Source organism: uncultured Microbacterium sp. (genome assembly GCF_963524805.1).
Classification (GTDB): Bacteria; Actinomycetota; Actinomycetes; order Actinomycetales; family Microbacteriaceae; genus Microbacterium.
In genome coordinates, this window is the sequence record NZ_CAURGG010000001.1 from 734,714 (window position 1) to 792,025 (window position 57,312).

Here is a 57,312-nt window from a genome sequence, read left to right on the forward strand (position 1 = left end):
TCAGCATGAGGATCACCCCGACCGTCGTCCACGCGATGGAGCCGAGGTAATCCACGCGCAGGAGCAGTTCACCCAGGCGCATGCGTTCGCCGCGAGAGCGTCGCCCCCTCACGAGCTCTGTGATCTTGGGGAGGATGATCAGCCCACCGTTGGCCCACCGCCTGCGCTGCACGACGAGTGACCCGAAGTCGGGCGGCGTCGCGCTGAAGCTGAGCCGTTCGGGATAGTTGTACAGGCTCCATCCCTTGGCGGCGAGGTCCATGCTGGACTCGGTGTCTTCGATGACCGTCCGGTCTTGGATGTAGGTGCGCACTTCGCGCGTTCCCGCGGGCCCGTCCTCGGTGCGCAACTCGACGATGTCATCCAGGGCGGTGGTTCGGATGATGGCGTTCGCGCCGACCCAGAACGTCGCGTCGAACGCGGACTTGCCCTGATGCTGCAGGTGCTGCAGGTCCGTCGTGGCGCCCGCAATGCGCTCGATCAGCGAGGACGCGCCCCGGTACGACGAGTACGGCGTCTGGATGACGGCCATCCGCTCGTTTCCCGGCTGCTCCAGGACGTGGACGAGCCGCTCGCAGTACCCGGCGACCAGCAGGGAGTCGGCATCCAGAGTGAGCAGGTAGTCGGATGCCGGGATGTCGAAGTCCGCATTCAGCGCATGTCTCGTCCGCTGCAGGGTGCGAACGGTGCCCTCGCCGGATGGTTGCTCGTCGATAACCCACGACGCGCCCATCAGGCCGATGTAGGAATTGAGATTCATCGCTTTGTTCGCCTCGTGCGAGAGCGAAGCGTATCGTTTGCGGTCGAACACGGTGAGGTGCGCGTCGAAGATGCGCACCAGTCGCCCGAGGAGTGCTCGGCGCTCGTGCAGGTCGGGCAGGAGGACGACGTGCTCCGCCGCGATGCGGTGCTTCAAGTCGTCGGCGACAGCGGTCAGTTCGCGCGCCAGGCCACGCAGCACCTGGTCGACGAAGAACTGGTCCGCGTGGTCGACAACCTCTTCGGCATCCGCCATGACCGAGAGCCACTGGCTTGCGCGGGCGTAGAGGAAGACGACCTCCTCGGCTTTGATGCGGGAGATCGCGGGAGTGGGGTGGACGCGTTCGGCGCTCGCGGCGGCGAGGGCAGCGGCGAACTCCCGCGCGGGTTCGCGGAGTGCGGATGCGATGTCGTCGGGGAGGTGGCGGGTTTTCTCCAGCTTGGCGAGGACGGTGGGGGAGGTCGGAAACGGGTCGTCGTCGACAAGAAGGACGACGCGGAGGGAGGGGAACTCCTGCAGCGCCGCCGACCAGAGAGTGGCGCGGATGACGCGGGACTCCTCCGCGTAGGAAGGGACGAGCACGGTCATGGACTGCCGGCCATCGGCGAAGTGCACGTCGAGCTGCGACCGCGAAGCCCTCTCGTGACGACTGAGCCGCCGCAGAGCGCCGCCGCGGGCCATCAGGTACATCAGGGCCGAGAAGGTCATGCTCGCCGTGACCAGCGAGAAAACGACGACGAGCAGAACGTCGACCGCACCGAGCGTGCCTTGAGCGGCCTGAGCGGCGACGCGGAGCGCAGTTCCCACACAGAAGAAACTCCACGCGATGATCGTCGCAGCGATCGCGACCCAACCGAAGACTCGGGATGCTGCGCTGGGCCGAGCATGGATCGCCTCGGGATGATCATCGCGCACAGGTGCAGAAGAGCTTGTGGTGGAGTCGGCGAAGGCGTCAGACGACGAGACGGAGCTCGTCGCGCCTGCAGCCCCGAGGATCACCCACCAAGGATCGGGCCGGGCCACATTCGCGTGCACCGGCACGCCGTCGTCGACGCGAGGGCGCGCAGGGAGGTACGTCACTCAGGATCTCTTTCGGCTCGAGCAAGGTTCATCCCCAAGTTGAACCTTATCGCTGCGAGCCCACCGCGCAAATTCGCCGACCGCGGTACGAGATGGGGGCAAGAACACTCTGCGCCGCGTGTGGTGGTGTGGGCGGCCCGAGCCTCCTGTCAACGGGGCGGCGACGAATAACGCTCGACGAGCCGCTGCAGGCAGTCGGACCAGCCCTCGACGTGCTCTTCTCGCTCTTGGGCTGTTTGGAATCCGGTATGGCGCACCGAGACCCGGGTTGCGCCGTCTGCAGCCGGTTTCAGCGTGATCTCGACGTCGCTCGTATGTTCGTCGCCGTCCCATCGCCACGCGAGGCGAAGCTGGCGCGGCGCGTCGATAGCGAGAACGCGCCCGATCACCGCAATCCCCACCACGTCCGACCGAACTTCCCACGCTCCCATCGGCACCGGCTCGGTCACAGCGGTCGTCGCGAACCTCGTCGGCCAGATCCATTCCGCGACGGCGGTCGAATCAGTGAAGTCCCGCCACACGCGATCGCGGGATGCCGCCACCAGCGTCTCCTCTGTCAATTCCTGCATGCGGCCACGGTACCGAGGGCCACTGACTCTTGGACTTGCAGCATTGAAAGCGGCGCCGCGACTGGTTACAGTCCTGTAAGTAACGCGGTACCCCCACCGCGTCAGCCCCCTCGATGGAGAGGACCGTCGCATGTCCGCACTCGAATCACCCCATCCCCGGCACCGGACGAGAAGACGCCTGGCCGCCGCAACGACCGGAGCAGCCCTCATCGCGGGCGCACTCATCGCCGCGCCGGCCGACGCGGCTCCCCCACGCACGGTCGATCCGTTCAACCCGGACTTCGGCCCCAACGTCCAGATCTTCAGCCCCGAGACCCCGGTCGGCGACATCCAGGCTGCGATGGACGAACTGGCCGGCCAGCAGCGCGACAACGAGATGGGCAGCAGCCGTCACGGCGTGTACTTCCTTCCGGGCGAGTACGGCACCGCCGAAGCGCCCCTGCAGTTCGAAGTCGGCTACTACACCGAGGTCGCCGGCCTCGGGGCGGCCCCCGGCGATGTGACGGTCAACGGCGCCATCGAGGTCTACAACCGCTGCTTCGGTGAGGGCGCGACGCTGAGCTGCATCGCGCTGAACAACTTCTGGCGCACCCTCTCGAACCTCTCGATCGACGTCAACAAGGCCGGCCAGGACGATTGCCGCCGGAGCGCGAACTTCTGGGCGGTCTCGCAGGCCGTGTCCATGCGACGCGTGCAGACCTCGGGCGCGAACCTCTCTCTGATGGACTACTGCTCAGCAAAACCCCGGTACGCCAGCGGCGGCTTCATCGCCGACTCAAACCTGTCGTTCACGATCAACGGCTCGCAGCAGCAGTGGCTCACGCGCAACAGCGTCGTCTCGGGCTGGAGCAACGGCGTCTGGAACCAAGTGTTCTCGGGCGTGGTGGGCGGTCCGACTGAGGCCGGCTTCCCCGACCCGCCGTACACGACGGTCGAGAAGACGCCCGTCAGCCGCGAGAAGCCCTACCTCTACGTCGACGCGGACGGTCGCTACAACGTGCGGGTGCCGTCGGCTCAGACCAACACCGTCGGAACCTCGTGGGGTGCCGGCGAGACCGTAGGGCGCAGCATCCCGATCACGGACTTCTTCATCGCGACCCCGTCGGACTCGGTCAAGGACATCAACAATGCCCTCGCGCGCGGTCAGCACCTGATCTTCACGCCGGGCGTCTACGACATCGACCGAACGATCGAGATCAAGCGGGCCGACACTGTGGTCCTCGGGATGGGACACGCGACGCTCACGTCGGTCGGCGGTGCCGTACCCCTCGAGGTGAAGGATGCCGCCGGCATCGTCATCGCCGGGATCACGGTCGACGCGGGCACGACCCTGTCGCCGCAGCTCATGAAGATCGGCAACGCGAACGGCGGCAAGAAGCTCGACGCGAGCAACCCAATCACGCTGAGCGACGTGTACTTCCGCGTCGGCGGGCCGCACATCGGCAAGACCACCACCGCGCTCGAGGTCAACTCGGACAACGTGCTGATCGACCACACCTGGGTGTGGCGCGCCGACCACGGCATCGAGGGCTTCACGAACGGCGTGAACGGCGACACCGACCGATGGAACACGAACATAGGCACCACCGGTGTGATCGTCAACGGTGCGAACGTGACCGCCACCGGCCTGTTCGTCGAGCACTTCCAGACGTTCAACACGGTCTGGAACGGCGAGAACGGCCGCGTGATCCTGTACCAGAACGAGCTCCCCTACGACCCGCCGACCCAGGCGGACTGGACGCAGCCGAACGGCACGCTGGGATACCCCGGCTACAAGGTCGGCGAGAACGTGAAGACTCATCGCCTCGACGGCGCCGGGGTCTACGTGTTCAATCAGAACAACCCGTCGATCGTCACGGCGAACGGGTTCGAGGTTCCTGAGACACCAGGGGTCCGGCTGCATCACATCATGACCGTGAACCTCGCGGCCGGCACGATCGAGCACGTCGTGAACGGCGTGGGCGAGCCGGCGGATACGAACGACATCGGCGTGCCCTCGTACATCGTGGACTACCCGACGCCGTAGGGCAGGCAGCGCGAAATGCCCCGGTCAGCGCGAGCGCTGCCGGGGCATTTTCGTCGGCGACTTCGATCGTCACCAGAGCGGGTGGATCGCCTCCCGCAGGCGCCGGTCGTAGACGTCGTTGACGACCGCGTCGAAAGCATCGACGTCGAAGCCCCCCCACAGTGCGGCTGCGGCATCCGCGTTCGACTCCGCCTGCCCCACATTGCGTGCGCCCGGGATCGCGCTGGTCACTCCGGGTCGCGAGGCGATCCAGGCGAGCGTAGCCGCCGGAAGCGAGACGCCCTCGGGGACCGCTGCGGCCAGTTCGGCTGCCGCGGCGAGTCCCACCTCGTAGTCGACTCCCGAGAAGGTCTCGCCACGGTCGAACGCCTCGCCCTGACGGTTGTAGGAGCGGTGATCGTTCTCGGCGAACGACGTCGTGCTGGTGTACTTGCCCGACAGCAGGCCCGAGGCGAGCGGCACGCGCGCGAAGATCGCGACGCCGGCAGCCTCAGCGGCGGGCAGCACCTCATCGAGCGGCTTGAGCCGGAACGGGTTGAAGATGATCTGCACGTTGGTCACATGCGGCCGGGCGATGGCGGCGAGCGCCTGAGCGCAGGTCTCGACCGACACTCCGTAGGCGGCGATCGCCCCGTCCGCGACGAGGGCGTCGAGCGCGTCGTAGGTCGCGGCATCGTCGATCACGGCCGAGGGCGGACAGTGCAGCTGCACCAGGTCGAGCGTCTCGACACCCAGGTTCGCGCGCGAACGCTCCGTCCAGGCTCGGAAATTCTCGGGCGTGTAGTTCTCCGGCTCCTGCGGCAGGCGGCGACCCATCTTGGTGGCAACGGTGATGCCATGACCCGGCCGCCCGGCCAGGAAGCGCCCGATCAGCGATTCGCTGCGGCCGTCGCCGTAGACGTCGGCCGTGTCGAACAGTGTCACGCCGTGCTCGACGGATGCCGCCAGCACGGCGAGCGCGTCCTCCTCGCTGACAGCGCCCCAGTCGGCGCCCAGCTGCCAGGTACCGAGGCCGATGGCGGATACGGAACGGCCGGTGCGGCCGAGGGGGCGTTGCTGCATGGGGGATCCTCCTTCATCCGCGGCGGCGCGGAGAGATCCAGCATGTCACGACCTGGGCATCGTGGCCTCGGGGGTGTGGGCGATGTCCTGGGCTGATCGCCCCACCACCGGGCGCAACGGGATGGATGAGGCGACCGCCAGGAGGGTCAGGAGCGAGAACGCAAGCAGCGCCACCCAGACTCCCCGCGGTTCGGACACCGCGAGCCGCCGGCCGGCGATGAAGAACGTCGCGACGGTGATCCCCACGATCAGGAGTGCGCTGACCGTGCCGCAGAGGATCCGCGCCCAGATCGGTCCGCGGCCCGAGAGGGCGAAGCCTCCGCCGATCGCCAGCATCGCCACCGCGACTGCTCCCCCGCCGAGACCGGTCGTGAGCAGCTGGGCCAGAGCGCCCGGCAGCAGCATGGGGGCGATCGCGAAGGCCGCCGGGGCCAGGCCCAGCCACCGCCAGCCGCGACGACCTCCGCTCAGCCGGATCGCGTACGCCCAGCCGAGCAGCGCCCCGACGAGCACCCCGGGCAGCAGGATCGCCGCGAAGGTGTCGATCCACGACACCTGCGACGAGTAGCCGGCGAATTCGCTCATGACGGCGCGGAAGGCCGCCGCCCACGCGAGCCCGCACAGGGCTCCGACGGCGACGGCTGATCCTGCGCGCACCGGCCTCATGCGCGCCCGACTCTCTCCGCGGCGGGTGCCGCGGGGGCGGCATCCTCCGACGGCGTCGAGCGCGCCCAGCGGATCATCTCCGCACCCATCCAGGTGAACAGCAGGAACCACAGGCCGATCGCGATGCGTCCGAGCTCGAAGCCGGCGAAGATCGCGGGCGTCAGCGGAACGATCACCCAGATGCCGATCACCAGGATCAGCCAACGCCCGGGCCCGCTCAGTACTCGGGCGCGCGCAGCGGCGATGCCGAAGACGATGAGCACGGCGCCGGCGGCGAGGGTGATGACGCCGTAGGTGGACTCGATGACGTCGGTCAGCGGCGATGGGTACCCCGATTCCGCCGCGGTGATCGCGACCAGCTCCTGGACCGACAGCGCCAGCAGGGCGACCACCGACGCGATCCCCCCGATCGCTGCCAGGGTGCCGCGGCCGGCGAGACCGCCCCGCCAGAACGCCCACAGCGCCCACGCCACGAGAAGGTGGTGGAGGAAGAACAGGGTCTGGATGACCACGAAGCCCGTCGCTGTCAGCGGAAAGCTGAAGCGGTCCGGTGCCACCATGTGCGGCACGAGAAGCAGGAACGCGGCCGCACCCGCTCCCACCAGGCCCGCGATGACCGCAGCCCAGCCGCCCGTCACCACCAGCTGTCGATCGCTCATGTGAGCCACCTCCCTGTCGAGGACTCTGACGATAGGCTCGCCACCACCGGGGCGGCATCCGTGGAAACACGCAGTTCTTGTCGAGGTCAGCATGGGTAGCGCGCACAGCGACGGCGGGGAGCAGGCGCGATCGGCCGCCCTCGCCGCTCTGGCGAGGGCGCGCAGTGAGCTCGCAGGCGGATCGGTCGAGCGGGCGTGGCGCGAGTGCCTGGCTGCCGCGGCCGGCGGCCGCGACATCGGCGACGCGGCGATCGTGGCTGAGGCCGCGATGCTGATCCCCGGTCCGCAAGTGGGTTCGCATCACCTGACCACGGCGCGCCAGTCACTCTGCATCGACGCCCTCGGGATGCTGGGCACCGAGGATCCGGCACTGCGACGACGCCTCGAGATCTTCCTCGCGGGCCTGTCCAGCGGCTGGACGCCGTCGCCATCGATGGGCGGATCACCGATGACCGAAGAGGAAGCCGAAGATCGCCTGCTCGAGCTGCGGGCCGCGCACACTGGCGCCCTCGCACCATCCGACACGGAGCGACGGTTCGAGATCGCCACGGCGATGCGCGACACCGCCCGCGCAGCCCGACGCGACGACGACACCGCGTGGGCCGTGCTCTGGCGCCTCGACGCGCTCGCCCAGCTCGGTCGTCGCGCCGAGATGACCAGCGACATCATCGAGCTCGGCGAGGTCGTCCGTCGGCTGGACAGCCCGCACTGGCGATGGCGCACGGCCATGATCCGCGCGACAACGGCGCTCATGGACGATCACCTCGACGACGTGCCGTCGCTCGGGCAGGACGCCCTGCGGCTCGGCGCGGCGGCCGGAGTCGAGGAGGCGCGGTTCATCGACTTGATCCTGCGCGCGAACTTCGCGCTGCGTACCGGCGAGGATCTGGACGCAATCGAAGTGGACGTGCGTCGGGCGCTCGCCGACGCGCCGTTCCTGGCCCAGGGCTGGCGGGCGCGGATCCTGGTCGAGCAGGGCAGGCTTCCAGAGGCGCGTGAGATCTGGCGCGCCCTCTCGCCTCACCTGGACGCCGTACCGCCGACGGCTCTCGAATGGCTGGTCGCCACCACCGGGCACGCCGAGCTGAGCATCGTGAACGACGACCGGCCCGCAGCGGCACATCTCTACGACATGCTGCTGCCCCATCAGCACCTTCACGTCATGCCGAGCATCATCACGCCGTACAACGGACCCGTCGCGCTGTACCTCGGCGAGCTGGCCGAATTCCTGGGCCGCACGACGAGCGCCCGCACGCATCTCGGCGATGCGCTTCTGCGCAGTGAGGACATGCACGCGCCGGCGAGCTCACAGCGCGCCCGTGCAGCGATCGCCCGGCTCGGCGAAGCGCGGCATCCGCTGTTCCCGCTGTCGGCGCGTGAGGCCGAAGTGGCCGAACTGGTCGCGACCGGCAAGACCAATCGTGAAGTGGCTCATCGGCTGTTCCTGTCCGAACGGACCGTGGAGAACCATGTGAGCAGCATCCTGCGCCGCCTCGAGCTTCCGAATCGGGCCGCAGTCGCCTCGTGGGTCGCACGGCGCCGCACGGAGGACCGCGCCTGAACCTCATGGGCGGACGATGACGGGTGTGCCCAGCGGAAGCTGGGCGAGTCGTTCGATCGCCGCCGGATCGACGCGCAGGCAACCGTTGGAGATCGGCCCGGATCGCTCGTCATGATAGTGAAAAGCCGTCACGGCAACATTCGCCCCGGCGAAGCCGTCCAGCGTCGGCGACTGCACTGCCAGGTAGACCAGGGGGTAGCCGCGCGTGTATCCGAATGACGGCTCGACCCGGGTGGTCATGATGTAGGTGCGCCCCACGGGCGTCGGGGTCTCGGCGGCACCCGAGCCGAAGTCCGTGGCGATGCGCTCGGCCACTCCCCCGCGCACGATGTCGATCGTGCGGCCGGAGATGCTGACTTCGACTGTCGCGTCGAGTCCCGTGATCTCGACGTCCTGAGCGCGCAGCCACCCCGTGACCTGCGCCGGGCTCCCCTGCGATGGATAGGCCTGCCGGCCGACGAGCAGCACCCGCACCCAGCTCTGCTCGCGCACGATGATCGGGGCCGTGGAGCCGTCGAACTGCAGGTCGCGCGGCAGGAACGCAACAGGTTCGCCCGAAGGATCGGCGAACACCGGGGCGCCTGCCGCCAGCGGCCGAGCGGCCTCACCCGTCAGCGCGCCGTAGGGGTCGTCGTCGACCGGGAGGCCGGCGATGACCGAGAAGACGTCCACCTGCGGCAGGGTGGACGGGTCGTAGTTCGCGGTATTGGCCGCAATCGGCTCCGGCGTCGGGGTCGGCGTGGCCGAAGGCGCGGCTGACGGCGTGGCACTCGCGGTCGGTGTGGCGGTAGGACGGGAGGCGGATGCCGGCGGCTCGACAGGTTGCAGCATCCAGACGATGATCGCGATCGCTGCGAGCGACGCGATCCCGGCCACGATCCACAGGATCATCCGCCGCGCGGTGGGCGGCTTCGAGGTGGAGCTCTGACCGTTCTCCATGTCCCCATGGTCGGGGCACGAACCGGATGCCGCAAGTCGAGCGCTGCTGCGCCCGGCTGGCTCGACGGCTGGGAGTGCTCGATACCCTTACGCGATCAGTCCCGCCGCTCGGGCCGGGCCTGCGTACGCCTCCGCGAGCGTCGCCACGGTGTCATGCGCATTCAACCCGCTCGGGTTGGGCACGACCCAGAGCTCCGCTCCGCCGAGCGTCTCGTCCTGCCGGCCGCTTCCAGCCCGGGGTCGGTCGAAACCCTGCCGATACGCGGTCAATCCGACGACCGCGGCGACGCGCGGCGCGAGTTCCGCCATGCGGTCTTCCTGCCGCTGAGCACCCTCCCGCAGCTCTGCGCGAGACAACTCGTCAGCGCGGGCGGTGGCGCGAGGCACGAGGCTGGAGATGCCGATCCTGGCATCCAGGAACATCTGCCGGTCGGCATCCGAGATCCCCGAATCGGTGATCACGGGGCTCCGGGGAATGACACCCGCCCGCACCAGCGCAGGATAGAAGCGGTTGCCGGGATGCGCGAAGTGCACGCCGGTGGCTGCCGTCCACAGCCCGGGGTTGATCCCGATGAAGACGAGCACCGGATGCGGCGGCATGAGATCAGGCACCGTGACGTCGCGGTACTTCTCCAACTCGGCGCGGGTGAATCCCATGAGTCGAGTCTGCCGCCCCCGGCGGCGCGGGACCGCCTGAAACCTGCTCACTGCAACGGCCATCTCGATCCAATACGAAGAAGGACCGGCCTCGCGGCCGGTCCTTCTTCGTATGTGGTCGGGATGACAGGATTTGAACCTGCGACCCCTTGACCCCCAGTCAAGTGCGCTACCAAGCTGCGCCACATCCCGATGCCCGCACGCGGACAACTCCCCTATCCTACCGGGTCGCCGCGAGCCCCGCGAACGACGCTGCAGAGCAGCATCCCGTCGTCCCTTCCCCGTGTCCAGACCCGGCGGTAGCGTCACAGAATGGCAGAGATCGTGATCGCCCCCGCGACCGCCGACCGGTTCGACGACGCCGAGCACGCCCTCACCGGCGGCGGTGACGGCCGCTCGTGCCAGTGCCAGTGGTGGATGGTGCCGAACGTGCAGTTCCAGAAGATGCCGGTCGAAGAGCGACGCGAGCGGCTGCATGACGAGCTTCGCAGCGACACCGTCTCGCCCGCGCTCATCGCCTACGTCGACGGCGAAGCGGCAGGCTGGGTGCGCGTCGGTCCCCGCGGGAAACAGGTGCGGATCGGACGCACCAGGGACATCGCCGCCCACACCCCGACGAGCCTGGACGATCCATCGGTCTGGGCGGTGTCGTGCTTCGTCGTGCGTCGCGAGCATCGCGGCATAGGGCTCACCACGCGGTTGCTGCAGGCAGCCGTCGCGCACGCACGTGAGAGCGGCGCCCGCATCGTCGAGGCCTATCCCATCGACACCGCGGTCGCGAAGACTTCCGCGAACGAGCTGTACCACGGTGTGCTCTCGGTGTTCGAAGCCGCCGGCTTCGCGGAGATCGCCCGCCCTGAGCCCGGGCGGGTGATCGTGGCGCTCGAGCTCGCGTCGTGATCAGATCGTTCTGGCCGGCTCCGCGCTGAGTCCTCGCCGCGCGGCATCCCTCTCCAGCACCGCCACGATCGCGACCAGCAGCAGCGCCGAGACGACATACTCGCCGATCGGCAGCAGCCCACTCGCGGCGATCGCGACGGCTCCGACGACGACGGATGCCGACACCGCATGCGACAGGGTCGGCCGCAGCAGAATCGCCCACGCGCTCAGGACGAACAGCGCGATCGGCAGGGTCAGGGCGAGCCCGGCGACGTCATGCGAGACCTCGGTGTGCCCGGTGATGGCGTCGATCTCGACCTCGACCCCGGCCGAGACGGCACCGGCCGACGCGAAGATCACGTAGTGCAGGTAGCCGAAGGTGAAGCCCGACCGGAGGCTGCCCAGCCGCCCGTGCTGTTCGCGTGCGAAGTACAGCCACCACATGCCGGCGGTCACCACCAGTCCGCACGCGGCGAGGCCGATCAGCTCCGGAATGTGCTCGCCCTCGCCGAGGGCATCGATCATGGCGTTCGCCGACGCGAGCAGGCTCTCGCCCAACAGCAGCAGGGTGAACAGTCCGAACCGCTCCGCGATGTGATGCGGGTGCCAGCTCGTGCGCCGGCGGGCCTCCGCCCACACCGGCACGGCGAGTTCGGCCGCGACGAGTGCGAAGAAGGTCCACAGCTGCCATTGGTCATCGAGCAGATAGACGCGCGCGAGCCAGAGCGCCTGCACGATGGTGATGCCGATGGCGAAGCGCACCGCGGTGGGTCTCGCCTCGGGGTCGGATGCCGCCGCCCTCAGCCACTGCGCCACCATCGCAAGCCGCATGATGACGTATCCCCACGTGACGATGAGGTAGTCGAAATCGACCATCGCGGCGTGCACACCGGCGGCGAGCACGAGCACGCCCGCCATCTGCACGATGGTCATCACCCGGTACAGCCAGTCATCCGTGTCGAACGCCGAGGCGAACCAGGTGAAGTTCATCCACGCCCACCAGATGGCGAAGAAGACCATCAGGTAGGAGAGGACGCCCTGGCCGACGTGGTCGTCGCTGATCAGGTGATGCAGGTTCTGCGATGCCTGCGACACCGCGACGACGAAGACCAGATCGAACAGCAACTCCAGAGGCGTCGCCACGCGATGGGGCTCGGTCGTGTCGCGGGCGGTCATGCGGCGAAGGCCGATCCGGGCGAGCACGTCGGTCATGCGACGATTATGGTGCCCGCCCGCTCGAAGAGGAGAATCATGCGCCGGATCCTGCTCGGCTTCGCGCCCTACGCGGTGGTCTCCGTCATCCACGTCATCGCCCTCGCGGCCGGTGCCGAGGCGGTCGCGGCGCCGACGAAGCTGTGGCTCATGCCGCTGCTCGTGGTGGCCGTCCTGTGGGGCGGACGCGGGTCGCGCTGGGGCGGCACTTACATGCTGCTGTTCGTCGCGATCGCCTTCTCGTGGCTCGGCGACAGCGCCGGCACGTTCTTCCCGGCCGCTCCGACCGTGCCCATGATGCTGCTCTTCTTCGGGCTCGCCCACCTCTGCTACATCTGGATCTTCTGGCGCCGCATCCCGGTTCGCCGCGTGCCGATGTGGGCCGTCGTCTACGGCGTGTGGTGGGTCGCGCTGCTGGCGATCCTGTGGCCGAGCCTCGGTTCGCTGCTTCTCGCCGTCGCGGTGTACGGACTGGTGCTCGGCGGCACGGCGGTCGCGGCATCCCGCTGCCATCCCCTCGTCGCCGCGGGTGGGGCTTTCTTCCTCGCGTCCGACACCATCCTGGCGTTCCGCCTCTTCACGCCCGACGCCATGCCGGACTGGACGAGCCCGCTCGTCATGCTCACCTACTGCCTGGGCCAGGGTCTCATCGCCGCGGGAGTCATCGTGTCCGACCGGCTGCAAGAGGCACGCTCTGCCGCGGTGCGGGTGGCCGCATGACCGGCACTGCTCGGGTGGATGCCTGGCTCTGGGCGGTGCGCGTGTACAAGACCCGGTCGGCGGCGACGACGGCATGCCGCGCGGGGCATGTGCGGGTCAACGGCGAGCGCGCGAAGGCGGCCCAACCCGTGCGCCCGGGTGACGAGCTGCGTGTGCGGATCGCCGGATTCGACCGCATCTTGATCGTCAAGGAGCCGATCTCCAAGCGCGTGGGCGCGGTGCCGGCTGCGGCCGCGGTGGAGGACAAGACGCCGCCGCCGCTTCCGCGCGAAGAGCGGGCGTTCGTCCCGATGCGCGACCGGGGCGCCGGACGCCCGACCAAACGCGAGCGGCGCGACATCGACCGCCTCCGCGGACGCGACGCGGACGGCTCGGACATCGGTCTCTAGCGGCCGGTCGCAGGGCGGAGCGGGAAACTGCCGCCCCGGCGGTCACACTGGTCACTGCCGTCACACTCGGTCCTGCGACCGGCGCCCAATGACTCAGTCGAGCTGATCCAGCAGCCAGCGGGTCCCGCGCGCCGTGGCTCCGGCATCCGTCACCCGTCGACCCAGCTCGCGGTCACTCGTGACGACCGAGACGGTGCGGCCGGCATCCACGAGCCGCACGGTTTCGGCGACGATCGCATCGTCACCGGATGCCGGAGCCCGAACGATCTCGATGCCGTCCACGCCGTCGCCCGCATCGCGCGCCTGCCCCTCGACGACCACACTCCACTCGGGGAACCAGCTGTGTTCGGGAAGGCTGAGCGCCTCGGCCGGGACGCCGTCCGCGGTGAGCCGCCCGATGCGGGCGATGAGGCGTCGGGCCGCGGCGGGGCGATCGTGCCACCATCCGTCGGGGACGGAGCCGACGACGTTCGCCGCATCCACGACCACGGCGGGCCGGATGCCGAGCAGGGGCTGCAGCTTCATCCACGATGACGCGAACCCCGGGTGCAGCGGCTTGTCCTCGACTTCGCCCGGCGGGATCCAGGCGAGTTCGCGGCTCTCAGGGTCGCTGATGGTCGGCGTGAACGGATGCGTGACGTCGGCGACGAGCGTCGTATAGGTCCAGTAGCCCAGGTCGAGCACGCTCAGCAGCCGAGGCCGCACCGATCCTTCCGGCACCCCGGCCTCCTCGGCCGACTCGCGCAACGCGCCGTCGCACGCCGATTCCCCCTCGTGCCGCGCTCCGCCGGGCAGAGCCCAGGTGTCGCCGTGGTGCGACCACGAGACGCGATGCTGCAGGAGCACGCCGCGGTCGGCGTCGACCGCGAGCAGCCCGGCCGCGCCGAACACGCCCCAGTGCCGGTCGCCGTCGGGACCCTCGACCCAGGCATCGCCGGGATCCCGCGGCCCGAGCGGGCGCGGCGGTCCGCCGGGGACGGGGGGCTGGATGCTCACCATCCCACCCTGTCACACGCCCATGCCCGCGGGTCGCGATCCAACACTCGGCCGTCCCGATTGCCGAAAGCCCGGCCGGTCACCGGACACGCCGGGACACGGCGGCGGCGTGCGGCGCGCCGCCGTGACGGGCCGGGCTTTCCGCAGGCTGGAAACCCGGGCGGGCAGACGGGTGACTAGCGGGTGCGCTTCTCCCGCACGCGCATGTTCACGACGATCGGCGTGCCCTCGAAGCCCCAGATCTCGCGCAGGCGCCGCTGGATGAACCGACGGTAACCCGGGTCGAGGAAGCCGGTCGTGAACAGCACGAACGTCGGCGGACGCGTGGAGGCCTGCGTGCCGAACAGGATGCGCGGCTGCTTGCCACCGCGCAACGGGTGCGGGTGCTCGGCGACCAGTTCCGACAGGAACGCGTTGAACTTGCCGGTCGGGATGCGGGTGTCCCACGAATCCAGCGCGGTCTCCAGTGCCGGGACCAGACGCTCGAGGTGCCGGCCCGTGCGCGCCGAGATGTTCACGCGCGGCGCCCAGGCCACGTGTGCGAGGTCCTGCTCGATCTCGCGCTCGAGGTACCGGCGGCGATCGGCGTTCTCGAGGTCGTCGTCGTTCAGGCGGTCCCACTTGTTGAAGGCGAGCACCAGAGCGCGCCCCGACTCGAGCACGAGGTCGATGATCCGCACGTCCTGCTCGCTGATCTGCTCGCTCACATCGATCACGACGACGGCGACCTCGGCCTTCTCGAGGGCGGCGGAGGTGCGCAGCGAGGCGTAGAAGTCCGCACCCTGCTGCAGGTGCACACGACGGCGGATGCCGGCGGTGTCGACGAACCGCCAGAGGCGCCCTCCGAGGTCGACGATCTCGTCGACGGGGTCGCGGGTCGTGCCGGCGAGGTCGTTCACGACGACCCGCTCTTCACCGGCCGCCTTGTTCAGCAGCGACGACTTTCCCACGTTGGGTCGTCCGAGGATCGCGACGCGTCGGGGCCCGCCGATCTCCTGCTTGGCGACCGCCGAGACCGAGGGAAGCACCTTCATGATCTCGTCGAGCAGGTCGGCCACACCGCGCCCGTGGATCGCCGAGACGGGGTACGGCTCACCGAGCCCGAGCCCCCACAGGACGGCGGCTTCGGGCTCGTGGCGTGCGTCGTCGACCTTGTTCGCGACGAGGAAGACCGGCTTGCCGCTCTTGCGCAGCAGCTTGACGACGTGCTCGTCGGTGGAGGTCGCCCCCACCATCGCATCGACGACGAACAGCACGACATCGCACAGCTCGATCGCGATCTCGGCCTGAGCGGCGACCGAGGCGTCGATGCCCCGTGCGTCGGGCTCCCACCCGCCGGTGTCGACCACCGTGAAGCGGCGGTCCATCCACTCGGCCTTATAGGTGACGCGGTCCCGGGTGACCCCGGGCGTGTCCTCGACGACCGCTTCGCGCCGGCCGAGGATGCGGTTCACGAGCGCGGACTTGCCGACGTTCGGACGCCCCACGATTGCGACCACCGGAAGGGCCGGCGAGTACTCGACGCCGTGCTCGCCGAGCGTGATGCCCGAGAGCAGCTCGGCATCTTCGTCGTCGAGCTCGTAGTCCGAGAGGCTCGCGCGCAGCGTGTCCGCCCGCGCTTCGGCGAGATCCTCATCGAGGTCGGCCATGGCCTCGGCGATCTTGTCGTCGCCGCCTTCGTATTCTTCGTCAGCGCCCATGCGGGGCTCCTGTCTGTGGGGGTACGACCGTGCGGACGACGTCGAGGACGGCATCCACGGTCTGGTCGAAGTCGAGGTCCGAGGAATCGACGACCTGCACGCCGGGTGCGGCGGTGAGGAAGTCGACCACGGTGGAGTCCTGCGCGTCACGGCGGTGCAGAGCGTCGGCGACGGCGCCCGCGTCGTGTCCGGTCAGTTCCGCGCTGCGACGGGCGGCCCGGACGGCCGGATCGGCGGTGAGGAGGATGCGCACCGGCGCGTCCGGGGTGACGACTGTGGTGATGTCGCGTCCTTCGACGACCACACCGGGACGATCGGACTCCGCCACGAGTGTGCGGAACAGCGCGTTCACCGACCGCCGCACCGCGGGAACCCGGGCGACGCCGCTCACGGCGTCGGTGACGCGCGGTTCGCGGATCGCCTCGGTGACGTCCGTGGCGCCCACGCGCACCCAGTAGTGGTCGGGATCCAGCGAGATCGCGTAGTCGAAGTCGCCGGCGACGTCGAGGACCGCCGTGGAATCCGACGTGTCCGCGCCGTGCGCGAGTGCATGCCACGCGAGCGCTCGGTACGCGGCGCCGGTGTCGAGGTAGCCGAAGCCGAGGCGGCGGGCGACCTGCTTGGAGACGCTGGATTTGCCGCTGCCGGCCGGTCCGTCGATCGCGATCACCGTGGTGTCCTCGATCGGGGTGAGGGTCGGGCTAGTCATTCGTGGTGCTCGCAATCTTCCAGCCGCGCGAGGAGAGGCCGTCCACGGCCCGGCGCACCGCACTCGGGATGACGCTGATCTCGGCGAGGCCGAACTGCGCGCCGGGTGAATGCTCCAGGCGCAGGTCCTCGACGTTGACCTCGAGCTCGCCGAGCTCGCCGAACAGGCGCCCGAGCTGTCCCGGAGTGTCATCGACCATGACGACGACCTGCTCGAAGCGCCGGTTCTGGCCGTGCTTGCCGGGGAGCCGCTCGACGCCGTCGTTTCCGCGCCGGATCGTGTCGGCGACGGCACGGCGGGAACCGGCCGCATCCGGGTCGCGCAGCGCTGCGGCGACCACGGTGAGGTCGGCGGCAAGGGCATCCAGCACATCGACGACGGGCTCGGAGTTCGCGCCGAGGATCTGCACCCACAGTTCGGGGGCGGATGCTGCGATGCGGGTCGTGTCGCGCACGCCCTGTCCCGCGAGCTGCAATGAGCCGTCCGGCGCGTCGACGAACCGTCCGGCGAGCAGGCTCGCGACCAGCTGCGGAACATGCGAGACGAGGGCGACCGCGCGGTCGTGGTCTTCGGGCGTCATCTCGAGCGGTGTCGCGCCGAGCTCGAGAGCGAGGCCTTCCACGAGCGCCAGATCGGCGGCGGAAGTCTCCGCGTCGCGGCAGACGACCCAGGGCCGGCCGACGAAGATGTCGGCGCGTGCCGAGATGGCACCGCCGCGCTCGCGGCCCGCGAGGGGGTGGGAGCCGATGTACCGCGTCAGGTCGACGCCGCGTTCCCGCAGCTCGCGCAGCGGCTCGAGCTTGACGCTCGCGACGTCGGTGACGACGGCGTTCGGATGCCGGGCGAGTTCGCGTTCGATCACGTCGGCGGTCACGTCCGGAGGCACGGCCACGACGATCAGGGCAGGGTCGTCCCGGTCGGCCGGGCGACGGCCGGCGCCGTAGTCGACGGCGAGGCGCAGCTGCGAGGGCGAGGTGTCGTCGAGGACGACATCGACGCCTCGGGCCGTCAGCGCGTGCCCGATGCTGGAACCCAGCAGCCCCGCACCGACGATGCGGACGGTGCCCCGCACGCGCGCGGCGAGCGGACTCGCGGCACGCGTGTGCGTGCCCGTCGATTCGCTCACTCGGTCTCCTGGTGGTGTCCTGCGGCGGTGCTGTCGTCCGCGCAGCTCTCGCGCGCCGGCGGCGCTAGCTCTCGCTCGGGTCGTGGACCGCGGGCGGCGGCTCGTGGGCCGCGCCGCGCGCGAGCGTCAGCAGAGCGCCGCGTTCCACCTTAGTCAACTCGCGCGCCCGCCCCACTGGGAGGGTTCCCAGGTGCAGCGGGCCGAACTGCCGTCTGACGAGCTCGATCACGGGGTGACCGACGGCCGCCATCATGCGCCGAACGATGCGGTTGCGTCCGGAGTGCAGGGTCAGCTCCAGGAGCGATCCGCCGCCCTGGTCCGAACTGGAGAGCAGCCGTGCCTTGTCGGCCGCGATGGGTCCGTCCTCGAGCTCGATCCCCCGCGTCAGCGTGGCGACCGTCTGAGCGGTCACCTTGCCCTCGACCTTCGCGACGTACACCTTCGTCACACCGAACGAGGGGTGAGCGAGCACGTGGGCGAGCTCGCCGTCGTTCGTGAGCACGAGCAGGCCGCTGGTGTCGGCATCCAAGCGACCGACGTTGTAGAGCCGCTCGTCCCACTCGGCCGTGAACTCCCGCAGGTCGGGCCTGCCGCGCTCGTCGCGCATCGAGCTGACCACCCCCCGGGGCTTGTTGAGGATGACGTACCGCTTGGTCTCATCGAGCTGGATCGCGGTGCCGTCGACATCGACGAGATCGACCTCGGGGTCGATGCGCGAACCGAGCTCGGTCACGACGACGCCGTTCACGCGGACGCGCCCCTCTACGATGAGGTTCTCGGCCACTCGACGCGAGGCGACGCCGGCGTTGGCGAGCACCTTCTGCAGCCGCACACCGTCGGTGGAGCGGGCGGCGGCAGGCCCTTCGACGGGCTCGGGGACCGGCGAGAAGTCGTCGGTCATGCGCGCAGCATCTCGTCGAAGCCGTCGGCGCCGTCATCCAGCAGCGGGGAGATGTGCGGCAGCTCGTCGAGCGAGTTGATGCCGAGGTTCACCAGCAGCGCATCCGTCGTGCCGTAGTGGATCGCGCCGGTCTCGGCGTCGGTGAACTGCTCGGTGATCAGGCCCCGGGCTAGCAGCGTCCGAACGACGGAGTCCACGTTGACCGCGCGGATCGAGGCGACCTGCCCGCGCGTCACCGGCTGCTTGTACGCGATCACCGCGAGCGTCTCCAGCGCCGCCTGCGACAGGCGCGACGGAGCCTGGGTGTTCACGAATTCGGTGACGAGGTCGTCGTGCTCCTCGCGCACGTACAGCCGCCATCCGCCGCCCACCTCGCGCAGCTCGAAGCCGCGCCGCGGTCCGCCCGCGCGCCCGTCGTAGTCCTCGACGAGTCCCTCGATCGCCTGCCGCACCGCCGGCACCGGAGCGCCCACCGCGGTGGCCAGGCTCACGAGGCTCTGGGGTTCTTCGACGATCAGCAGGATCGCCTCCAGACGTCTCGCGACGTCAGGGGGGGTTCCTGAGCTCGCAGTTCCCGGGTCATCGGTCATAATCTGCTCCCAGACTCGCAAGGTTCTCATCGGACCACCGATCGGCGGTCCAGCGCAGGGTCAGTTCTCCGAGCGGCTCGAGCTGTTCGAACGACAGCGCGGCGTGCCGGTACAGCTCGAGCACCGACAGGAAGCGAGCCACGACCACGCCCGGCTGGGTCGCACCCGCGACGAGCTCCCGGAAGCTCAGGGATCCGGCATCCCGCAGCAGCGTCACAACGATCGCCGCCTGCTCTCGGATGCTGACCAGCGGCGCGTGCAGGTGATCCAGCCCGACGTGCGGGATCTCCTTCGGGGTCATCGCGAGGATCGCCAGGGCCGCAAAGTCGTCGAGGCTCAGGGTCCAGACCAGCTCGGGCACGGCCTGCCGGTACTTCTCGTCGAGCCGCACCGCCCGGGTGTGCCGAAGGTCTTCGGCGCGCAATCGAGTGGCGAACCACCCCGAGACCTCCTTGAAGGCGCGGTACTGCAGCAGGCGGGCGAACAGCAGGTCCCGGGCCTCGAGCAGCGCCACGGACTCGGCGTCGACGAGCTCGCCCTGCGGCAGGAGTCCCGCCACCTTCATGTCCAGGAGCGTCGCGGCGATGACCAGGAACTCGGAGGCCTGGTCCATCTCCTCGTCGGCGTCCAGTTCGTGCAGGTAGGCGATGAACTCGTGCGTGACCCTGCTGAGGGACACCTCGGTGATGTCGAGCTCGTGCTTGGAGAGCAGGGTCAGCAGCAGGTCGAACGGTCCGTCGAAGACGCCGAGCGAGACGCGGAAGCCGGGCTGGTCCTCGACCGGTTCCTCAGCGCCCGCGGCGACGGCTGATTCTTCGACGACGCCGAAGGTCGGCTCGTCAGGCGACGGCACCACGCGCGACCAGCTCCCGCGCCAGCCGCAGGTACGCCTGGGCGGCCGCGTGCTCGGGCGCGAATTCGGTGATGGGCATGCCCGACACCGATGCATCGGGGAATTTCACGGTGCGGCCGATCACGGTCTCGAGCACATCGTCGCCGAACGCCTCGACCACGCGCTCGAGCACTTCGCGGGAGTGCAGCGTGCGCGGGTCGTACATGGTCGCGAGCACCCCGTCGAGTTCGATCGTCGGGTTGAGGCGGTCGCGCACCTTGTCGATCGTCTCGATCAGCAGCGCGACACCGCGCAGCGCGAAGAACTCGCACTCCAGCGGGATCACGACACCGTGGCTGGCCGTGAGGGCGTTGACTGTCAGCAGCCCTAGCGAGGGCTGGCAATCGATGAGGATCACGTCGTAGTCCGCCGTCACCTTGCGCAGCACGCGGGCGAGGATCGTCTCGCGGGCGACCTCGTTGACCAGGTGCACCTCGGCGGCGGACAGGTCGATGTTGGCCGGCAGGATGTCCAGGCCCTCGACTGCGCTGTGCACGATGACCTCGCGCGGGTCGCGCTTGGTGTCCAGCAGCAGGTCGTAGATCGTGGGCACGTCGTGCGTCTGGATGCCGAGCCCGGCCGACAGCGCACCCTGCGGGTCGAAGTCGACCGCCAGCACCTTGCGTCCGTACTGGGCCAGAGCAGCCGCGAGGTTGATCGTCGTGGTGGTCTTGCCCACGCCGCCCTTCTGGTTGCACAGGGCGATGATGCGCGCAGGGCCGTGGCCGTTGAGCTTGGGAGGCGTCGGAAACCCGTGATACGGACGGCCCGTCGGACCCATCGTCACGGCATCCTCATCCGCCTTCGGCGAGGGTGCCCGCTTCTTCGGGACCGTCCCCTTCGTCGCGCTGCCAGCCACCCGGTCTCCCACCTTCACGTCGTGCTCCGTCGATTCTAGCCACGGCCCCCGCGCTGGCCCCGTCGCCTCGCGGCGTGAGCGGGCGTTCTCCGCGCCGACGAGCTCGAGTTGCGGCATCCCGCCGTTCCGAGGAGCGCCGGAGCGGCCGATCGCCGCGGATGAGAAGTGGATGCCGCGGCTCAGCGCGCCCGCGGGTGCGAGGTCGCGTAGACGTCGCGGAGCGCATCCACCGACACATGGGTGTAGATCTGGGTCGTCGCGACCGAGGCGTGCCCGAGGAGCTCCTGGACGACACGGACGTCCGCACCGCCCTGGAGCAGGTGGGTCGCGAACGAGTGGCGCAGGGTGTGGGGTGAGACGTGCGCGGTCAGCTGCGCGCGCTCGGCCGCGTTCTGGATCACGAGCCAGGCGCTCTGCCGCGACAGGGGCGCGCCTCGCGCACCGAGGAAGAGGCGGGGTGTGGCGCGTCCGCGACGCGAGAGCTCGGGACGGGAACGGGTGAGGTAGGCCTGCAGTGCTGTCCGGGCGTATGAGCCGACCGGGATGATCCGCTCCTTGGAGCCCTTGCCGCGCACCCGCACGACCTCCCCGGGGGCCAGGTCGTCGACGTCGAGCTGGACCACCTCCGAGACCCGGGCGCCGGTGGCGTACAGCAGCTCGAGGAGCGCACGATCCCGCAGTCCGATCAGGTCGCCGGCATCGGCGGTGCCGGAGGCCGGCCCCGCGGCATCCAGCAGCTGCTCCACCTGATCGATCGTGAGCGCCTTCGGCAGCCGACGCGCGGCCTTCGGTGGACGCAGCCGGCCAGTCGGGTCGGCCGGCTCTATGCCCTCGCGCGCCAGGTAGCGATGCAGTCCCCGCACCGACGACTGCAGCCGGGCGAGGCTCGAAGCCGCCGGCGGCGGCTCGCTCGATGCGCGCTCTGCGGCGAATTCGGCGACGAGAGCCGGGGTCACCTCGTTCGAATCACGGATGCCGTGCTCGGCGAGCCAGTCCACGTAGCCGGCGAGGTCCCGCCGATACGCGGCGACCGTGTGCTCGGACAGTCCTCGCTCGATCGAGACGTGACGCAGATACGCGTCCACCGCCCGGTCGAGCTGCACGTCAGTGCCCCGAGCGCCGCAGTCGTTCCGCGGCGGCGAGCAGACCGACCGCCAGGATGCCGTTGCGCAGCCGTCCTTCCAGCACTCCCGCGACCGCTTCGTCGAGGGGCACCCACTGCACGCGGATGTCGGCCTCCTCGGCCTCCCGGGCATGGGCGGAACCCACCGGCGACAGGTCGCGGGCGAGGAAGAGGTGCACGACTTCGTCGTTGCCGCCCGGCGTGGTGAAGATGCTGAGCAGGGGCTCCCAGCCGGCGGCGCGCAGGTCGGCCTCCTCGACGAGCTCGCGCTGGGCGGTCTGAAGCGGCGACTCCCCCGCGATGTCCAGAAGGCCGGCCGGGATCTCCCAGTCGCGATGGCGGATCGGATGCCGGTACTGCTGGATCAGCAGGACACGCTGCTGGTCGTCCAGGGCGACGATCGCCGCCGCGCCGGGGTGGTCGACGTACTGCCGGACCATCTCGCCGTCGCCGTAGCGCACGGTGTCGCTGCGGACATCCCACACCGCTCCGGAGTACACGAGCTCGCTCTGCAGCACCTCGGCATCGAGCGGCTCATCCCGCAGCTCTTCGCCGCCGGAACCGACCTCAGCCATTTTCGACGTCGAACAGCTCGCTCGCGCGGTGACGCTCGAGGGCGGCGCCGACGAGCCCGCGGAAGAGGGGATGCGGATCGGTCGGACGCGAGCGCAGCTCGGGGTGAGCCTGCGTGGCGATGTAGTACGGGTGCACCTCGCGCGGCAACTCGACGTACTCGACCAGGTTGCGGTCGGGCGAGAGGCCCGAGAAGAACAGGCCGGCGCTGGAGAGCGCATCGCGGTAGCCGTTGTTGACCTCGTACCGGTGACGGTGCCGCTCGTCGACGCGGGAGGCGCCGTACAGCTCCCGGGCGAGCGAGCCTTCCGCCAACTCCGCCGGATACATGCCCAGCCGCATCGTGCCGCCCAGGTCTCCCCCGGCGATGATCGCGACCTGCTCGGCCATTGTGGCGATCACGGGATTCGTGGTGTCGGGATCGAATTCGGTGCTGGAGGCGTCCTCGATGCCGGCAACGTGGCGCGCGTACTCGATCACCATGCACTGCAGGCCCAGGCACAGTCCCAGGGTCGGGATGCCCTGCTCGCGCGCGAATCGCAGCGCACCGAGCTTTCCCTCGATCCCACGGATGCCGAAACCGCCCGGCACGACGATGCCGTCCACGCCGCCGAGCGCCTTGGCGGCGCCCTCCGGCGTCTCGCACAGGTCGGAGGGGATCCAGGTGATCGTGACGTGCGTCTCATGCGCGAAGCCGCCGGCCTTGAGCGCCTCGGTGACCGAGAGGTACGCATCCGGCAGGTCGATGTACTTGCCGACCAGACCGATCGTCACTTCGTGCTTGGGGTTGTGCACAGCCTTCAGCACGCGATCCCAGCGCGACCAGTCCACCTGGGCCGCTTTGCCGAGGCCAAGCGATCGGACGATGTACTCGTCGAGCCCCTGCTCGTGGAGCATCGTCGGGATCTCGTAGATGCTGGACACGTCGATGGCGTTCACGACGGCGTCCTCATCCACGTCGCACATGAGCGCGATCTTGCGCTTGTTCGACTCGGTGACGGGGCGGTCGCTGCGCAGCACGAGGGCGTCGGGCTGGATGCCGATCGAGCGCAGTGCGGCGACCGAGTGCTGCGTGGGCTTGGTCTTCTGCTCGCCCGACGCACCCATGAAGGGCACGAGCGACACGTGCACGAAGAAGACGTTCTGGCGGCCCAGCTCGTGACGGATCTGGCGAGCGGACTCGATGAACGGCTGCGACTCGATATCGCCCACCGTGCCGCCGATCTCGGTGATGATGACGTCGGGCTTCGGGGACTCATCGGCCTGGAGGCGCATGCGCCGCTTGATCTCGTCCGTGATGTGCGGAATCACCTGGACCGTGTCGCCGAGGTATTCGCCGCGGCGCTCGCGGGCGATGACCTGCGAATAGATCTGCCCCGTAGTGACGTTGGCCGCCTGGCTCAGCTCGATGTCCAGGAAGCGCTCGTAATGCCCGATGTCGAGGTCGGTCTCGGCGCCATCGTCGGTCACGAAGACCTCGCCGTGCTGGAACGGGTTCATCGTCCCCGGGTCGACGTTGAGATAGGGATCGAGCTTCTGCATGACGACGCGCAGCCCGCGCGCCGTGAGCAGATTGCCCAGGCTCGCCGCCGTGAGTCCCTTGCCCAATGAAGAAACGACACCACCGGTCACGAAGATGTGCCGCGTAGTGCCGTTCTGAGTGTCCGCCGTATGAGTTTCCGCCACGGGCTTTTATCCTATCAGTCCGACTGCGTCCGAAGGCCCAGCAGCTCGCGCGCGTGGGTGAGAGCGGCATCCGAATCCGGCATCCCGGACAGCAGGCGCGCCATCTCCGCCTCGCGATCGGCACCCTCGAGCCGCCGCACGTCGGAGGCCGTGACCGACCCATCGCTGGCCTTGACGACCGACAGGTGGTTGTTGGCGAACGCGGCGACTTGAGCCAGGTGGGTGACCGCGATCACCTGCGAGGATCGCGAGAGGCGCTCGAGGCGCCGGCCGACCTCGATCGCGGCGGCACCCCCGATGCCGGCATCCACTTCATCGAACACGAACGTCGGCACGGGATCCACGGCGGCGATCACAACCTCGATCGCGAGCATGACGCGGCTCAGCTCACCGCCGGAGGCGCTCCGGGCGACCGGCCGTGCCTCCGAGCCCGGGTGCGGCGCGAGCAGGATCGCGATGTCGTCGCGCCCGCTCGCCGACTCCGCACCGGGACTGACGGAGACGACCACGCGGGCATCGGGCATCGCCAGCGCATGCAGCTCTTCGGTGACGGCTGCGCCGAGTTGCTCCGCCGCCGCCGCGCGGGCGCCCGTGAGGGCGGCAGCGTCGAGGTCGAGGGCGGATGCCGCGGCCTCGCGCTCGGCCGTGAGCCGCTCGATCCGCGCGCCGTCGTCGTCGAGTTCGAGCAGCCGCGCCGAACCGGTCTCGAGAAGATTGAGGGCGGCATCCACCGACCCGTGGGTGCGGATCAGACCGCCCAGCACCGCGCGACGCTCTTCGACGACGGCGAGCTCGCGCGGCCCCGTTTCATCGAGATCGGCGAGATATCCGGCGAGCGACTGGGCGACGTCGGCGACGCGGTAGCCCAGGTCGGCGACCTGGCCGGCCAGGCCGTCGAGGACCGGATCGTGGCCGCGCTCGAGCGCACGACGCGCCTCGGCCAGGAGCAGGCCGGCATCGGGGGCATCGCCGTCGCCGGAGAGCAGATCGTGTGCGGTCGCGGCCGCCGCCCGCAGCTCCTCCGCGTTCGCGAGTCGCTCCGCGCGCACCGCGAGCTCCGTGTCTTCGCCGGGCTGCGGAGCGACTTCCTCGATCTCGGCGATCGCCACCCGCAGCTGTTCGGCTTCCCGCGCGCGGGCATCGCGATCCTCGGTCAGTCGTCGGAGTTCGTGTGTCAGTGCGCGAGACCGCTCGTACGTCGATCGGTAGGTCGCGAGAGCGGCTGCCAGGGATGCGCCGCCGAATCGATCGAGCGCATCGCGCTGGGCACCGGCGGTGCGCAGGCGCAGCTGGTCGGACTGCCCGTGCACGACGACCAGGTCATCGGCCAGGTCGGCGAGGACGCCGGCGGGCGCTGCCCGCCCGCCCACGCTCGCCCGGCTGCGGCCCTCGCTGGTGAGCGATCTGCCGACCAGCAGCTCAGCGAGTCCGCCGCCCAGGGGTTCGAGTTCACCGCCTGCCTCGCGCACGCGATCGGCGACCGGACCGTGCTCGGGGACGATCCACACGCCGTCGACGGCGGCCTGGCCGGCGCCGGCACGGACGGCGCCGGAATCGGCGCGCTGACCGAGCAGCAGGCCCAGCCCCGTGACGACCATGGTCTTGCCGGCGCCGGTCTCACCGGTGATCGCCGTGAAGCCGGACCCGATGGGCAGCGTGGCCTCCGCGATGACGCCGAGATCGCGCAGGCGCATCTCCTCGATCACGGAGCCTGGCCGATCACGCCCGTCGTCAGCGGGGTGGGACCACGCCATCCTTCCACGGGGAGTCGGAACTTGCGGACGAGCCGGTCGGTGAACGCGGCCTGATGCAGGCGAGCCAGCCGCACCGGGCGCTCCGAGCGCCGCACGACCACACGTGCGCCGGGGGGCAGATCGTGGGAGCGCCGCCCGTCGCACCACAGCACGCCGGTGCCGTTCGTGCGCTCGAGCACTTCGATGGCGACCGCGTGATCGGGGCCGACCACCAGAGGCTTGGCGAACAGCGCGTGCGCCGACAGCGGCACGACGGCGATCGCCTGCACGGTGGGCCAGATCACGGGACCGCCGGCCGAGAAGTTGTAGGCGGTGGAGCCGGTCGGAGTCGAGACCACGACCCCGTCGCAGCCGAACGAGGACAGCGGACGCCCGTCGATCTCGATCACGACCTCGAGCATGCGCTCGCGGCTGGCCTTCTCGACGGTCGCCTCGTTCAGCGCCCAGGTCTCGTACAGCACAGCGTCGGCGGAATCTTTGACCCGCACCTGAAGCGCCAGACGCTCTTCGACGGCATAGTCGCGGGCGATGGCACGTCGCACCGCGTCATCCATGTCGTCACGCTCGATCTCGGCCAGGAACCCGACGTGTCCCATGTTGATGCCCAGCACCGGCGCGGTGCCGTCGCGCACCAGCTCGGCAGCGCGCAGGATGCTGCCGTCGCCGCCGAGGACGATCGCCAGCTCGACATCATCGACAGCCACATCCACTCCCAGCGTGGCGACCTCGCCGAGCAGCGCGAGCGCATCGCCGAGTTCGTCCCGGTCGTCGCGGGAGAGCACCGGTCGCGCGCCGGCGTCCCGCAGTGCCGAGACGACGCGCTGCGCGGCAGCGACCGTATCGTCGCGCCGTGCGTGCACGACGACCAGGATGTTGCGTTCGGCGTCGGTCATCTACTTCCCGTCAGTCGGTTCACGGTGCTCAACCATTCTGTCGGATTGCCTTCGGCCACGGCGCCGTCGGCCCGGAGTCGGAAGTGCGCGATGAACTCGGCGTTGCCGTGGGTTCCCGCGATCGGCGAAGCGATCACTCCGTGGGTTCCCAGGCCGGCATCCCACGCCGACCACAGCACGCCTGCGACCGCATCCGAGCGAGACGCGGGATCGGTCACCAGTCCGCCCTTGACGGCGGTCCGGCCGACTTCGAACTGCGGCTTGACCAGGAGGACCAGATCGGCGTCGGGAGCGGCCACCGCCCGTGCCGCGGGCAGCACGAGCGAGAGGGAGATGAACGAGAGGTCACCCGTGATCACCTGCGGCGGTGCGCTGACGCCGCTCTCGGCGGCGAGGATCACGGGCGTCATGTAGCGGACGTTGAATCCCTCGATAGCGATGACGCCGGAGTCGCCTGCGATGGATGCCGCGAGCTGCCCGTGTCCGACATCGACCGCGATCACCGGTTCGGCGCCGCGCTCGCGCAGCACCTGGGTGAAGCCGCCGGTCGAGGCGCCCATGTCCAGCGCGATCCGACCCGCCGGGTCGATTCCGAACGCGTCGAGTCCCGCGATGAGCTTGTGCGCGGCACGGCTGACGTAGTGATCGGTCGCCGCGACTTCGATGCGCGCGTCGTCGGAGACCTGCGCGGAGGATTTGACCACCGGCCTGCCATCGACGGTCACGAGGCCATCCGCGATCAGACCCGCGGCATGGGTGCGCGAGCGGGCGAGTCCGCGGGCCGGGAGTGCCGCATCCAGCCGCATGCTCACGAGAAGGTCATGACGGGGAGCTCGTGCCCGTCGGCGCGGATTCGAGCCGGCGGGCGAGCGCTTCGTGCAACCCCTCGTAGGCGACGGCGCGGGTGAGCAGCGGCTGCGCCTCGATCACCTCGAGCCGGGAGAGCAGGTCGGCCTGCTCGTCGTTGTCGGGCGCCGTCTGGTCCATGTCCCCAGGATAGGCGCGGCGGCCGACCGAGCGCGGAAGCTCACGGGCGGTGGAAGGGATCGGCGTAGAGCCGCTCGGGCACGCGGAAGCCGTAGATCGCCCGTTCCGTGTCCCAGATCGCTTTCGCCCCGGCCCGCAGGAGATCCACCGGACGTTCGCCTTCGGCGAGGATCCGTACGTCCGGGCCCTCGATCCGGACCTTCGCGGCCCCGACCGTCACGACGCCGTCCCGCACGTGAGCGGACGGATACGGCTCGTGGAGTTCGCGCAGATCGCCCAGGATGAAGGTCGGCTGCGATCCGGCCGGAGCGGCCAGCACGTGCTTCGGTCGGTCGATGCCGGTCAGCACCAGGGCAGACGGGATGCCGGCGCGGTTCGCTCCCAGGATGTCGGTGTCGAGTCGATCGCCGAGGAACAGCGGGTTCTCCGCGCCGAAGCGGGCAACCGCCTCGTGGAAGATCGGCACTTCCGGCTTTCCGGCGACCGTGGCGAGTCGGCCGACAGCCGTGTGCACCGCAGAGACCAGAGTGCCGTTTCCCGGTGCGATGCCGCGCTCCTGGGGAATGGTCCAGTCCGTGTTGGTCGCGATCCAGGGGATGCCGCCCTCTTCCTCCGGCAGCGCCAGGGCATACGCCGCCTCGGCGAGGTGCGTCCAGCCCACCTCGGGGGCGAAGCCCTGCACGACAGCGGCGGGCGAGTCCTTCGAGCTGCGCGTCACAACGAACCCGGACTTCTCCAGCTCGCTGACCAGGCCCTCCCCGCCGACGACGAGAACCGTCGCCCCCGGCTGGACGCGCTCTGCGAGCAGTCGCATCGCCGCCTGCGGGCTCGTGACGATGTCCGCCGGCTCGGTCTGCAGGCCGAGCTGGGTCAGATGGCCGGCGACCGAGGCGTCGGTGCGGGACGCGTTGTTCGTGATGTACCCGAGGCGGCGGCCACTGCGTGCACGGTTCAGGCTCTCGAGCGCGTACGGCAGGGCGACCCCGCCGGCGTAGACGACACCGTCCAGGTCTGCCAGGACCACGTCCACGCCGTCCAGCGGCGTCGTCTCGGAAGCACGCCGGGCGAAAAGGGCCATCAGGCCTGTTCCTCGGGCGCGTCGGGCTTCGACTCCGGCGCGGTCACCTCTTCGAAGATCTCCTCGACGAGCACGACCTCCAGGTCGTTCGACCCGTTCGCGGCGTTCAGCGCATCCTCGGCGACCTCGGCCCGGTGGAACCAGTCCTGCGCCTCGGCATCGCGACCGAGTTCCTCGAGCACGGTCGCACGGGCCGCGAACAGCGACGGAGACCACTCGAAGGCCCGGTCCGGGTCGAATTCCGGGATGTCGAGCTCCTGCAGCGCCCGCTCGGTCTCGCCCAGGTCGAGGCGCGCTCCCGACATGGCGATCGCAAGCTCGACCCGAACAGCCGGCGACAGGCTGCTGCGGTCTACGGCGCGCCCGACCTCGAGCGCGCGGTCGGGGCGACCGACGCCGCGTTCGCTGTCGACCATGAGAGCGATCTGGTCGTCGCTGCCGGAGATCCGTCGGTAGGTCCGAAGTTCACGAAGTGCCAAGGCGTAATCGCCGATCGCGTACGCGGTGATCGCCGCCGTCTCGCGGACGACTCCGATGCGGCCCGCACGCCGCGTCGCCGCGATCGCGTGCCGGTGCGCGAGCTGCGGGTCGGCGTCGATCACCTCGGCTGCCATCGCGAGGTGGCGAGCGACCTCCTCGGCGTTCTCCTTGCTCAGAGTCTTCAACTGGTTGCGCGCGGCGGCATTCAGATCCGTGGCGGCGACTTCGTCGGGCACGATCGGCTCGTCGAACGCCGGCCGGACGGCACGCAGCTCTTCGGGCCGGGACTGCCGGTCATCGCGGCGCTCCTCGCGACCCGCTCCGGCACGCGGCGGACGACTGCTGCCCTCACGGGGCGTGTAGGCCTTCTTCGCCCCATCGCTGCGGGGCGGGTACGACTTCCGTTCGCCATCGCGCGGCGGATAGGACTTCTTCTCACCGTCGCGGGGGGCGTACGACTTCTTCGCCCCATCGCCGCGGGGCGGGTACGACTTCTTCTCGCCCTCACGGGGCGGGTACGACTTCCGCTCGCCGTCGCGCGGCGGGTAGGACTTCTTCGCCCCCTCGCTGCGCGGCGGGTACGACTTCTTCTCACCGTCGCGCGAGGCGTACGGCTTCTTGGCTGCGTCGCGGGCCGGGTAGGGCTTCTTCGCCCCCTCGCTGCGCGGCGGGTACGACTTCTTCTCGCCGTCCCGCTTCACGTACGGCTTACGCGGTCGGGTCGGATCCTCATCTGCCATGTCCTGATCCTCCCTGGTCGACGCGTTAACGAGAAATGGCCACCCATCAATGGGTGGCCATTTCACGAAAGAAGTCCGGCGGTGTCCTACTCTCCCACAGGGTCCCCCCTGCAGTACCATCGGCGCTGTGAGGCTTAGCTTCCGGGTTCGGAATGTAACCGGGCGTTTCCCTCACGCTATGGCCGCCGAAACACTATTGATGTTTCAAGTCTGCATAACAAAGTCATTGTCATGCGGTTCTCGACCGTACATCGAGAACCACTCAGTGGACGCAAGCACCAAAAAACGGTGTGTTATCAAGTCATCGGCTTATTAGTACGAGTCAGCTGCACGTGTTGCCACGCTTACACATCTCGCCTATCAACCCAGTAATCTGGCTGGGAGCCTCTCGCCCGAAGGCATGGAAATCTCATCTTGAGGCCGGCTTCCCGCTTAGATGCTTTCAGCGGTTATCCATCCCGAACGTAGCTAATCAGCGGTGCTCCTGGCGGAACAACTGACACACCAGAGGTTCGTCCAACCCGGTCCTCTCGTACTAGGGTCAGATCCTCTCAAATTTCCTGCGCGCGCAGCGGATAGGGACCGAACTGTCTCACGACGTTCTAAACCCAGCTCGCGTACCGCTTTAATGGGCGAACAGCCCAACCCTTGGGACCTACTCCAGCCCCAGGATGCGACGAGCCGACATCGAGGTGCCAAACCATGCCGTCGATATGGACTCTTGGGCAAGATCAGCCTGTTATCCCCGAGGTACCTTTTATCCGTTGAGCGACGGCCGTTCCACAACGTACCGCCGGATCACTAGTCCCGACTTTCGTCCCTGCTCGACCTGCCAGTCTCACAGTCAAGCTCCCTTGTGCACTTACACTCAACACCTGATTGCCAACCAGGCTGAGGGAACCTTTGGGCGCCTCCGTTACACTTTAGGAGGCAACCGCCCCAGTTAAACTACCCATCAGGCACTGTCCCTGAACCAGATCATGGCCCGAAGTTAGACATCCAGATTGACCAGAGTGGTATTTCAACAACGACTCAACACAAACTAGCGTCCATGCATCACAGTCTCCCACCTATCCTACACAAGCCAAACCAAACACCAATACCAAACTATAGTAAAGGTCACGGGGTCTTTCCGTCCTGCTGCGCGTAACGAGCATCTTTACTCGTAATGCAATTTCGCCGAGTTCGCGGTTGAGACAGTTGGGAAGTCGTTACGCCATTCGTGCAGGTCGGAACTTACCCGACAAGGAATTTCGCTACCTTAGGATGGTTATAGTTACCACCGCCGTTTACTGGGGCTTAAATTCTCAGCTTCGCCACAAAGGCTAACCAATCCTCTTAACCTTCCAGCACCGGGCAGGAGTCAGTCCGTATACATCGTCTTACGACTTCGCACGGACCTGTGTTTTTGATAAACAGTCGCTTCCCCCTGGTCTCTGCGACCCATACACGCTCCAGGCAGCAAGTGCCCATCACGCTCAAGGTCCCCCTTCTCCCGAAGTTACGGGGGCATTTTGCCGAGTTCCTTAACCATGATTCTCTCGATCGCCTTAGTATTCTCTACCTGATCACCTGTGTCGGTTTAGGGTACGGGCGGCTAAAACCTCACGCCGATGCTTTTCTCGGCAGCATAGGATCACCAAATCCCCCAAAAACAGGGTCCCATCACGTCTCAGGCACACAGCCGGCGCATTTAACAACCGACAACCCTACACGCTTAGACCACGACAACCATCGCGTGGCTTGGCTACCTTCCTGCGTCACACCTGTTAACACGTTTACCTCCAAAGATCGGGCCCCACAACCCACACAACACACAAACAAAAGCCTGCACATCATGCTTCGCATGGTTAGCATCACAATATCAGTATGGGCGGTTCTTCACCGGTACGGGAATATCAACCCGTTATCCATCGACTACGCCTGTCGGCCTCGCCTTAGGCCCCGACTAACCCAGGGCAGATTAACTTGACCCTGGAACCCTTGATCATCCGGCGGATGAGTTTCTCACTCATCTTTCGCTACTCATGCCTGCATTCTCACTCGCATAGCCTCCACCACTGGTTTACACCGCAGCTTCAACGGCCACACGACGCTCCCCTACCCAACAATCCAAAAAGATCATTGCCACAACTTCGGCGGTGTACTTGAGCCCCGCTACATTATCGGCGCAGAATCACTTGACCAGTGAGCTGTTACGCACTCTTTCAAGGGTGGCTGCTTCTAAGCCAACCTCCTGGTTGTCTAAGCAACTCCACATCCTTTCCCACTTAGCACACGCTTAGGGGCCTTAGTTGGTGGTCTGGGCTGTTTCCCTCTCGACAATGAAGCTTATCCCCCACTGTCTCACTGCTACGCTCTCACTTACCGGCATTCGGAGTTTAGCTGACGTCAGTAACCCGTGAAGGCCCATCGGCCATCCAGTAGCTCTACCTCCGGCAAGAAACACGTAACGCTGCACCTAAATGCATTTCGGGGAGAACCAGCTATCACAGAGTTTGATTGGCCTTTCACCCCTATCCACAGCTCATCCCCTCCATTTTCAACTGAAGTGGGTTCGGTCCTCCACGACGTCTTACCGTCGCTTCAACCTGGCCATGGATAGATCACTTCGCTTCGGGTCTAGGACATGCGACTGAATCGCCCTATTCAGACTCGCTTTCGCTACGGCTACCCCACTCGGGTTAACCTCGCCACATATCGCTAACTCGCAGGCTCATTCTTCAAAAGGCACGCTGTCACCCCTACTAAGGAGGCTCCAACGGTTTGTAAGCAAACGGTTTCAGGTACTATTTCACTCCCCTCCCGGGGTACTTTTCACCTTTCCCTCACGGTACTTGTCCGCTATCGGTCATCTGGGAGTATTTAGGCTTATCAGGTGGTCCTGACAGATTCACACGGGATTTCTCGGGCCCCGTGCTACTTGGGATACTCTTCGCGCCAAGGGAGGCATTTCGACTACGGGGTTCACACCCTCTATGACTGGCCTTTCAATGCCATTCGTCTATACCTTCTTGTAACGCCGGCTGCTCGGCAGAGCAGCCTGAAAAGTCCCACAACCCCGAATACGCAACTCCTGCCGGATATCACACGTACTCGGTTTAGCCTGTTCCGGTTTCGCTCGCCACTACTAACGGAATCGCGGTTGCTTTCTCTTCCTGTGGGTACTGAGATGTTTCACTTCCCCACGTTCCCTCTACCCGCCCTATATATTCAGGCGGGAGTCACTGGGTCGGCACGCCGCCCAGCGGGGTTTCCCCATTCGGACACCCTCGGATCAAAGTGTGCTTATCCACTCCCCGAGGCTTATCGCAGATTGCTACGTCCTTCTTCGGCTCCAGATGCCAAGGCATTCACCGTTTGCTCTTAAAGACTTGAAATCACATGAGTTTTATCAAGAATCGGTTCGGATCTGAGATCCGACTCGAAATTGACTAATGATCTTTAAGATCATCAATATGAGCTGATCAAAGATCAGCTCAAAGATGCTCGCGTCCACTGTGTAGTTCTCAAAGTACGGGCGGTACCTTCACCGGAGCCGGCGTCGCCGGCATAGGAAAAGGTCCTGAGGTTGGTCACGCCCGAAGGCGCATCCGGTCCCTCAGGACCCAACAGCGTGCATGTGCGATCTCCGAAGAACATCACCGTTCCGGCTGCAAGCAGCGTACTGAGTGAGGAACTTCTTCCTTCGCACCTTGTCTAATGTTCCACCCATGAGCTACCAGTCGAGAACGTGTGTCTCGAATCTGGCTCTGGAAGGCCCGAAGGCCTCCAAGTGCTCCTTAGAAAGGAGGTGATCCAGCCGCACCTTCCGGTACGGCTACCTTGTTACGACTTAGTCCCAATCGCCAATCCCACCTTAGACGGCTCCCTCCAAAAGGTTAGGCCACCGGCTTTGGGTGTTACCAACTTTCGTGACTTGACGGGCGGTGTGTACAAGGCCCGGGAACGTATTCACCGCAGCGTTGCTGATCTGCGATTACTAGCGACTCCGACTTCATGGGGTCGAGTTGCAGACCCCAATCCGAACTGAGACCGGCTTTTAGGGATTAGCTCCACCTCACAGTATCGCAACCCTCTGTACCGGCCATTGTAGCATGCGTGAAGCCCAAGACATAAGGGGCATGATGATTTGACGTCATCCCCACCTTCCTCCGAGTTGACCCCGGCAGTCTCCTATGAGTCCCCACCATAACGTGCTGGCAACATAGAACGAGGGTTGCGCTCGTTGCGGGACTTAACCCAACATCTCACGACACGAGCTGACGACAACCATGCACCACCTGTATACCAGCCCCGAAGGGAAACACCATCTCTGATGCGGTCCAGTATATGTCAAGCCTTGGTAAGGTTCTTCGCGTTGCATCGAATTAATCCGCATGCTCCGCCGCTTGTGCGGGCCCCCGTCAATTTCTTTGAGTTTTAGCCTTGCGGCCGTACTCCCCAGGCGGGGCACTTAATGCGTTAGCTACGGCGCGGAAAACGTGGAATGTCCCCCACACCTAGTGCCCAACGTTTACGGCATGGACTACCAGGGTATCTAATCCTGTTCGCTCCCCATGCTTTCGCTTCTCAGCGTCAGTTACAGCCCAGAGACCTGCCTTCGCCATCGGTGTTCTTCCTGATATCTGCGCATTCCACCGCTACACCAGGAGTTCCAGTCTCCCCTACTGCACTCTAGTCTGCCCGTACCCACTGCAATACACGGAGTTAAGCCCCGGCCTTTCACAGCAGACGCGACAAACCGCCTACAAGCTCTTTACGCCCAATAATTCCGGACAACGCTCGCGCCCTACGTATTACCGCGGCTGCTGGCACGTAGTTAGCCGGCGCTTTCTCTGCAGGTACCGTCAATTTCTCTTCTTCCCTGCTAACAGAGGTTTACAACCCGAAGGCCGTCATCCCTCACGCGGCGTCGCTGCATCAGGCTTGCGCCCATTGTGCAATATTCCCCACTGCTGCCTCCCGTAGGAGTCTGGGCCGTGTCTCAGTCCCAGTGTGGCCGGTCACCCTCTCAGGCCGGCTACCCGTCGACGCCTTGGTGAGCCTTTACCTCACCAACTAGCTGATAGGCCGCGAGCTCATCCCTGACCGAAGTTCTTTCCAGCTGCTGAAGATGCCTTCGCAGCTCGTATCCGGTATTAGACGTCGTTTCCAACGCTTATCCCAGAGTCAGGGGCAGATTGCTCACGTGTTACTCACCCGTTCGCCACTGATCCGGAGAGCAAGCTCTCCTTCACCGTTCGACTTGCATGTGTTAAGCACGCCGCCAGCGTTCATCCTGAGCCAGGATCAAACTCTCCGTAAAAGAATTTTGCTGCGACAAGACCGGAATGGGTCTTACCGAGCGAGTTTGATCTGACGATCGGATGTCATTGCTGACATCTCGTTCAATCTCAAAAGAATCTCATCGGTCAGACAAGCTGACCGCGAGGTTTTTTGGCATTTGACAAGTGCACGCTGTTGAGTTCTCAAGGATCGGATGCTCCTGCTTCCAGCCTCTCGGCCGGCCCGGCAGGGCAACTTCTCTATCTTACGCTTGGTGATCCGCGTGTCAAATCGGCGTTTCCCGACGCGAAGTCGAGAGCAGCTGTCAGTGACGACATCTCACGAAGCTAGATCGGCCACCCTGCGTCTCGGCGATTCAGCCGGCCCGCTGGGCAACTTCTCTATCTTATCCCATTCCGTCAGCGTGTCAAATCGGCCGCCGGCGACGCACGAAGCGTCGGTCGACAGCACTCTTCGACAGCTGCGAGGAGTGGGAACCTCCATCTTAGACCCGGAGGTCGGAACACTCAATGAGTGCTGCTTCAGATGGGGGGTGGTTCTCCACTTGAGGGGGGTAAGGCTTTCGGGCCTCTCCGCGTCCCTGTGGGGCGAACAAGTAATAAGTTACGTGGCTTGCCCGGGTCGGGCAAATCCTGGCCGCATCCCGGGCGTGTCTGCCTGGTCCGGGGGCAATTCGCAGGTCATCGATCCCGCGGGGCCGAGCGGGCGGCCTCTGCCGCTGCGCGAAGGTCGGCCACGAGTGCGTCGAACGCCTGCGCCCGTTCGCCGGACTCACGGATGCGCAGGACTGCCGACGGATGCGCCGTGATCATCGCGAGCCGGCCACGGGCGGACTGGAGTCTCCCCCGTTCTCGTCCGACTGCCGCTGTGCGGCCGAACACGGCACGCGCTGCCGTTGCTCCGAGGCAGACGACAACTGCGGGGTCCACCGCATCGAGCTCCGCGTCGAACCACGGGGCACACGCCGTGACATGCCCCACGGCCGGGGTCTTGTGGATGCGGCGCTTGCCGCGCTCCTCGAAACGGAAGTGCTTGACGGCGTTGGTGAGGTAGATCGTCTCCGAGCCGATGCCGGCGGCAGTCAGCGCACGGTCGAGGACGCCGCCTGCCGGCCCCACGAAAGGCTCTCCCGCGAGGTCCTCCCGGTCGCCGGGCTGCTCTCCCACGAGCATCAGCGCGGCCGGGGACGCGCCGGCGCCGAAGACGGCCTGCGTAGCGGGACGCCACAGCTCGCAGCCTCTGCACGCCTGCACCGCTCCGGCGAGCTCGGGGATCCCGCCGCCGACGGGAACCCACGGGGCCGCGCCCGCGTTCGGGTCTCGGATCATGGCGGCAGGCTATGCGGGTGCAGCGCAGCGGTCCCGGGGATGGCGGCGCGGGCTCGATCGGCGTATCGTCTGACCATGTCCTGCGGGCCGGATCCGACCCCGATGTCCGATCCTCGCACGATGGTCCTCAGTCGCATCTGGGCCGATATCGACGGGGGAATCCCCTCCGCATCGCCGACCCCGGCCACTCGTGAACCCGTTCCTCTTCCCGCCCGCACCGGCGTCGCCGCACTGTCATGGGCGAGCGTCGCTGCGGCCTCCCTCGCTGCGGCGGACTTGGCGGGCTCGGCTCGCGTCGACCTGGACCCGGACCGGATCGCGGTCGCCTACTCCAGCGAACGGCACTTCCGGTGGGACGGCGCTCCGATGCAGGCCTGGGCGCCGCTCTCGGGCTTCTTCCGCTCCTCGGACGGCTGGGTGCGCACGCACGGAAACTATCCGCACCACGCGGCGGCGTTGCGGCGCGGTCTGGGACTGGACCCCGCCGCGGAGACCGAGGCGGTCGCTTCCGCCCTGAGGGGAATGCCCGCGGGTGTGGCGACACAGGCGATCACTGCGGCGGGCGGACTGTGCGTCGGCGTCGCACACGAGAACGCGGTGGTCGACGCTGAGCTTCGCGCGACTCCCCTGGTCGAGGTCACCCGGATCGCGGCATCCGAGCCGCGTGCGCGCTCGTGGGGCGTGCCGGATGCGCCGCTGCGCGGCATCCGTGTGCTCGATCTGACCCGCGTGATCGCCGGTCCGGTCGCCACCCGCACGCTCGCCCTCCTCGGCGCGCAGGTGCTGCGCATCGATCCCCCGGCGCTCCCGGAGCCGGAGTGGCAGCATCTCGACAGCGGTCACGGCAAACGATCCGCGCTGCTGGATCTCACCTCGGCCGATGACCGCCGCGCGTTCGAGCGCCTGCTGGGCACCGCCGACGTCGTGGTGACCGGCTACCGCGCGGCGGCACTCGAGCGGATCGGGCTGAACCCGGAGGCACTCGCGGAGCGGCATCCCGGCATCGTCGTCGGGCGTCTCACCGCCTGGGGTGCGCGCGGTGGGGCGGCCGATCGCCGCGGGTTCGACAGTCTGGTGCAGGCGGCGACCGGGATCGCTTGGCTCGAATCGGGCGACGGCTCACGGCCCGGTGCGCTTCCCGCCCAGGCGCTGGATCACAGCGCGGGCTACCTCCTGGCTGCGGGCGTGATGAGGACGCTGCAGCGCCAGTCGGACGCGGGCGGTTCCTGGGCGGTGGACGTTTCGCTGCGCCGCGTCGCGGCAGAACTGCTCGGGATGCCGCGCACCGGCTCCCCGCAGCCGAATGGACCGCCGCCGGATGCCGCGGCTCACGTGCAGGGATTCGAGGTGGACGGCCGGGAGCTGATCACTGCGCGACCGGCCATCGCGTACGAGGGCGGCCCTGAGGAATTCGCGGCCCCGCGGCCCTGGGGCAAGGACGCCGCCGTGTGGCTGGACGAGTGACGATGGGCCGCGACGAACCGGATGTGCTGGTGGTCGGGGCCGGACCGGCAGGGCTCGCGGTCGCGGCATGTCTGCACGCGCAGGGCATCTCCGCCCTGGTGGTCGATCGGGGCGGATCGGCGGGCGAGTCCTGGCATGGCCGCTACGACCGGCTCCACCTGCACACGCCGCGCGTGCAGTCCGCGCTGCCCGGCATGCGCCTGACTCGCTCGTACGGCCGCTGGGTCTCGAAGGACGACATGGGCGATTACGTCCGGCGCTATGCCGAGCGCAACGGGATCCGGCCGCGCTTCGGAACGCAGGTGCAGAGGATCGACCCGGACGGCTCAGGCTGGACGGTGCAGACCGATGCCGGACAGCTGAGCGCTCGCCAGGTCGTCATCGCCACCGGATACAGCAACTCCCCCGTGATTCCGCGCTGGCCCGGCCTCGAAGGATTCTCCGGTCCGGTGCTGCACGCCTGGCAGTACCGGAGCGCAGCGCCGTTCGCCGGCCGAAGCGTGCTGGTGGTGGGCGCCGGCAACTCGGGCGCCGAGATCGCGGCCGACCTGGCCGAGGGGGGCGCGACACAGGTGCGCCTGGCGATCCGCACAGCCCCGAACATCGTCCCCCGGCAAGTCGGGCCGGTGCCCACGACGCTGCTCGCGATCGGCATGGAGTACGCGCCGGCGCACCTCGTGGACCCGGTCAACAGGCTGCTGCAGCGCGGCGTCCTCGGAGACCTGACGCGCTACGGCATGCCGACCGCTCGCGCCGGTGTCGTCGCCCAGGCCCGCGCCACGCGCACCACACCGACGATCGATGTGGGGCTCGTCGCCGCACTTCGCGCCGGGCAGGTCACTCCTGTTCCGGCGGTGGAGCGCTTCGACGGCGACACCGTCGTGCTGTCGGACGGGCAGCGCATCACGCCGGATGCGATCATCGCCGCGACCGGCTACGCCACCGGACTCGTGCGCCTGGTCGGGCATCTCGGAGTGCTCGACGCGCTCGGCAGGCCGCTCGTCGCGGGTCGCACGGCGCACCGGGATGCGCCCGGTCTGCGGTTCGTCGGCCTGACCAATCCCCTGAAGGGTCAGTTGCTGCAGATCTCACTCGATGCGCGTGCGACGGCTCGTGCCATCGCTCGGGAGCTGCGGGTCACCTGAGCGGTGCGCGGGATGCCGCCGCAGAAGCTGGACCGCGACGGCGAGCGCCACGGTCACCAGTCCCCAGATTGCGCAGGCGGGAGGCAGCACCCGGTAGGCCAGGTGCGCGATCGTCCACTCGGCGGTCAACGGCCCGAAGATCGCTCCGCCGACCAGCCAGGCCGCCAGCAGCAGCACCGGCAGAGACAGCCACCACGCCCAGCGCACCGCGTCCGGCAGGACCCGACTGGGAGCGCGGTCGTTCGGGCGGCGGCGCAGCCGCCGCACCGCCCAGACGCCCAGGATCACGAGCCCTGCCACTGACGAGACGTGCTGGAGCCACCGGTAGCCGGGGAGCGCTCCCCACTCCTCGCCGAGCATCGGGAGCAGCTCGACACCCCAGCGCCCCTCATGGGTGAACAGGTCCCAGGCGATGTGGCTCAGGGTGCCGATCGCCAGCGAGGCGACGAGCAGCAGGACGCCGGGCCACGATGTCCCAGCCCGACCGCCGGCGAAGGTCTCATGCAGTGCGGCGCGCGCTCCCCCGTCCCATTGCGCGAGCAGCCGGCGCGCCAGCCAGGTCGGCGAGAGCTCGCGCACGGCCGGCCGCAGGAGAGCTCTCCAGACCACCAGCAGCGCGAGAGCCAGCACGATCGTCAGCGGCAGCCACGAGAGGCTGTGGGTCCACCCGTAGTGCAGGGGCAGCGCCCGGACGAACAGCGGCAGATCGGGCGTCATGGCACCGATCGCGATCGCGGCGGGAATCAGCGGCGTCCGCAGGAAGGGCAGCGCGACGACGGCGTGGCTCGGAGTGAAGGGCACTGCGCGGCCGGATCACCCGCGCAGGAACACGCCGGCGAGTGTCTTCTTGCCGCGGCGCAGCACGGACACGCCTCCGGGCAGAGTGCCTGCGACGGTGGCGGTGTCATCCTCGACTTTCGTGCCGTCCAGGGTGACGCCGCCCTGCGCGATGGCCCGGCGGGCTTCACCGAGGCTGGCGACCAGGCCCGTCTCGACGAGGGCGCTCACCACCGGTGTGCCGGCGGCCAGCTCGGCGTGCGGCAGCTCTCGCAGGGCGCTCGCCAGGGTCGCGGCATCCAGCGTCGAAAGGTCGCCCTGCCCGAAGAGCGCCTCCGATGCGGCGATGGCCGCGGCCGCGGCATCCGTCCCGTGCACGAGGGTGGTGACCTCGAGGGCGATGCGCTTCTGGCCGATGCGGCGGAACGGCTCCGCGTCGTGCGCGGCGACGACCTCCTCGATCTCGGCGCGGGTGAGGAACGTGAAGACCTTGAGCCTGTCGGCCACATCGGCATCGTCGGTGTTGAGCCAGAACTGGTACATCGCGTAGGGGCTCGTCAGCTTCGGGTCCAGCCAGATGGCGTTGCCCTCGCTCTTGCCGAACTTGCGCCCATCGCTGTTGGTGATCAGCGGCGTGCCGATCGCATGGACGCTCTTCCCCTCGGCGCGGTGGATCAGATCCACCCCGCTCGTGAGGTTGCCCCACTGGTCGCTGCCACCGGTCTGGAGCACGCAGCCGTACTGCAGGAAGAGCTCGCGGTAATCGAGTCCCTGCAGGATCTGGTAGCTGAACTCTGTGTAGCTGATGCCCTCGTCGGAATTGAGGCGCGCGCTGACGGCGTCCTTCTTGAGCATCGTCCCGACGCGGTAGTGCTTGCCGATGTCCCGGAGGAAGTCGATCGCGCTCAGAGGCGCGGTCCAGTCCAGGTTGTTGACGATGCGGGCGGCGTTCTCGCCCTCGAAGCTCAGGAAGCGCTCGATCTGCGAGCGCAGGTACCCGACCCACTCGGCGACCGTCTCCTTGGTGTTCAGCGTCCGCTCGGCGGAGGGTCGCGGGTCACCCACGAGGCCGGTCGACCCGCCGACGAGACCCAGCGGCCGGTGACCGGCGAGCTGGATGCGGCGCATCGTGAGCAGCTGCACCAGGTTGCCCAGGTGCAGGCTCGGCGCGGTCGGGTCGAACCCGCAGTAGTAGACGATCGGGGGCCCGGCGAGCAGGGCGCGCAGCGCCTCCTGATCGGTCGACACGTGCACGAGCCCGCGCCACACCAGCTCGTCCCAGACGTTCTCGAACGTCGGGTCGATGGCGGGCGCGCTCGGGATCAGAGCGGCAGACACGCGTTCGAGGCTATCAGCGGGGCTCGAAACCCCTGACCTCAGGCGGCGCTGACCTCGTCGTACAGACCGATGAGGTTGCCCTCGGAGTCCTTGATGTACACCCAGCGCGAGCTCTCGCTGAGCGGCTGGATCTGGCCGACCTGCTCGCCGCCGGCCGCGAGGGCCAGAGCGACGGTCTCCTCGATCCGGTCGACGGTGAACACGACAGTCGGGTGCGGCGCCGCACCGCGCACGTGGAGATCTCCGTTGATGCCCGCATCCTGCGGCTGCTTCAGCATTCCCATGTCCTCACCCCACGGCTCGTAGTGGAAGCCGAGGACGGAGCTGTAGAAGGCCTGGGCCCGTGCGATGTCATCCGCCGGGATCTCGAAGTGCTCTACTTTCGCCATGTCTGCGACGCTTCCACATCCCGGGCACCACGTCCAGACCGGCACGGGCCGATCGCGTGGAAGACTGGCGGGATGACGGGGATCGGTTGCAGGCGAGCGGCATGAGCGGCCCCGCAGCGCCGGTCGCAGTCCGGTGAGCCACCAGCCCGAGAGCCTCGGCGCGCTCGTCCAGCAGTACGTCGGAGCGCAGTGCCAGGTGCTGCAGGACGCGCGCGACCCTCTCGCCGCGCGCGACGAGAGCGTGGTGCATCCGGCGCGGGTCGCGATCCGCAGGATGAGGGCGACGCTGCGGACGTTCGAGGGGGTCTACGACCGCGAGGACGCCGCGGTGTTCGCGGACGAGCTGCGGTGGGCGGGCAAGCTGCTGGGCGAGGTCCGCGATCTCCTGGTGCTCGCGGAGCGCTTCTCCGAGGACGACTCCTCGGCAGCGGCCGGTGCCCGGACCGTGCTCGCCGCGGAGATCGACCGGCAGCGCGCGCAGGCCTGGGATGCGGTGGCCGAGGGACTCGGCGCAGAGCGCGGGGCGGCGCTGTTCACGACGATCGCGCGCTGGGGCGATGACCCGCCGTTCGGTGAGAAGGCCGATCGCCCGGCCAGGCGCGCGCGTAAGCGCGTGGCGAAGGCGCATGCCCGGCTGAAGAAGCGACTCGCTCGCGCGGCTGCGTCGTGGGATGCCTCGCCCGAGCAGACCGGCACGCTCCTGCATGAGGCCCGCAAGGCCGCCAAGCGTCATCGCTACGCCGTCGAGCTCGCTCTGCCGGTGCTGGGAGACGATGCCGACGAGACGATCGAGCGTCAGCGAGAGCTGCAGGATGCCCTCGGCGCGCATCAGGATGCCGTCGTCGCCTTGGCCTTTCTGCAGCGCATCGACCTCGACGCGCAGAGTCGGCAGACGGCACTGGCTCTGCAGGAACTGATCGGCTTCACCCGGGCGGGCGCAGAGGATGCCGGAGCGGTGCTGCGCGAGACGGAACGGCTGCGCGGCTGACCGACGGCGCCGATGGCCGGGTGTCAGATGACGCCGGACAACGCCCACCAGACCAGGAAGGCGGCGGCGAGCGCGACCACCCAGCTCACCAGACTGCCGATGAGGAAGTACTCCGCGCGGCTTCCGGTCTCGCCGTCCCGGGAGATCTCCGGAAAGCGCACGATCCCCTTCGCCGCCAGGACGGCGGCCAGCAGCGAGTAGACGCCGGTCAGGGTGAGCGCGAACACGATGATCCTCTCGAGAGGTCCGATCAGGCGACCGCCCTTCAGGGTCGGGGTCGGAGTTGCGGGCGGCGCCGCCGGTGCGACGCGTTCCTCGACAGGCTCCCCATCGGGCGAAGCGGCCTCCGGGTCGAGCGAAGGGGCACCCGGCCCCGACGCCTCGCTCGCATCGAGGGTTCGGATCGACGCCGGCATCTCGCTCGCGAGCGCGGCGCGCACGATCACGTTCCCCGACTCCAGAAGGATGCAGACGGCGCCCACCAGCAGCAGCGTGTGATCGACCGACAGGGGACCCCACGGCGTCGGCACGTCCCACACCCCGCCGAGGATGCCGGCCTCCTCGCGCGGCCCGAGGACCGCGACGAACACGATGCAGAGAACCGCCAGCGCCACGGCGGGCCAGAATCCGGCTCGCGCAGGGATCCGTGCGGGGAACAGCCAGACCCAGACCACGGCGAGGGCGACGGCGAGCAGTCCGGCCAGCGGCGCGGCAGTGAGGACGGCGAGGACGAGCACCGCGACGGCGCCGGCGCCCAGCACGATGCGCAGCACCCGACCGTGCAGGAACTGGCGCGCGACATCCGCCGCGCCGATCGCGAGCAGAACCATGCCGGTGACGATCACGGGCGCGCCTCCGCCTGAAGCGCGCGCATGCCCTCGACGATCACCGCGGATCCGGCCGAAGCGAGCGCCTGCGACACCGCGGGCTGCGTGATGCCCTCCGCTAGGGCGAGCTCCCGCTGCGTGACGCCGCGGCAGCGACCGTAGGTGAGCCGCCGCTCTCGTTCGGTCATCGCACCGACGAGCTGGTCCCGGGCCAGCAGGTACGCGTTGGCGAAGCGAACGGTCGAGAGCATGGAATCATCCTCCCCCGGTGCGGCGACGATCCACGTGCGGGCGCTCGGCACGGCGCGCTGCTGCTTCGCGTGCACGTGCTCGATCGCATCACGCGCAGCCCACCATCCCGGACCCTCGGGGATGGCGCCGGACGCTGACGCGACATGCGCGGTCGCTCCGATGCCCACGCCGAAGCGGCATTGCACGTCGTCGGGCAGCGCGAGCTGCAGCAGCAGCAGCGAGATCAGGGCCGCGGGAAGCGTGGCGTACGTCGCCTGCTGCTCGTCCCCCACGGTGGGTTGCAACCTGCTGCTCGCCAGAGGAAGATCGTGCTCCACCCGCTCGATCGCCTCGTCGAGCAGCTTCTGCGCACGGGGACGGTCCGCCAATCGGCGGGAGCCGACGATATCGGCGATCACAGCCACGGTCATGGGATAAGCATAAGGCTTATTTCGCGGAAATATAGGCCAGGTGCTTATTTAATGCGACGATCGTCTCGTCACAGCCCGAGGGCGTGTCCCGCTGACTGCGCGCGAACGATGAGCTCCGAACGCTGTTCATCCACGCGGTCGGCTGCCGTTCCTCCGACGCCGCTGCGACTCGCGACAGATCCCTCGATCGTCAGCACCTGCCGCACCTCGGGGGTCAGCTCGGCCGACACCGAGGCCAGCATGTCGTCGGTCGCTTCCTGCAGATCGATGCCGCGTTCCTCGCACAGGCGCACGAGCGCACCGGACGCCTCGTGCGCATCCCGGAACGGCACTCCACGGCGCACGAGCCAATCCGCCACATCGGTGGCCAGAGAGAAGCCCTGCGGGGCGAGGGCCGCCATCCGGGCGGTGTCGAAACGCAGCGTCGCGATCATCCCGGCGAAGGCCGGCAGGAGCACCTCCAGGGTCGCGATGGAATCGAAGACCGGCTCCTTGTCCTCCTGCAGGTCGCGGTTGTACGCGAGCGGCAGGCCCTTGAGGGTCGTCAGCAGACCGGCGAGGTTGCCCACGAGGCGCCCCGCCTTGCCCCGGGCCAGTTCCGCGATGTCGGGGTTCTTCTTCTGCGGCATGATGCTGGAGCCGGTCGAGTAGCCGTCGTCGAGTGTGACGAATCCGAACTCGCGCGTGTTCCACAGGATGACGTCTTCCGCGAAGCGCGACAGGTCGATGCCGATCTGCGCGGCGATGTAGGCGAATTCGGCGACGACGTCGCGGGACGATGTCGCATCGAGCGAGTTCTCGGCCGGGCGGTCCAGTCCGAGTTCGCGGGCGACGAGCGCCGGGTCCAGGCCCAAGGACGAACCGGCGAGCGCTCCGCCCCCGTAGGGCGACACGGCGGCGCGCACCGACCAGTCCCGCAGGCGCTCGAGGTCGCGCACGAGCGGCCAGGCGTGAGCCTGCAGGTGATGGGCGAGCAGAATCGGCTGCGCGTGCTGCAGGTGCGTGCGACCGGGCATGATGGCCGTCGGGTGGGCCTCGGCCTGCGACACGATCGCATCGATGAGCCGCAGCATGTCTCGTCCGATCGTGCGCGAGTGATCGAGCAGGTACATGCGCACGAGGGTCGCGATCTGGTCGTTGCGACTGCGGCCCGCCCGCAGGCGCCCCCCGAGCTCGGCGCCGACGACTTCGATCAGCGCAGCCTCCAGCGCGCCGTGCACGTCCTCGTCCTCGGGGCCGGGCAGCAGGGTCCCGTCGACGATGCCGGCGGCGAGCACGTCGAGACCGGCATGCATCCGGCGCTCCTGGTCTTCGTTCAGGTAGCCCGCTGCGGTCAGCGCCTTCGCATGCGCGTGCGAACCGGCGATGTCGTAGAGGGCGAGGCTCCAGTCGAAGTGCGTCGAGCGGCTCAGCGCGGCCAGTTCGGGTGAGGGGCCCGTCGCGAAACGGGCACCCCACAGTGCGCCCTCGTTCGTGCCGTCGCCCTTCGCATCGCTCATCCGTTCAGCCTATCGACGGGCGCACCATGAGCCGCGCGATGCGGTCCACCGCCCACTCCAGCGGCCCGCGGCCGACCAGCAGCGCCCAGGCCGTGCACGCGAGGACGATCGTCACGGTCATCGGCCAGAACGGCTGCAGGTCGCGGAATCCGCTCAGGTTCCCGGTGTCGCCGAGCACCGCGGCCGCCGCGATCGCCCACACCAGCAGCTGAGCGGTGTACGCGGTCAACGGCATCGCCCCCACGGCGCGCAGCGGCAGCACCACCCAGGTCGCGACGGTGCGACAGGCGAGCAGGCACGCGCCGATCACGGCGAGCGCGAACCCGCCCGAGCCGATCACCTCCAGCACGCCGCTCGAGTGCGGATCGGCCGTCCACACGGCCGCCGCGTACGACACGACCCCGGATGCCGCGTCTCCGCCGCTCACGCCGTCCAGGCCGTAGCCCAGCAGCGCGAGCGCCGTGCCGGCGCTGAGGATACCCAGCTGCACCCGCAGGCGGGTGATGCCCGCCCTGGCCACGCCGAGCCCGCCGAGGACGAAGGCGATCCAGACGGGGAAGGGATAGTGCCACCCGGTCGCGACCGACAGCAGCTGCCCGCCGGTCGTGTCCCACACGGGAAGTTCGTCCAGGAGCACCTGGACGAAGGGCATGACGAGTGCCGCGGCGGCGGCGATCAGGAACAGGGAGCGGGCGCCGAGCCTGAGGAACGGCAGCGCGAGGAGGAACAGGACGGCGTAGGCCGGCAGGATGACGTACACCGGCACGCCGGTCGCGATCAGCCACACTCCGATGAGCCAGAGAGCGCCGGCACGCACAGCGAGTCTTCCCCGGGCGATCCGCAGCGCGGGCGCGGGCAGCGGTGCCCGACCGCCGGTGACGAGCCCGATCGAGACCCCCGCGAGCGTCGCGAACAGGATGGACGAGCGTCCCTCGACGACGGCGACCCAGGTTGCGGCATCCGCGAAGTCGAACTCCTCGATCCACAGCAGGTGGGCCGCCAGCATCCCGATCACGGCGAGTCCGCGTGCCAGGTCGACCCCGGCGATACGCTGCGGGCCGTTCAGCCGCCGCCAGCGGTCGGCGAGCCTGCCGTTCGCGGCAGCCGGGCTCACTCCTGCCGGAGGAGCCACACCAGAAGCGCCTTCTGCGCGTGCAGGCGGTTCTCGGCCTCGTCCCACACGACGCTCTGCGGGCCGTCGATGACCTCTGCCTCGACCTCGTAGCCCCGGTCGGCCGGCAGGCAGTGGATGAAGATGGCGTCGGGCTTGGCGAGACTCATCAGCTCGCGCGTGACCTTGTACTCGCCCAGGTCGCGCAGTCGGGCGAGCTTCTCCTCCTCCTTGCCCATCGAGACCCACGTGTCGGTGACGATGACATCGGCTCCCGCGGCCGCTTCGTTCGCGTCGGTGTACAGGGTGAGAGAGCCCCCGGTCTCGGTGGCCCGGCGGTCGGCATCCGCCACGACATCCTCACGCGGCGCGTAGGACTCCGGTGAGGCCACGCGCACATGCATGCCCGCCGTGACGCCGGCGAGCATGTACGAGTGCGCCATGTTCGACCGGCCGTCCCCGAAGAACGCGAGTGTCAGTCCGCTCAGCCGGCCCTTGTGCTCCTGGATCGTGAGCAGGTCGGCCAGCAGCTGGCATGGGTGGAAGTCATCGCTGAGCGCATTGACGACCGGCACCGTCGTGCCCTTCGCCATCTCCTCGAGACCGGCCTGTGCGTAGGTGCGCCAGACGATGGCGGCGACCTGCCGCTCGAGCACGCGCGCCGTGTCGGACGGGGTCTCCTTGCCGCCCAGCTGACTGTTGGCCGTCGAGATGATGAGCGGGGTCCCGCCGAGGTCGGCGATGCCCACTGCGAACGACACGCGGGTGCGGGTCGAGGACTTGTCGAAGATGACCGCGACAGTCTGAGGGCCGGCGAGCGGCTTCAGCTTCCAGCGGTCCTTCTTCAGCGCGACGGCGAGGTCGAGGATCTCGGACTGCTCCGCGGCACTCAGATCGTCGTCCCGCAGCAGGTGCCGCGTCACGCGCTGACCTCCTCGAGCACCAGGGCGTCTTCGACGGTGCGCAGCGACGCGGTGAACAGCCGCTCGAACTCGTCGATCTCGACGTCGCCGATGTTCAGCGCCGGCACCAGCCGGATCGTCTCGTCGTTCGGCGCGTTGATGATGAGCCCGTGCTCCTGCGCCGCCGCGACGATCGCCTTGGCGACCGGCCGACTCAGGGCGACGCCGATCAGCAGGCCCTGGCCCCGGCATCCCGCGATCAGTCCGCTGTCGATTCCGCCGATCAGCGCGCGCAGCTGCCGGCCGCGCTCCGCGGCGTTCTCGACGAGGGCCTCGTCTTCGATCTCGGTGAGGACGGCCGAGGAGACCGCGGTCCCGAGCGCGTTGCCGCCGAACGTCGAGCCGTGCGTCCCCGGGTAGAACAGCTCGCTGGCGTCACCGAACGTGATGAGCGCCCCGATGGGGAACCCGCCCCCGATGCCCTTGGCGACGGTGATGGCGTCGGGCGTGATGCCGGCATGCTGGAACGCGAACCACTCCCCCGTGCGGCCCGCACCGGTCTGGATCTCGTCGATGATCAGCAGCGCACCGTGCCTCTCGGTCAGGGCGCGAGCCGTCTGCAGGTAGCCCTCCGGCAGGTCGATCACGCCGGCCTCGCCCTTGATCGGCTCGACGAACAGGGCGGCCACTCGATCGTCGAGCGCCGCTTCGAGCGCCTCGATCGTGGACTCGATGAACTCCACCCCCGGCGTCATCGGCAGGAACGGCTCCTGCATGTACGGCTTGCCGGTCAGGGCGAGCGTGCCCATCGTGCGCCCGTGGAACGCATCGGTCAGCGCGAGGATGCGCGGCCGTTCGGCACCGCCGTTCAGACGCGCGAGCTTGAACGCGGCCTCATTGGCCTCGGCGCCCGAGTTGCCGAAGTACACCCGGCCGTTCTCCCCCGTGCCCGCGAGGCGCTTGAGTCGCGCGGCGAGCTCGAGCTGCGGCGGGGTCGCGAAGTAATTCGACACGTGCGCCAGCGTCGCGGCCTGAGCGGCGATCGCTTCGACGAACACCGGGTGCGCGTGCCCGAGCGAGTTCACGGCGATCCCTGCGAGGAAGTCGAGATAGCGGCGGCCGTCCGCGTCCCAGAGGTAGGCTCCCTCGCCGCGGACGAACATCGCCATCCGCGGTCCGAAGCTGCGAACCAGGTCGCGCCCTGCGTCATCCTGCCAGCTCATCCGAGCACCACTTCCGTTCCGATTCCCTTGCTGGTGAAGATCTCCACGAGCACCGAGTGCGGCACGCGGCCGTCGATGATCGCCGCCGTCTGGACCCCGCCCTCGACCGCGTCCAGGCACGCCTGCATCTTCGGGATCATGCCCGATTCCAGGCTCGGCAGCATCTCCCGCAGCTCCGCGGCGGTGAGGTGCGAGACGAGGGAGTCACGGTTGGGCCAGTCGGCGTACAGGCCCGGCACGTCGGTCAGCACGACGAGCTTGGCCGCGCCCAGGGCGATCGCGAGAGCCGCGGCGGCGGCATCCGCGTTCACGTTGAGCGAGTTGCCCGGGTGGTCGAGGTCCGGCGCGATGCTGGAGACGACCGGGATGCGGCCGGCCGCGAGCTGATCCAGCACCTGCCTCGGATCCACCGCGACGACATCGCCCACGCGGCCGAGGTCGTGGTGGACGCCGTCGATGACGACGCCGCGCCGCCGCCCGCCGAACAGGCCGGCATCCTCGCCCGACAGGCCGGTCGCGTGCGGACCGTGCGCATTGATCTTGGCGACCAGCTGCGGGTTGATCTGCCCGGTGAGCACCATCCGCACGACGCCGATCGCCTCGGTACTGGTGACGCGGTAGCCGCCCTTGAACTCGCTGGGGATCGCGAGCCGGTCGAGCATCGAGGAGATCTGGGGGCCGCCGCCGTGCACCACGACCGGCTTGACACCGACATAGCGCAGGTAGGCGATGTCCGCGGCGAAGGCGTCCTGCAGCTGTTCGCTGACCATCGCGTTGCCGCCGTACTTGATCACGACCACCTGGTCGTTGAAGCGCTGCAGCCACGGCAGCGACTCGATGAGGGTCGCCGCCTTGTCGCTCGCCTCGGCAGGGTCGGTCTGCTGCAGGTCGATGTCGCTCATGCGAGTGGCCGCTTCATGTCGGGTGCCGGTTTCATGTTGCGTAGGCGCTGTTCTCGTGCACGTAGTCGTGCGTGAGGTCGTTGGTGAGGATCGTGGCCGTCGCCGCACCGACCCGGAGGTCGATCAACAGGTGGGTCGCGCGCGGCGCGAGGTCGACGTCGTCGCGCGAGGCGTCCGGACCGCCCTGACTGCACACGCGCACGCCGTTCATCCAGACGTCGACGTCGTACGGGTCGAACTCGGCGGCGGTCGTGCCGATGGCAGCGAGCACCCGACCCCAGTTGGGGTCGTTGCCGAAGATCGCGGCCTTGAACAGGTTGTTGCGGGCCACCGAGCGGCCGACCTCGACCGCATCCTCCTCGGATGCGGCGTGCACCACTTCGATCGTGATGTCATGGCTCGCGCCCTCGGCGTCGCCCTGCAGCTGGCGGGCGAGGTCGGCGCACACGTCCGCGAGCGCGCCGGCGAACGCGGCGAAGTCGGGAGTAATGCCGGAGGCACCGCTCGCCATGAGCGTGACCTGATCGTTGGTCGACATGCAGCCGTCGGAGTCGAGGCGGTCGAAGGACACGCGGGTCGCGTCGCGCAGCGCGGCGTCGGCCTGCCCTGCGTCGATGACGGCATCGGTCGTGATCACCACGAGCATCGTCGCGAGCCCAGGGGCCAGCATCCCGGCGCCCTTCGCCATGCCGCCGATGCTCCAGCCGTTCCGCGTCACGACGGAGCGCTTCGGCCTCGAGTCGGTCGTCATGATGGCCAGGGATGCCGCCTCCCCGCCGTCCGCGGAGAGCTGGGCGATCCCCTTCTCGGTGCCCTCGAGCACCTTCCCCCGGAACGCCTCGTCGCCCGTGCCGATCAGCCCCGTCGAGCAGATCAGAACGTCGCCGGCGCTCACCCCGAGGAGCTGCCCGGCCTTCTCGGCGGTCTGATGCGTGGTCTGGAACCCGAATGACCCGGTGAAGCAGTTCGCCCCGCCGGAGTTGAGCACGATCGCCTCGACGACGCCGTCCTGCACGGCCTGCTGCGACCAGATGATCGGGTTCGCCTTGGCACGGTTGGAGGTGAAGACGGCGGCGCCGACCTTGAGCGGCCCCCGGTTGACCACGACGGCGACGTCGGGGCTGCCGCTGGACTTGAGCCCGACGGCGACGCCGGCGGCCTCGAAGCCCAGGGGCGCGGTGACGCTCATGGGGCGATTCCGTTCACCGAGAGGGCGCGTTCTTCGGGCAGGCCCAGAGCGATGTTCATCGACTGGATCGCGGCGCCGGCCGTTCCCTTGACGAGGTTGTCGACCGCCGCGACGACGACCACCCGGCCCGCAGCACGGTCGATCGCCAGCCCCATCAGCGCAGTGTTGGCGCCGAGCACGTCCGCCGTCCGGGGGAACTCCCCCGCCGGCAGCAGGTGCACGAACCGCTCGTCGCCGTAGGCCGCCTCCCAGGCACCCCGGATCTCGGCATCCGTCGCACCGTCGACGATGGGCGCCGTGCTGGTTGCCAGGATGCCCCGCGACATGGGGACCAGCACGGGGGTGAAGGAGATCCGGATGCCCTCATCGGCGTGCTCCCGGTCGGAGGACCGGCCCTGCGTCGGAGCATCCGCGCCGGATCCTCCGACCTCCCCGCTGCTCTCCGACCCGCGCGCCGCGGCGAGCGCCTGGCGGATCTCGGGGATGTGCCGGTGCGTGCCGCCGACGGCATACGGGTTCGCACTGCCCAGGATCTCGCTCGCCAGCAGATTCGTCTTGAGGCTCTTGCCGGCACCCGAGGGGCCGACCGCGAGGACCGAGACGATGTCGGACGGATCGATGACTCCGGCCGCCACCCCCGGTGCGAGGCTGAGGCTGACGGTGCTGGCGTTGCAGCCCGGCGCCGCGATGCGCGTCGCGCCCACGAGGCGCTGACGCTGCTTGGCGCCGCCGACGGGCAGCTCGGGCACGCCGTACGTCCACGGGTCGTGGAAGTCGCCCCCGTAGAAGCGGTCCCAGTCGGCGATCGATTCCAGACGATGATCGGCGCCCGCGTCGATGACGAGCGCAGTGTCGGCCAGCGCCTCGGTGTACTGCCCGGACTGGCCGTGCGGGAGCGCGAGGAACACGATGTCGTGCCCGGCCAGCACCTCAGGCGTGGTGTCCTGCAGGGTCAGATGCGCGAGCGAGCGAAGATGCGGCTGATGCTGGATGAGAGGCTGTCCCGCGTTGGAATGCGCGGTCACTGTGCGGATCTCGACGTCGGGATGTGCGGCGAGGATCCGCAGGATCTCACCGCCCGCATAGCCGGATGCGCCGGAGACGGCGACCGAATATGTCATGGATTCCACCTTAGAGTCTGGGGTCGTGGGCTTCACGCGGCGACGCCCACAGCTCCCCGGATCCGAGGTGCGCAGCGTCGCCTAGAGTCGGCGGCCGGCCAGACGTCGGCGCGCGGAAGCGACGCTCGGAACGAGCGAGGCGGAGAAGAGCGCAGCCGAAGGCATGGGGCGACGATAGCCGCAGTGCCGTTGCTCCCGCAAATCAGGCGGGTGACGGCAGCGGGTCACCCGGTGGTGTCACGACCCGAGGTCGGACAGGAGTGCCAGCTCCTCCGCACGCGTGAGCCCCGAGCGCCGCTCGCGGTCGAGTCCTCGCTCGCGTTCGTCGGCGAGCGTCCGCGCGAGCGTCTCGCCGATCGGGCGGATGCCGCCGCCGGCGGCGCGGTAGGCGGCATGCGAGCGCGTCGAATGGCCGGGCATGTCACGCGGCAGCCACAGCGGCAGCGAGCGCGGGCCCATCCAGTACTGCACCTCGTGCCCGGTCAGCCAGTCGTCATCGGCCTCCACCACGGTTCCCGTGTGGCCCGCAGCCGCCGCCGCGAGGGAGAGGACCTCTCCGAGAGGCATCGAGTCGCCGACGGCGTTCGCCGTGCCGGTCCAGCCCTCGGCGCCGATACGAACGAGAAACGCGGTCAGGTCATCGACGTCGATCACCTGGCTCGTGCGGCCCTCGCGGGCCGGCACGAGCACGTCGTCGCCGCCGGCCAGCGCGAACCGCGCCACCCAGTATCCGAAGCGATCGGTCGGGTCGCCCGGGCCGACGATCAGCCCCGGCCGCACGATCGCGGCGCGATCGCCGAGCCCGGCGCGGACGGATGCCTCGGCCGCCGCCTTGGCGCGGGAGTAGTCGTACTCGTCTCCCGGCTCTGCGGGGTCGCTGGTCGGAGCGCTCTCGTCGGCATCCGGCACGTCGCTCCTCGAGTACACCGATACCGAGGAGACGTAGGTCCAGTGGCGGGTGTGCCCGGCGAGCGCGCCGACGGCGGCGGCGACGTGCTCGGGGATCGACGAGATCTCAACGATCTCGTCCCAGTCCCGCTCGGCGACCGCGTCGTAGGCGCCCGTCTCTGCGCGGTCGGCGACGACCAGTTCGGCTCCCTGCGGGGCCGGGCGAGCGCCCCGGGCCAGGCAGGTGACCGAGGCACCGGCATCCATCCACGCGCGGGCGACCCGCGCGCTCAGCCAGCCCGTTCCTCCGAGGATCAGTACGTTCGTCATTCCGCCATCCCACCAGACCGGTACAGCGGAGGGAACCCCGCACCGCCCCCGGCAGAATCCGGCGGGGCGCGAACGCTACTCGCGCAGGGTCGCGCCGTACCGCTCCGCCGCCGCGACGACGCCCGCGAGCTTGGCGTCGGTGGCCTCCGCCGCCGTCAGCGTGCGGTCGGGCGCGCGGAAGCGCAGTGCGAAGGTCAGGCTCTTCGCCCCCTCGGGCACGCCCGCGCCCCGGTAGTCGTCCACGAGGCGGACCGACTCCAGCAGGGCGCCTGCTCCGTCGACGAGCGCCGCACGCACGTCAGCGGCGGGCACATCAGCACCGACCACGAGCGAGAGGTCCTGCGTGGCGGCCGGATAGCCCGACAGCGACGCGGCGACGACCTTGGGCGCGGCCAAGGAGAGCACGAGGTCCAGGTCGAGCTCGGCGACGATCACGCGCCCGGGAAGATCGGCCGCCTCGGCGACGGCCGGCAGCAGCTCGCCCACGTAGCCGACTTCGGTCGAGCCGACCGAGAGCACCCCGGTGCGGCCCGGATGCAGCGCAGCGCGCTCACCCTGGGCGACCTCGACCGTCACGCCGGCCGCCGAGGCGATCGTGCGCACGGCGTCGAGGGCATCCGAGAGCCCGGCCGGAGAAGCCGAGGAACCAGGCTGCTTCGGCGCGATCGAGCCGGCGAGCAGCACCGCGACGAAGCGCCGCTGCGGAGGGATGGAGGCGTCCAGTGCGGCGAGCGTCGCGGCATCCGGGCGCACGGCCAAGGGCGGCACGACATCGGTGCCGTATGTCACACCCGGCCGCGGCAGGAAGACCGTGCCGGACTCGAACAGCGCGAGATCGGTGAAGCCCCGCGCCACATTGCGATGCGCCACCCGGATCAGGTTCGGAATCAGGCTGCGGCGCAGGAACGGAGACTGTCCGTCGAGCGGATTCGCGAGCTTGACGCTCGGCAGGTGCCCGCCCGACGCAGAGCCGTGCAGATCGTTCTGCTCGTCCGTGGTGAACGGGAACGACGGCGTCTCGACATAGCCCGCGGCGGCGAGCGCGTTCGCGACGCGGCGCCGGCCCTGCTGGGCAGGGGTCAGCCCGCGGCCGGACGGCGGGGTGGGCAGCACCGACGGGATGCGGTCGTACCCTTCGATGCGGGCGACCTCTTCGGCGAGCGTCCATTTGTCCGTCAGGTCGGGCCGCCAGGACGGCGGGAAGACCACGAAGTCGCCCTCGCGCTCATGCCCGGCGCCGCCGATCATCTTCAGCGCGCCGACGATCTCGTCGCGGGTGTAGTCCACGCCGATCAGGCCCTCGACGAAGCCGAACGGCAGCTCGATGCCCGGGAACTCATACCGCGTCAGCAGCGCACCGCCTTCGCGGTCGTCGGTGCCGCCCGCGTACGCGACCATCAGCTCGACCGCGCGCTGGGCGGCCACGAACGGGATGTTCGGGTCCACGCCGCGCTCGAACCGACGGGATGCCTCGGACGGGAGCTTGTGCCGGCGCGCGGTGCGGGCGATCGTGACCGGGTCGAACGTCGCGGCCTCGAGCAGGACGTTGCGCGTCGTGTCGGTCATCTCGGTCGTGCCGCCGCCCATGACGCCCGCCAGGCCGATCGGCCCGGACTCGTCGGTGATCAGCAGGTCTTCGACGTCGAGGTCGCGCAGCCTGCCGTCGAGGGTCTGCAGCTTCTCACCCGCGACGGCGCGCCGCACGGTGATGCCGCCGGTGAGCGTGTCGAGGTCGTAGCCGTGCAGCGGCTGACCGAGCTCGAGCATCACGTAGTTCGTGATGTCGATCAGGATGCCGAGCGAGCGGATTCCGGCCAGCGTGAGCCGTGCGACCATCCACGACGGCGTTGGCCGCGTCGGATCGACGTCCCGCACGATCCGGGTCACGAACTCGGACGCACCGATTCGTCCGCGGATCGGGGCGGCGTCCTCGACGACCGAGGTGAAGGCGTCCTTCGTGTGCTGGACCTCACCCCATTCCCGCACGCCCGGATCGCGGAAGTGCGCACCGGTGGCGTGCGAGTACTCGCGCGCCACTCCGCGGATCGACAGCGCATACCCGCGGTCGGGGGTGACGTTGATCTCGACGGCGACGTCGTTCAGGCCCAGCAGCGCGATCGCATCGGTGCCGACCGGCGCGTCGATGCCCAGCTCCACCAGCCGCAGGATGCCGCTGTGCTCTTCGCCGAGGCCGAGCTCCTTGGCCGAGGCGATCATGCCGTCCGAGACATGCCCGTAGGTCTTGCGGGCGGCGATCGGGAAGGGTCCGGGCAGCACGGAGCCGGGCAGGGTGACGGCGACCTTGTCGCCGACGAAGAAGTTGCGTGCGCCGCACACGATGCCGTGCACCGCCGGCCCGCCGTCGGCCGCGGTCTCGCCCTCCGGCGCGACCTGCACCTGGCACCACCGGATCGTCTTGCCGTTGGACTGGGGCTCCTCGACGAACTCCAGCACCTCGCCAACGACGATGGGGCCCTGCAGCTCGAAGCGGTGCACGTCCTCCTCTTCGAACCCGACCCGCACGAGCGCGGCCAGGACGTCCTCGGGAGCGGCATCCGCCGGCACATCGACGTACTCACGCAACCACGACAGCGGGACGCGCATCAGACCACCATCCCGAACTGCTCGCTGAAGCGCACATCGCCCTCGGCCATGTCGCGCATGTCCTGCACGTCGCTGCGGAACATCAGCGTCCGCTCGATCCCCATGCCGAACGCGAATCCGGAGTACTCCTCCGGGTCGATGCCCGCCGCGCGCAGGACGTTCGCGTTGATCATGCCGCAGCCGCCCCACTCGATCCAGCGGGCGCCGCCCGCGAAGGTGGGGTGCCACAGGTCCAGCTCTGCGGACGGCTCGGTGAAGGGGAAGTAATTCGCTCGGAATCGCGTCTTGGCCTCGGGCCCGAACAGCACGCGGGCGGCGTGGTCGAGCGTGCCCTTCAGGTGCGCCATCGTGATGTCCTTGTCCACGACGAGGCCTTCGAACTGCGTGAACACCGGCAGGTGCGTCGCATCGAATTCGTCGGTGCGGTAGACGCGACCGGGGCACAGCACGTAGACCGGGAGATCGCGCTCGAGCAGGGAGCGCACCTGCACCGGGCTCGTGTGGGTGCGCATCACGAGGTGGCGGTCCACCGGATCGACGAAGAACGTGTCCTGCATCTGGCGCGCGGGGTGATCGACGTCGAAGTTGAGCGCGTCGAAGTTGTACCACTCGTGCTCGAGCTCCGGCCCCTCGGCGATCTCCCACCCCATGCCCACGAAGATGTCGGCGACCTGCTCCTGCAGGAGCGAGATGGGATGCCGCGCCCCCACGCGTGCGCGGGAGGCGAGCGCCGTGACGTCGATGCGCTCGGCCTCGAGCCGCGCGGCGGTCTCGGCGAGCGCGACCTGCTCCTCGCGGGCGGCGAGCGCCTGGTTGACCCGGGCCCGGGCCTGACCGACGAGCTTGCCGAACTCGGCTTTGCGCTCCGGCGCGACATCCCGCAGCCGAGCGTTCAGCTTCGCCAGCGGCGATCCCTCTGCGGTGTGCGCGGCGCGCGCGGCCTTGAGGCCGGCGGTGTCGGCGGCGGCATCGATGGCGTCGAGCGCTGCCTGGACGGCGGCATCCACCGCCTCCGGCGTGATCGCAGACGGGGCGTTCTCGGGTGAGTCAGACACGAGAGACGAGTCTAC

Annotated in this window: 49 protein-coding genes, 1 tRNA gene and 3 rRNA genes (1 of these 53 running past the window's edge); 8 read left to right on the top strand and 45 right to left on the bottom strand. The window is 68.7% G+C overall.

The features are described from left to right. On the bottom strand, positions 1–1,567 hold the 5' portion of the coding sequence (locus RWQ91_RS03610; RefSeq protein ID WP_314502655.1) for a glycosyltransferase family 2 protein. The gene continues 641 nt to the left of window position 1, outside the view; 1,567 of the gene's 2,208 nt are visible here — the first part of the coding sequence; it begins with the start codon at positions 1,565–1,567; the stop codon falls past the left edge of the window. Between the two features lie 422 nt (positions 1,568–1,989). Continuing rightward, positions 1,990–2,382 (bottom strand): SRPBCC family protein, encoded by a 393-nt coding sequence (locus RWQ91_RS03615; protein WP_314502656.1) that lies wholly within the window; start codon positions 2,380–2,382, stop codon positions 1,990–1,992. Positions 2,383–2,539: 157 nt separating this feature from the next. On the opposite strand from RWQ91_RS03615, the gene RWQ91_RS03620 reads away from it, so the two are divergent. Beyond that, positions 2,540–4,435: a glycosyl hydrolase family 28-related protein gene (locus tag RWQ91_RS03620; RefSeq protein ID WP_314502657.1), complete on the top strand. Its 1,896-nt coding sequence runs from the start codon at positions 2,540–2,542 to the stop codon at positions 4,433–4,435. Between the two features lie 69 nt (positions 4,436–4,504). Here the strand turns inward: RWQ91_RS03620 and RWQ91_RS03625 are convergent, their stop codons facing one another. Genes RWQ91_RS03625 through RWQ91_RS03635 form a run of 3 tightly spaced genes read right to left on the bottom strand, consistent with a single transcriptional unit; the run spans position 4,505 to position 6,822 of the window. Beyond that, positions 4,505–5,497 (bottom strand): aldo/keto reductase, encoded by a 993-nt coding sequence (locus RWQ91_RS03625; RefSeq protein ID WP_314502658.1) that lies wholly within the window; start codon positions 5,495–5,497, stop codon positions 4,505–4,507. A 45-nt stretch (positions 5,498–5,542) separates the two neighbouring features. Beyond that, entirely contained in the window at positions 5,543–6,163 is a 621-nt protein-coding gene (locus RWQ91_RS03630; RefSeq protein WP_314502659.1) for a hypothetical protein, read from the bottom strand. Then, a complete protein-coding gene (locus RWQ91_RS03635; protein WP_314502660.1) occupies positions 6,160–6,822 on the bottom strand; it encodes a hypothetical protein in 663 nt (220 codons plus the stop codon). The genes RWQ91_RS03630 and RWQ91_RS03635 overlap by 4 nt, the downstream gene beginning before the upstream one ends. Before the next feature lie 91 nt (positions 6,823–6,913). Between RWQ91_RS03635 and RWQ91_RS03640 the strand changes: the two genes are divergently transcribed. Further along, complete coding sequence (locus tag RWQ91_RS03640; RefSeq protein WP_314502661.1) at positions 6,914–8,383, top strand: LuxR C-terminal-related transcriptional regulator; 1,470 nt, start codon at positions 6,914–6,916, stop codon at positions 8,381–8,383. Between the two features lie 3 nt (positions 8,384–8,386). Here the strand turns inward: RWQ91_RS03640 and RWQ91_RS03645 are convergent, their stop codons facing one another. From RWQ91_RS03645 to RWQ91_RS03655, 3 genes are all read right to left on the bottom strand, one after another. Continuing rightward, positions 8,387–9,322, bottom strand: coding sequence for a L,D-transpeptidase family protein (locus tag RWQ91_RS03645; protein ID WP_314502662.1), 936 nt, complete (start codon positions 9,320–9,322; stop codon positions 8,387–8,389). Positions 9,323–9,409: 87 nt separating this feature from the next. Further along, positions 9,410–9,979: a mismatch-specific DNA-glycosylase gene (locus tag RWQ91_RS03650; protein WP_314502663.1), complete on the bottom strand. Its 570-nt coding sequence runs from the start codon at positions 9,977–9,979 to the stop codon at positions 9,410–9,412. Positions 9,980–10,094: 115 nt separating this feature from the next. After that, positions 10,095–10,171 (bottom strand) — tRNA-Pro (locus RWQ91_RS03655). Positions 10,172–10,291: 120 nt separating this feature from the next. Between RWQ91_RS03655 and RWQ91_RS03660 the strand changes: the two genes are divergently transcribed. Further along, positions 10,292–10,879 (top strand): GNAT family N-acetyltransferase, encoded by a 588-nt coding sequence (locus RWQ91_RS03660; protein ID WP_314502664.1) that lies wholly within the window; start codon positions 10,292–10,294, stop codon positions 10,877–10,879. Here RWQ91_RS03660 and RWQ91_RS03665 read toward each other — a convergent pair whose 3' ends face one another. Next, on the bottom strand, positions 10,880–12,070 hold the full coding sequence (locus RWQ91_RS03665) for a low temperature requirement protein A (protein WP_314502665.1): 1,191 nt from the start codon (positions 12,068–12,070) through the stop codon (positions 10,880–10,882). Between the two features lie 39 nt (positions 12,071–12,109). Between RWQ91_RS03665 and RWQ91_RS03670 the strand changes: the two genes are divergently transcribed. After that, entirely contained in the window at positions 12,110–12,790 is a 681-nt protein-coding gene (locus RWQ91_RS03670; protein WP_314502666.1) for a lysoplasmalogenase, read from the top strand. Continuing rightward, positions 12,787–13,179: an RNA-binding S4 domain-containing protein gene (locus RWQ91_RS03675; RefSeq protein ID WP_314502667.1), complete on the top strand. Its 393-nt coding sequence runs from the start codon at positions 12,787–12,789 to the stop codon at positions 13,177–13,179. Before RWQ91_RS03670 ends, RWQ91_RS03675 begins: the two co-directional genes overlap by 4 nt. 93 nt (positions 13,180–13,272) lie before the next feature. Here RWQ91_RS03675 and RWQ91_RS03680 read toward each other — a convergent pair whose 3' ends face one another. The 21 genes from RWQ91_RS03680 to RWQ91_RS03780 all read right to left on the bottom strand — a co-directional run bounded on the left by RWQ91_RS03680 (position 13,273) and on the right by RWQ91_RS03780 (position 36,883). After that, entirely contained in the window at positions 13,273–14,175 is a 903-nt protein-coding gene (locus RWQ91_RS03680; RefSeq protein ID WP_314502668.1) for an NUDIX hydrolase, read from the bottom strand. 176 nt (positions 14,176–14,351) lie between these two features. Continuing rightward, on the bottom strand, positions 14,352–15,875 hold the full coding sequence (gene der, locus RWQ91_RS03685) for a ribosome biogenesis GTPase Der (protein WP_314502669.1): 1,524 nt from the start codon (positions 15,873–15,875) through the stop codon (positions 14,352–14,354). Beyond that, the gene (gene cmk / locus RWQ91_RS03690) at positions 15,865–16,584 is read right to left on the bottom strand and encodes a (d)CMP kinase (protein WP_314502670.1); all 720 of its coding nucleotides are present in this window, start codon (positions 16,582–16,584) and stop codon (positions 15,865–15,867) included. The genes der and cmk overlap by 11 nt, the downstream gene beginning before the upstream one ends. Next, positions 16,577–17,710 (bottom strand): prephenate dehydrogenase, encoded by a 1,134-nt coding sequence (locus RWQ91_RS03695; protein ID WP_314502671.1) that lies wholly within the window; start codon positions 17,708–17,710, stop codon positions 16,577–16,579. The genes cmk and RWQ91_RS03695 overlap by 8 nt, the downstream gene beginning before the upstream one ends. 64 nt (positions 17,711–17,774) lie before the next feature. Continuing rightward, on the bottom strand, positions 17,775–18,611 hold the full coding sequence (locus RWQ91_RS03700; RefSeq protein ID WP_314502672.1) for a pseudouridine synthase: 837 nt from the start codon (positions 18,609–18,611) through the stop codon (positions 17,775–17,777). Then, positions 18,608–19,201, bottom strand: a complete 594-nt coding sequence (scpB, locus tag RWQ91_RS03705; RefSeq protein ID WP_314502673.1) for an SMC-Scp complex subunit ScpB — start codon at positions 19,199–19,201, stop codon at positions 18,608–18,610. The genes RWQ91_RS03700 and scpB overlap by 4 nt, the downstream gene beginning before the upstream one ends. After that, complete coding sequence (locus tag RWQ91_RS03710) at positions 19,191–20,057, bottom strand: ScpA family protein (RefSeq protein ID WP_314502674.1); 867 nt, start codon at positions 20,055–20,057, stop codon at positions 19,191–19,193. Before RWQ91_RS03710 ends, scpB begins: the two co-directional genes overlap by 11 nt. Then, positions 20,041–20,874: a ParA family protein gene (locus RWQ91_RS03715; RefSeq protein ID WP_314502932.1), complete on the bottom strand. Its 834-nt coding sequence runs from the start codon at positions 20,872–20,874 to the stop codon at positions 20,041–20,043. Before RWQ91_RS03715 ends, RWQ91_RS03710 begins: the two co-directional genes overlap by 17 nt. Positions 20,875–21,131: 257 nt before the next feature. Then, positions 21,132–22,055 carry a site-specific tyrosine recombinase XerD gene (xerD, locus tag RWQ91_RS03720; RefSeq protein ID WP_314502675.1) on the bottom strand — a complete coding sequence of 308 codons (924 nt, stop codon included), beginning with the start codon at positions 22,053–22,055 and terminating at the stop codon, positions 21,132–21,134. Between the two features lies 1 nt (position 22,056). Next, positions 22,057–22,650, bottom strand: a complete 594-nt coding sequence (locus tag RWQ91_RS03725; protein WP_314502676.1) for an NUDIX hydrolase — start codon at positions 22,648–22,650, stop codon at positions 22,057–22,059. Next, the gene (locus RWQ91_RS03730; RefSeq protein ID WP_314502677.1) at positions 22,643–24,334 is read right to left on the bottom strand and encodes a CTP synthase; all 1,692 of its coding nucleotides are present in this window, start codon (positions 24,332–24,334) and stop codon (positions 22,643–22,645) included. The genes RWQ91_RS03725 and RWQ91_RS03730 overlap by 8 nt, the downstream gene beginning before the upstream one ends. Positions 24,335–24,348: 14 nt before the next feature. Then, positions 24,349–26,040 (bottom strand): DNA repair protein RecN, encoded by a 1,692-nt coding sequence (gene recN, locus RWQ91_RS03735; RefSeq protein WP_314502678.1) that lies wholly within the window; start codon positions 26,038–26,040, stop codon positions 24,349–24,351. Further along, positions 26,037–26,981: an NAD kinase gene (locus tag RWQ91_RS03740; RefSeq protein ID WP_314502679.1), complete on the bottom strand. Its 945-nt coding sequence runs from the start codon at positions 26,979–26,981 to the stop codon at positions 26,037–26,039. The genes recN and RWQ91_RS03740 overlap by 4 nt, the downstream gene beginning before the upstream one ends. Beyond that, positions 26,978–27,793 carry a TlyA family RNA methyltransferase gene (locus RWQ91_RS03745; protein ID WP_314502680.1) on the bottom strand — a complete coding sequence of 272 codons (816 nt, stop codon included), beginning with the start codon at positions 27,791–27,793 and terminating at the stop codon, positions 26,978–26,980. The genes RWQ91_RS03740 and RWQ91_RS03745 overlap by 4 nt, the downstream gene beginning before the upstream one ends. A 7-nt stretch (positions 27,794–27,800) precedes the next feature. Beyond that, positions 27,801–27,968: a hypothetical protein gene (locus RWQ91_RS03750; protein ID WP_314502681.1), complete on the bottom strand. Its 168-nt coding sequence runs from the start codon at positions 27,966–27,968 to the stop codon at positions 27,801–27,803. 40 nt (positions 27,969–28,008) lie between these two features. Then, on the bottom strand, positions 28,009–29,046 hold the full coding sequence (locus RWQ91_RS03755) for an HAD-IIA family hydrolase (protein WP_314502682.1): 1,038 nt from the start codon (positions 29,044–29,046) through the stop codon (positions 28,009–28,011). Next, complete coding sequence (locus RWQ91_RS03760; RefSeq protein WP_314502683.1) at positions 29,046–30,266, bottom strand: hypothetical protein; 1,221 nt, start codon at positions 30,264–30,266, stop codon at positions 29,046–29,048. Before RWQ91_RS03760 ends, RWQ91_RS03755 begins: the two co-directional genes overlap by 1 nt. A gap of 73 nt (positions 30,267–30,339) precedes the next feature. Beyond that, positions 30,340–30,456 (bottom strand): 5S ribosomal RNA (gene rrf / locus RWQ91_RS03765). A 102-nt stretch (positions 30,457–30,558) separates the two neighbouring features. Then, a 23S ribosomal RNA gene (locus tag RWQ91_RS03770) occupies positions 30,559–33,646 on the bottom strand. Positions 33,647–34,052: 406 nt separating this feature from the next. Then, a 16S ribosomal RNA gene (locus tag RWQ91_RS03775) occupies positions 34,053–35,574 on the bottom strand. Together the 16S, 23S and 5S rRNA genes form the textbook arrangement of a ribosomal RNA operon. Before the next feature lie 661 nt (positions 35,575–36,235). Continuing rightward, the gene (locus tag RWQ91_RS03780; RefSeq protein ID WP_314502684.1) at positions 36,236–36,883 is read right to left on the bottom strand and encodes a UdgX family uracil-DNA binding protein; all 648 of its coding nucleotides are present in this window, start codon (positions 36,881–36,883) and stop codon (positions 36,236–36,238) included. 120 nt (positions 36,884–37,003) lie between these two features. Here RWQ91_RS03780 and RWQ91_RS03785 point away from each other — a divergent pair, with 120 nt between their 5' ends. Next, complete coding sequence (locus RWQ91_RS03785) at positions 37,004–38,347, top strand: CoA transferase (RefSeq protein WP_314502685.1); 1,344 nt, start codon at positions 37,004–37,006, stop codon at positions 38,345–38,347. 2 nt (positions 38,348–38,349) lie between these two features. Then, positions 38,350–39,492: an NAD(P)/FAD-dependent oxidoreductase gene (locus RWQ91_RS03790; protein ID WP_314502686.1), complete on the top strand. Its 1,143-nt coding sequence runs from the start codon at positions 38,350–38,352 to the stop codon at positions 39,490–39,492. Here the strand turns inward: RWQ91_RS03790 and RWQ91_RS03795 are convergent. Genes RWQ91_RS03795 through RWQ91_RS03805 form a run of 3 tightly spaced genes read right to left on the bottom strand, consistent with a single transcriptional unit; the run spans position 39,436 to position 41,996 of the window. Continuing rightward, positions 39,436–40,293 carry a DUF4184 family protein gene (locus RWQ91_RS03795; protein WP_314502687.1) on the bottom strand — a complete coding sequence of 286 codons (858 nt, stop codon included), beginning with the start codon at positions 40,291–40,293 and terminating at the stop codon, positions 39,436–39,438. The genes RWQ91_RS03790 and RWQ91_RS03795 overlap by 57 nt on opposite strands. Before the next feature lie 12 nt (positions 40,294–40,305). Beyond that, the gene (tyrS, locus tag RWQ91_RS03800; protein WP_314502688.1) at positions 40,306–41,607 is read right to left on the bottom strand and encodes a tyrosine--tRNA ligase; all 1,302 of its coding nucleotides are present in this window, start codon (positions 41,605–41,607) and stop codon (positions 40,306–40,308) included. A gap of 38 nt (positions 41,608–41,645) precedes the next feature. Then, positions 41,646–41,996 carry a VOC family protein gene (locus RWQ91_RS03805; protein WP_314502689.1) on the bottom strand — a complete coding sequence of 117 codons (351 nt, stop codon included), beginning with the start codon at positions 41,994–41,996 and terminating at the stop codon, positions 41,646–41,648. Positions 41,997–42,129: 133 nt separating this feature from the next. Between RWQ91_RS03805 and RWQ91_RS03810 the strand changes: the two genes are divergently transcribed. Then, entirely contained in the window at positions 42,130–42,984 is an 855-nt protein-coding gene (locus RWQ91_RS03810; protein WP_314502690.1) for a CHAD domain-containing protein, read from the top strand. A gap of 23 nt (positions 42,985–43,007) precedes the next feature. On the opposite strand, the gene RWQ91_RS03815 is transcribed toward RWQ91_RS03810, so the two are convergent. The 12 genes from RWQ91_RS03815 to pheS all read right to left on the bottom strand — a co-directional run bounded on the left by RWQ91_RS03815 (position 43,008) and on the right by pheS (position 57,297). Next, a complete protein-coding gene (locus RWQ91_RS03815; RefSeq protein ID WP_314502691.1) occupies positions 43,008–43,829 on the bottom strand; it encodes a hypothetical protein in 822 nt (273 codons plus the stop codon). Further along, on the bottom strand, positions 43,826–44,473 hold the full coding sequence (locus tag RWQ91_RS03820; protein WP_314502692.1) for a SatD family protein: 648 nt from the start codon (positions 44,471–44,473) through the stop codon (positions 43,826–43,828). The genes RWQ91_RS03815 and RWQ91_RS03820 overlap by 4 nt, the downstream gene beginning before the upstream one ends. 68 nt (positions 44,474–44,541) lie before the next feature. Further along, positions 44,542–45,972, bottom strand: a complete 1,431-nt coding sequence (gene argH / locus RWQ91_RS03825) for an argininosuccinate lyase (protein ID WP_314502693.1) — start codon at positions 45,970–45,972, stop codon at positions 44,542–44,544. A gap of 4 nt (positions 45,973–45,976) precedes the next feature. Continuing rightward, positions 45,977–47,104: a heparan-alpha-glucosaminide N-acetyltransferase domain-containing protein gene (locus tag RWQ91_RS03830; RefSeq protein WP_314502694.1), complete on the bottom strand. Its 1,128-nt coding sequence runs from the start codon at positions 47,102–47,104 to the stop codon at positions 45,977–45,979. Continuing rightward, entirely contained in the window at positions 47,083–48,006 is a 924-nt protein-coding gene (argF, locus tag RWQ91_RS03835) for an ornithine carbamoyltransferase (protein ID WP_314502695.1), read from the bottom strand. The genes RWQ91_RS03830 and argF overlap by 22 nt, the downstream gene beginning before the upstream one ends. After that, a complete protein-coding gene (locus tag RWQ91_RS03840) occupies positions 48,003–49,208 on the bottom strand; it encodes an acetylornithine transaminase (RefSeq protein WP_314502696.1) in 1,206 nt (401 codons plus the stop codon). Before RWQ91_RS03840 ends, argF begins: the two co-directional genes overlap by 4 nt. After that, positions 49,205–50,110 (bottom strand): acetylglutamate kinase, encoded by a 906-nt coding sequence (gene argB / locus RWQ91_RS03845; RefSeq protein WP_314502697.1) that lies wholly within the window; start codon positions 50,108–50,110, stop codon positions 49,205–49,207. The genes RWQ91_RS03840 and argB overlap by 4 nt, the downstream gene beginning before the upstream one ends. 31 nt (positions 50,111–50,141) lie before the next feature. Next, on the bottom strand, positions 50,142–51,299 hold the full coding sequence (gene argJ, locus RWQ91_RS03850) for a bifunctional glutamate N-acetyltransferase/amino-acid acetyltransferase ArgJ (RefSeq protein ID WP_314502698.1): 1,158 nt from the start codon (positions 51,297–51,299) through the stop codon (positions 50,142–50,144). Beyond that, entirely contained in the window at positions 51,296–52,420 is a 1,125-nt protein-coding gene (locus RWQ91_RS03855; protein WP_314502699.1) for an Asd/ArgC dimerization domain-containing protein, read from the bottom strand. Before RWQ91_RS03855 ends, argJ begins: the two co-directional genes overlap by 4 nt. A gap of 237 nt (positions 52,421–52,657) precedes the next feature. Continuing rightward, positions 52,658–53,638, bottom strand: a complete 981-nt coding sequence (locus tag RWQ91_RS03860) for an NAD-dependent epimerase/dehydratase family protein (protein WP_314502701.1) — start codon at positions 53,636–53,638, stop codon at positions 52,658–52,660. 75 nt (positions 53,639–53,713) lie between these two features. Continuing rightward, positions 53,714–56,242: a phenylalanine--tRNA ligase subunit beta gene (pheT, locus tag RWQ91_RS03865; RefSeq protein WP_314502702.1), complete on the bottom strand. Its 2,529-nt coding sequence runs from the start codon at positions 56,240–56,242 to the stop codon at positions 53,714–53,716. Beyond that, positions 56,242–57,297 carry a phenylalanine--tRNA ligase subunit alpha gene (gene pheS, locus RWQ91_RS03870; protein ID WP_314502704.1) on the bottom strand — a complete coding sequence of 352 codons (1,056 nt, stop codon included), beginning with the start codon at positions 57,295–57,297 and terminating at the stop codon, positions 56,242–56,244. Before pheS ends, pheT begins: the two co-directional genes overlap by 1 nt. Positions 57,298–57,312: the final 15 nt, after the last annotated feature.

What these genes read in the sequence shown, in the direction of transcription:
- RWQ91_RS03620 (WP_314502657.1), top strand. Translation starts at nt 2,540, where the DNA reads ATGTCCGCACTCGAATCACCCCATCCCCGGCACCGGACGAGAAGACGC.
- RWQ91_RS03670 (WP_314502666.1), top strand. Translation starts at nt 12,110, where the DNA reads ATGCGCCGGATCCTGCTCGGCTTCGCGCCCTACGCGGTGGTCTCCGTC.
- RWQ91_RS03740 (WP_314502679.1), bottom strand. Translation starts at nt 26,981, where the DNA reads ATGACCGACGCCGAACGCAACATCCTGGTCGTCGTGCACGCACGGCGC.
- RWQ91_RS03715 (WP_314502932.1), bottom strand. Translation starts at nt 20,874, where the DNA reads ATGGGTCCGACGGGCCGTCCGTATCACGGGTTTCCGACGCCTCCCAAG.
- RWQ91_RS03675 (WP_314502667.1), top strand. Translation starts at nt 12,787, where the DNA reads ATGACCGGCACTGCTCGGGTGGATGCCTGGCTCTGGGCGGTGCGCGTG.
- argJ (WP_314502698.1), bottom strand. Translation starts at nt 51,299, where the DNA reads ATGAGCGTCACCGCGCCCCTGGGCTTCGAGGCCGCCGGCGTCGCCGTC.
- RWQ91_RS03640 (WP_314502661.1), top strand. Translation starts at nt 6,914, where the DNA reads ATGGGTAGCGCGCACAGCGACGGCGGGGAGCAGGCGCGATCGGCCGCC.
- RWQ91_RS03790 (WP_314502686.1), top strand. Translation starts at nt 38,350, where the DNA reads ATGGGCCGCGACGAACCGGATGTGCTGGTGGTCGGGGCCGGACCGGCA.
- RWQ91_RS03725 (WP_314502676.1), bottom strand. Translation starts at nt 22,650, where the DNA reads ATGGCTGAGGTCGGTTCCGGCGGCGAAGAGCTGCGGGATGAGCCGCTC.
- RWQ91_RS03645 (WP_314502662.1), bottom strand. Translation starts at nt 9,322, where the DNA reads ATGGAGAACGGTCAGAGCTCCACCTCGAAGCCGCCCACCGCGCGGCGG.
- RWQ91_RS03750 (WP_314502681.1), bottom strand. Translation starts at nt 27,968, where the DNA reads ATGGACCAGACGGCGCCCGACAACGACGAGCAGGCCGACCTGCTCTCC.
- RWQ91_RS03820 (WP_314502692.1), bottom strand. Translation starts at nt 44,473, where the DNA reads ATGACCGTGGCTGTGATCGCCGATATCGTCGGCTCCCGCCGATTGGCG.
- RWQ91_RS03805 (WP_314502689.1), bottom strand. Translation starts at nt 41,996, where the DNA reads ATGGCGAAAGTAGAGCACTTCGAGATCCCGGCGGATGACATCGCACGG.
- RWQ91_RS03630 (WP_314502659.1), bottom strand. Translation starts at nt 6,163, where the DNA reads ATGAGGCCGGTGCGCGCAGGATCAGCCGTCGCCGTCGGAGCCCTGTGC.
- cmk (WP_314502670.1), bottom strand. Translation starts at nt 16,584, where the DNA reads ATGACTAGCCCGACCCTCACCCCGATCGAGGACACCACGGTGATCGCG.
- RWQ91_RS03840 (WP_314502696.1), bottom strand. Translation starts at nt 49,208, where the DNA reads ATGAGCTGGCAGGATGACGCAGGGCGCGACCTGGTTCGCAGCTTCGGA.
- der (WP_314502669.1), bottom strand. Translation starts at nt 15,875, where the DNA reads ATGGGCGCTGACGAAGAATACGAAGGCGGCGACGACAAGATCGCCGAG.
- scpB (WP_314502673.1), bottom strand. Translation starts at nt 19,201, where the DNA reads ATGACCGATGACCCGGGAACTGCGAGCTCAGGAACCCCCCCTGACGTC.
- argH (WP_314502693.1), bottom strand. Translation starts at nt 45,972, where the DNA reads ATGAGCGATGCGAAGGGCGACGGCACGAACGAGGGCGCACTGTGGGGT.
- RWQ91_RS03660 (WP_314502664.1), top strand. Translation starts at nt 10,292, where the DNA reads ATGGCAGAGATCGTGATCGCCCCCGCGACCGCCGACCGGTTCGACGAC.
- RWQ91_RS03650 (WP_314502663.1), bottom strand. Translation starts at nt 9,979, where the DNA reads ATGGGATTCACCCGCGCCGAGTTGGAGAAGTACCGCGACGTCACGGTG.
- RWQ91_RS03700 (WP_314502672.1), bottom strand. Translation starts at nt 18,611, where the DNA reads ATGACCGACGACTTCTCGCCGGTCCCCGAGCCCGTCGAAGGGCCTGCC.
- RWQ91_RS03760 (WP_314502683.1), bottom strand. Translation starts at nt 30,266, where the DNA reads ATGGCAGATGAGGATCCGACCCGACCGCGTAAGCCGTACGTGAAGCGG.
- RWQ91_RS03785 (WP_314502685.1), top strand. Translation starts at nt 37,004, where the DNA reads ATGGTCCTCAGTCGCATCTGGGCCGATATCGACGGGGGAATCCCCTCC.
- RWQ91_RS03860 (WP_314502701.1), bottom strand. Translation starts at nt 53,638, where the DNA reads ATGACGAACGTACTGATCCTCGGAGGAACGGGCTGGCTGAGCGCGCGG.
- RWQ91_RS03625 (WP_314502658.1), bottom strand. Translation starts at nt 5,497, where the DNA reads ATGCAGCAACGCCCCCTCGGCCGCACCGGCCGTTCCGTATCCGCCATC.
- RWQ91_RS03780 (WP_314502684.1), bottom strand. Translation starts at nt 36,883, where the DNA reads ATGATCCGAGACCCGAACGCGGGCGCGGCCCCGTGGGTTCCCGTCGGC.
- RWQ91_RS03635 (WP_314502660.1), bottom strand. Translation starts at nt 6,822, where the DNA reads ATGAGCGATCGACAGCTGGTGGTGACGGGCGGCTGGGCTGCGGTCATC.
- RWQ91_RS03755 (WP_314502682.1), bottom strand. Translation starts at nt 29,046, where the DNA reads ATGGCCCTTTTCGCCCGGCGTGCTTCCGAGACGACGCCGCTGGACGGC.
- RWQ91_RS03855 (WP_314502699.1), bottom strand. Translation starts at nt 52,420, where the DNA reads ATGACATATTCGGTCGCCGTCTCCGGCGCATCCGGCTATGCGGGCGGT.
- RWQ91_RS03665 (WP_314502665.1), bottom strand. Translation starts at nt 12,070, where the DNA reads ATGACCGACGTGCTCGCCCGGATCGGCCTTCGCCGCATGACCGCCCGC.
- pheT (WP_314502702.1), bottom strand. Translation starts at nt 56,242, where the DNA reads ATGCGCGTCCCGCTGTCGTGGTTGCGTGAGTACGTCGATGTGCCGGCG.
- argB (WP_314502697.1), bottom strand. Translation starts at nt 50,110, where the DNA reads ATGAGCGACATCGACCTGCAGCAGACCGACCCTGCCGAGGCGAGCGAC.